Origin of the sequence: Xaviernesmea rhizosphaerae (assembly GCF_001938945.1) — a bacterium.
Classification (GTDB): Bacteria; Pseudomonadota; Alphaproteobacteria; order Rhizobiales; family Rhizobiaceae; genus Xaviernesmea; species Xaviernesmea rhizosphaerae.
In genome coordinates this window covers 111,420-152,465 of the sequence record NZ_MKIO01000047.1, presented here as the reverse complement: position 1 = coordinate 152,465, position 41,046 = coordinate 111,420, and the positions used below count along the sequence as shown (strand labels likewise).

The 41,046-nt window shown below is 64.9% G+C and carries 38 protein-coding genes (1 of these 38 cut by a window edge); 17 read left to right on the top strand and 21 right to left on the bottom strand.

The window, feature by feature from the left end:
- Positions 1-308 precede the first annotated feature (308 nt).
- Both BJF92_RS23950 and BJF92_RS23945 read right to left on the bottom strand, forming a co-directional pair.
- Positions 309-845 carry a DUF4142 domain-containing protein gene (locus BJF92_RS23950; RefSeq protein ID WP_078058361.1) on the bottom strand — a complete coding sequence of 179 codons (537 nt, stop codon included), beginning with the start codon at positions 843-845 and terminating at the stop codon, positions 309-311.
- A 501-nt stretch (positions 846-1,346) separates the two neighbouring features.
- Positions 1,347-2,405: an AI-2E family transporter gene (locus BJF92_RS23945; RefSeq protein WP_075637267.1), complete on the bottom strand. Its 1,059-nt coding sequence runs from the start codon at positions 2,403-2,405 to the stop codon at positions 1,347-1,349.
- A 487-nt stretch (positions 2,406-2,892) separates the two neighbouring features.
- On the opposite strand from BJF92_RS23945, the gene BJF92_RS23940 reads away from it, so the two are divergent.
- The 8 genes from BJF92_RS23940 to BJF92_RS23905 all read left to right on the top strand — a co-directional run bounded on the left by BJF92_RS23940 (position 2,893) and on the right by BJF92_RS23905 (position 12,818).
- Positions 2,893-3,357: a helix-turn-helix domain-containing protein gene (locus BJF92_RS23940; protein ID WP_075637266.1), complete on the top strand. Its 465-nt coding sequence runs from the start codon at positions 2,893-2,895 to the stop codon at positions 3,355-3,357.
- Positions 3,357-5,252, top strand: a complete 1,896-nt coding sequence (locus tag BJF92_RS23935) for a hypothetical protein (RefSeq protein ID WP_075637265.1) — start codon at positions 3,357-3,359, stop codon at positions 5,250-5,252. Before BJF92_RS23940 ends, BJF92_RS23935 begins: the two co-directional genes overlap by 1 nt.
- Positions 5,253-5,282: 30 nt before the next feature.
- A complete protein-coding gene (locus tag BJF92_RS23930; RefSeq protein WP_075637264.1) occupies positions 5,283-5,495 on the top strand; it encodes a hypothetical protein in 213 nt (70 codons plus the stop codon).
- A 9-nt stretch (positions 5,496-5,504) separates the two neighbouring features.
- The gene (locus BJF92_RS23925) at positions 5,505-6,677 is read left to right on the top strand and encodes a YcaO-like family protein (RefSeq protein ID WP_075637263.1); all 1,173 of its coding nucleotides are present in this window, start codon (positions 5,505-5,507) and stop codon (positions 6,675-6,677) included.
- The gene (locus BJF92_RS23920) at positions 6,674-7,393 is read left to right on the top strand and encodes a TfuA-like protein (protein WP_075637262.1); all 720 of its coding nucleotides are present in this window, start codon (positions 6,674-6,676) and stop codon (positions 7,391-7,393) included. The genes BJF92_RS23925 and BJF92_RS23920 overlap by 4 nt, the downstream gene beginning before the upstream one ends.
- 101 nt (positions 7,394-7,494) lie before the next feature.
- Positions 7,495-7,740 (top strand): hypothetical protein, encoded by a 246-nt coding sequence (locus BJF92_RS23915; RefSeq protein ID WP_075637261.1) that lies wholly within the window; start codon positions 7,495-7,497, stop codon positions 7,738-7,740.
- A gap of 1,080 nt (positions 7,741-8,820) precedes the next feature.
- Positions 8,821-11,433 carry a bifunctional lysylphosphatidylglycerol flippase/synthetase MprF gene (gene mprF / locus BJF92_RS23910; RefSeq protein ID WP_075637260.1) on the top strand — a complete coding sequence of 871 codons (2,613 nt, stop codon included), beginning with the start codon at positions 8,821-8,823 and terminating at the stop codon, positions 11,431-11,433.
- Positions 11,430-12,818, top strand: coding sequence for an AcvB/VirJ family lysyl-phosphatidylglycerol hydrolase (locus BJF92_RS23905; RefSeq protein WP_075637259.1), 1,389 nt, complete (start codon positions 11,430-11,432; stop codon positions 12,816-12,818). Before mprF ends, BJF92_RS23905 begins: the two co-directional genes overlap by 4 nt.
- 69 nt (positions 12,819-12,887) lie before the next feature.
- Here the strand turns inward: BJF92_RS23905 and BJF92_RS23900 are convergent, their stop codons facing one another.
- Complete coding sequence (locus BJF92_RS23900; RefSeq protein ID WP_078058360.1) at positions 12,888-13,487, bottom strand: DUF922 domain-containing Zn-dependent protease; 600 nt, start codon at positions 13,485-13,487, stop codon at positions 12,888-12,890.
- 274 nt (positions 13,488-13,761) lie between these two features.
- Between BJF92_RS23900 and BJF92_RS23895 the strand changes: the two genes are divergently transcribed.
- Positions 13,762-15,771 carry a transporter substrate-binding protein gene (locus BJF92_RS23895; protein WP_075637257.1) on the top strand — a complete coding sequence of 670 codons (2,010 nt, stop codon included), beginning with the start codon at positions 13,762-13,764 and terminating at the stop codon, positions 15,769-15,771.
- A gap of 167 nt (positions 15,772-15,938) precedes the next feature.
- Here BJF92_RS23895 and BJF92_RS23890 read toward each other — a convergent pair whose 3' ends face one another.
- The 3 genes from BJF92_RS23890 to BJF92_RS23880 all read right to left on the bottom strand — a co-directional run bounded on the left by BJF92_RS23890 (position 15,939) and on the right by BJF92_RS23880 (position 20,115).
- Positions 15,939-16,952, bottom strand: coding sequence for an aldo/keto reductase (locus tag BJF92_RS23890; protein ID WP_075637256.1), 1,014 nt, complete (start codon positions 16,950-16,952; stop codon positions 15,939-15,941).
- Positions 16,953-17,029: 77 nt separating this feature from the next.
- A complete protein-coding gene (locus BJF92_RS23885; protein ID WP_075637255.1) occupies positions 17,030-19,558 on the bottom strand; it encodes an MHYT domain-containing protein in 2,529 nt (842 codons plus the stop codon).
- A 299-nt stretch (positions 19,559-19,857) separates the two neighbouring features.
- Positions 19,858-20,115, bottom strand: a complete 258-nt coding sequence (locus BJF92_RS23880) for a hypothetical protein (RefSeq protein ID WP_075637254.1) — start codon at positions 20,113-20,115, stop codon at positions 19,858-19,860.
- A 413-nt stretch (positions 20,116-20,528) separates the two neighbouring features.
- On the opposite strand from BJF92_RS23880, the gene BJF92_RS23875 reads away from it, so the two are divergent.
- Positions 20,529-20,687, top strand: coding sequence for a YqaE/Pmp3 family membrane protein (locus BJF92_RS23875; RefSeq protein ID WP_075637253.1), 159 nt, complete (start codon positions 20,529-20,531; stop codon positions 20,685-20,687).
- A gap of 102 nt (positions 20,688-20,789) precedes the next feature.
- Here the strand turns inward: BJF92_RS23875 and BJF92_RS23870 are convergent, their stop codons facing one another.
- The 4 genes from BJF92_RS23870 to BJF92_RS23855 form a co-directional block, all read right to left on the bottom strand.
- Complete coding sequence (locus BJF92_RS23870) at positions 20,790-20,996, bottom strand: hypothetical protein (RefSeq protein WP_075637286.1); 207 nt, start codon at positions 20,994-20,996, stop codon at positions 20,790-20,792.
- Positions 20,997-21,068: 72 nt separating this feature from the next.
- Positions 21,069-21,248, bottom strand: coding sequence for a hypothetical protein (locus BJF92_RS23865; RefSeq protein WP_075637252.1), 180 nt, complete (start codon positions 21,246-21,248; stop codon positions 21,069-21,071).
- Positions 21,249-21,332: 84 nt separating this feature from the next.
- Positions 21,333-21,551: a hypothetical protein gene (locus BJF92_RS23860; RefSeq protein ID WP_075637251.1), complete on the bottom strand. Its 219-nt coding sequence runs from the start codon at positions 21,549-21,551 to the stop codon at positions 21,333-21,335.
- 250 nt (positions 21,552-21,801) lie between these two features.
- Positions 21,802-22,809, bottom strand: a complete 1,008-nt coding sequence (locus BJF92_RS23855; RefSeq protein WP_075637250.1) for an SDR family oxidoreductase — start codon at positions 22,807-22,809, stop codon at positions 21,802-21,804.
- A 220-nt stretch (positions 22,810-23,029) separates the two neighbouring features.
- On the opposite strand from BJF92_RS23855, the gene BJF92_RS23850 reads away from it, so the two are divergent.
- A complete protein-coding gene (locus tag BJF92_RS23850) occupies positions 23,030-23,218 on the top strand; it encodes a hypothetical protein (protein WP_075637249.1) in 189 nt (62 codons plus the stop codon).
- A gap of 57 nt (positions 23,219-23,275) precedes the next feature.
- Here the strand turns inward: BJF92_RS23850 and BJF92_RS23845 are convergent, their stop codons facing one another.
- Positions 23,276-24,544 carry a TIGR03862 family flavoprotein gene (locus BJF92_RS23845; protein WP_280938397.1) on the bottom strand — a complete coding sequence of 423 codons (1,269 nt, stop codon included), beginning with the start codon at positions 24,542-24,544 and terminating at the stop codon, positions 23,276-23,278.
- Positions 24,545-24,773: 229 nt separating this feature from the next.
- Here BJF92_RS23845 and BJF92_RS23840 point away from each other — a divergent pair, with 229 nt between their 5' ends.
- Both BJF92_RS23840 and BJF92_RS23835 read left to right on the top strand, forming a co-directional pair.
- Positions 24,774-25,562: a YdcF family protein gene (locus tag BJF92_RS23840; RefSeq protein WP_075637247.1), complete on the top strand. Its 789-nt coding sequence runs from the start codon at positions 24,774-24,776 to the stop codon at positions 25,560-25,562.
- A gap of 158 nt (positions 25,563-25,720) precedes the next feature.
- Positions 25,721-26,407: a trimeric intracellular cation channel family protein gene (locus tag BJF92_RS23835; RefSeq protein WP_075637285.1), complete on the top strand. Its 687-nt coding sequence runs from the start codon at positions 25,721-25,723 to the stop codon at positions 26,405-26,407.
- A gap of 116 nt (positions 26,408-26,523) precedes the next feature.
- On the opposite strand, the gene BJF92_RS23830 is transcribed toward BJF92_RS23835, so the two are convergent.
- The 3 genes from BJF92_RS23830 to irrA form a co-directional block, all read right to left on the bottom strand.
- On the bottom strand, positions 26,524-27,009 hold the full coding sequence (locus BJF92_RS23830) for a hypothetical protein (RefSeq protein ID WP_075637246.1): 486 nt from the start codon (positions 27,007-27,009) through the stop codon (positions 26,524-26,526).
- Between the two features lie 115 nt (positions 27,010-27,124).
- The gene (locus BJF92_RS23825; protein ID WP_075637245.1) at positions 27,125-27,622 is read right to left on the bottom strand and encodes a hypothetical protein; all 498 of its coding nucleotides are present in this window, start codon (positions 27,620-27,622) and stop codon (positions 27,125-27,127) included.
- Positions 27,623-27,721: 99 nt separating this feature from the next.
- Complete coding sequence (gene irrA / locus BJF92_RS23820) at positions 27,722-28,159, bottom strand: iron response transcriptional regulator IrrA (RefSeq protein WP_075637244.1); 438 nt, start codon at positions 28,157-28,159, stop codon at positions 27,722-27,724.
- A 362-nt stretch (positions 28,160-28,521) separates the two neighbouring features.
- Here irrA and fabA point away from each other — a divergent pair, with 362 nt between their 5' ends.
- Genes fabA through fabI form a run of 3 tightly spaced genes read left to right on the top strand, consistent with a single transcriptional unit; the run spans position 28,522 to position 31,131 of the window.
- Positions 28,522-29,037 carry a 3-hydroxyacyl-[acyl-carrier-protein] dehydratase FabA gene (gene fabA, locus BJF92_RS23815; RefSeq protein WP_075637243.1) on the top strand — a complete coding sequence of 172 codons (516 nt, stop codon included), beginning with the start codon at positions 28,522-28,524 and terminating at the stop codon, positions 29,035-29,037.
- A 58-nt stretch (positions 29,038-29,095) separates the two neighbouring features.
- On the top strand, positions 29,096-30,319 hold the full coding sequence (gene fabB / locus BJF92_RS23810; RefSeq protein WP_075637242.1) for a beta-ketoacyl-ACP synthase I: 1,224 nt from the start codon (positions 29,096-29,098) through the stop codon (positions 30,317-30,319).
- Positions 30,320-30,324: 5 nt separating this feature from the next.
- The gene (gene fabI / locus BJF92_RS23805) at positions 30,325-31,131 is read left to right on the top strand and encodes an enoyl-ACP reductase FabI (RefSeq protein WP_075637241.1); all 807 of its coding nucleotides are present in this window, start codon (positions 30,325-30,327) and stop codon (positions 31,129-31,131) included.
- A gap of 145 nt (positions 31,132-31,276) precedes the next feature.
- Here the strand turns inward: fabI and BJF92_RS23800 are convergent, their stop codons facing one another.
- The 7 genes from BJF92_RS23800 to rbfA all read right to left on the bottom strand — a co-directional run bounded on the left by BJF92_RS23800 (position 31,277) and on the right by rbfA (position 40,128).
- Positions 31,277-31,861 (bottom strand): hypothetical protein, encoded by a 585-nt coding sequence (locus tag BJF92_RS23800; protein WP_075637240.1) that lies wholly within the window; start codon positions 31,859-31,861, stop codon positions 31,277-31,279.
- Between the two features lie 11 nt (positions 31,862-31,872).
- Positions 31,873-32,892, bottom strand: coding sequence for a class I SAM-dependent methyltransferase (locus BJF92_RS23795; protein WP_075637239.1), 1,020 nt, complete (start codon positions 32,890-32,892; stop codon positions 31,873-31,875).
- Between the two features lie 405 nt (positions 32,893-33,297).
- A complete protein-coding gene (pnp, locus tag BJF92_RS23790) occupies positions 33,298-35,433 on the bottom strand; it encodes a polyribonucleotide nucleotidyltransferase (RefSeq protein ID WP_075637284.1) in 2,136 nt (711 codons plus the stop codon).
- 599 nt (positions 35,434-36,032) lie between these two features.
- Complete coding sequence (gene rpsO, locus BJF92_RS23785) at positions 36,033-36,302, bottom strand: 30S ribosomal protein S15 (protein WP_075637238.1); 270 nt, start codon at positions 36,300-36,302, stop codon at positions 36,033-36,035.
- A gap of 207 nt (positions 36,303-36,509) precedes the next feature.
- The gene (locus tag BJF92_RS23780; protein WP_075637237.1) at positions 36,510-38,222 is read right to left on the bottom strand and encodes a sensor histidine kinase; all 1,713 of its coding nucleotides are present in this window, start codon (positions 38,220-38,222) and stop codon (positions 36,510-36,512) included.
- Between the two features lie 288 nt (positions 38,223-38,510).
- Positions 38,511-39,446 carry a tRNA pseudouridine(55) synthase TruB gene (truB, locus tag BJF92_RS23775; RefSeq protein ID WP_075637283.1) on the bottom strand — a complete coding sequence of 312 codons (936 nt, stop codon included), beginning with the start codon at positions 39,444-39,446 and terminating at the stop codon, positions 38,511-38,513.
- A gap of 283 nt (positions 39,447-39,729) precedes the next feature.
- Entirely contained in the window at positions 39,730-40,128 is a 399-nt protein-coding gene (rbfA, locus tag BJF92_RS23770; RefSeq protein ID WP_075637236.1) for a 30S ribosome-binding factor RbfA, read from the bottom strand.
- 381 nt (positions 40,129-40,509) lie between these two features.
- Between rbfA and BJF92_RS23765 the strand changes: the two genes are divergently transcribed.
- Positions 40,510-41,046: the 5' portion of a pentapeptide repeat-containing protein gene (locus tag BJF92_RS23765; RefSeq protein WP_245294879.1), read on the top strand. 201 nt of this gene lie beyond the right edge of the window; only the first 537 of its 738 coding nucleotides appear in the window; it begins with the start codon at positions 40,510-40,512; its stop codon lies off the right edge, out of view.

The following is a 41,046-nucleotide window of genomic DNA, read 5'->3' as shown; positions in this document are numbered from 1 at the left end:
TCTCGAAGAACATAACGAACCATCAAAGCCTCCTGTCAAACAAGGAGACCCTCGGCAACAAACCTTGCCCCAACCTGACGTCTGTCAACAGGCCTTAGACCATCGGACCGAAAAGCATATGCAGTTTGATGCCCTAGAATTTTGTTTTTGCATCGGATTCCTCCGAAAACCGGCTCCCACTTTTCGGTCCGATGCTCTAAAGGCGACGTCTTAAGCGTGTCCTTGGCATCTGGTCCGCACAGGAAAACGGCCGGCGTGCAGGCCGGCCGTTTGGCAAAACGGAAAGATGCTGCGCCGCCGGGCGGACCCTATTTTTTCTTAGCGAGCTGCATCACATGCTTGCGGTGCATTTCCAGCACAGGCAGCGTCTCGGCCGCGAAGCTCTTCAGCGCGGCGTCGTCGCCGTTCTTGGCATAGTGAGTGAAGAGAGCGACGGCTTCTTCATGTGCCTGCACCTGCATGTCGACATAAAGCATCTGGAACTGCGCTCCTTTGGCGCCCTGCAGCTGCTCGAGCATGGCGGCATGCTTCGGCGCAAGCGCCGGCGTCGGGTCGGCCGGCCGCTTCATGGCGGCGGCTTTCATCATCGCCTTGCCGGCCTTGGTGTGATCCTCGACCATCTGGCGGGCAAAGGTTTTCACATCGGCCGATTGGGCCCGCTCCAGGGCAAGACGGCTTGATTCGATTTCGAACTGGTTCGAACTGCCGGCCATCTTGGCAAATTCGGCCTTTTCCGTCGGCATGGCCGCCGGGGCTGCCTGCGCAGCGGGAGTGGCCTGGGCCATGGCAAAGGCAGGCGCAAGCGCCAGGGTTGCGCCCAGAAGGGCGGCGCGAATCATCGTCATATCGGTTTCCTCGATTGTTGCTGCTGGGAATGGTGTTGCGTCGGCACGAGGCGCACAAAGCCTCGAGCGGTCACTCCAAAGAGTGGCTCGTCCAAAGACTAATTTTGGCTAGGTTTTGCCGCCGCTCGGCAGACAGGGCGACCAGCTTCTCCCGCAAGGGCCGCTCCAGGAGCGCGCGGATCGGCAAGCGGACGGGGCAGAGCGCCGCCGGACCGCCGATGTGGCTTCGTTGTGAGAAAGGTCCAGCCTGATAAGGCAGGGCTTTGCGGCAGGACCAGCCGTCGTGGATGCGCAGGCGTTCCGCCCGCCTGCCAACGGCCGCGCGACAGGCAGGGCAATGGCAGCGACCGCGCGCGAATCGGCGCGACCGCAACCGCCGGCGGGACAGGGATCATCGTTCGTCTCCTCGTGAACGATGAGCCTAACCGTAAGGCTTCACGTGGGTTCCCAGACGCGGCGCGCTATTTTCCGGGCGGGGCGCGCTTCGGCCCCGCCTGGCCCTCAGGCGATCTCCGCCTCGTCGCGCCGCCGCTCCTCGCTGAAAATGCTCCAGGCGGCCACGAACAGGGCCGCAAACAGCGGGCCGATGACGAAGCCGTTCATGCCGAGCAGCGAAATGCCGCCAATGGTGGAGATCAGCACCATATAGTCGGGCAGCTTGGTTTCCTTGCCGACCAGCGGCGGCCGCAGGAGATTGTCGACGAGGCCGATGACGAACACGCCGACAAGGATGAGCACCACGGCCGGCACATAGGAGCCGACCAGGAGGAAATAGATCGCCACCGGCAGCCAGACGATCGCCGCGCCCACGGCCGGCAGCAGGGACAGCATCGTCATCAGGGCGCCCCAGAGAAAGGCCGGCTGAATGCCGAGCCCCCAGAAGGTGACGCCGCCGATGATGCCCTGCACCAGCGCGATGATCAGATTGCCGCGCACGGTGGCGCGCACCACGGAGGTGAACTTAGCGCCCAGCCGGCGCGAATGCGCGTCGCTCAGGGGCACCGCCCGGCGCAGCGTTCCCGTCAGCTCCCGCCCGTCGCGGAACAGGAAGAACAGGAGGTAGAGCATCACGCCGAACATGATGAAGAACTGCAGCGTGCTCTGGCCGAGAACCAGCGCCCGGCCGGCAAAGAAGCCGCCGCCCTGCATCAGTGTCGACGAAAAGCGCCGGCCGAGATCGGCGATCGCTCCCGAATCCAGCGCGGTCAGCCTTTCGCGCAGGAAATCCGGCAGCGCATTGCGCGCCTGCTCGAACAGCGCCTGCGGGTCGATCTCGCCGCTGGTCACGCGCTGATAGAGCTGATTGCCCTCCTGGACGATGGCGCTGAGGATCATCATGCCCGGCACGATGACCAGCACGACGCAGATGATGACGGAGATGGCGGCCGCAAGGCTCCTGCGCCCGCCTGTCCTGTCCTGGACCCATTCGTGCAGCGGGAAAAACACGATCGCGAAGACGACCGCCCAGAACACCGCGGAATAGAACGGCAGCAGGATGGCGACAAAGGCGATCGTCACCAGGGTCAGAAGAATATAGAAGCCTATACGCTGGACGGGCATGCGCATCTTTCCAAAGCTGTCGCCTTACGAGCGGAATGGCGAGGGGGCAGGCGGCCCCTGCCTGGAATACCGCTATAGGTCACTGATTTAGTTATTTATTCCAGTCTCTGGCCGAACACAGCCAGATGCTTGCGGCATCGGCATGATCGGCATCATGGCTCGCAGGAAGAGCATATGATCGATGCATAAGATGGCGTAAACGCCCGGTTTGGCAATGCATGGCTTTTGCGATGCGGCAAGAGCGGCTTCGCACCGATGGCCAACGCGCCACTGCATGTAAAGCCGATGGTTCCCGGCCTGCGAAACCCGCCGGGCGGCCCGGTCTACTCCCAGGCGGCGTTTCACCTCTACATATATTAAAAATTGTCTATTTTTGCCCTTGAGGCATCAACGCTTCCGCAGTTCTAGGGAGTATTGGCAAAGTCCTCCCGATTACTTGGAGTTGCTCTTTTCCAAAAAAGCGGCATTGTAGCCCTCATTCAGACTCATGACGCAGGAGAAAAAATTGAGCACGAATGCACCCAATGCCATCGATGTCTATGTCGGCAGCCGGCTGAAGGCTCGACGGGTGCTGCTTGGCATGAGCCAGACCGTTCTGGGCGAACGTCTCGGCATCACCTTCCAGCAGATTCAGAAGTATGAGAAGGGCGTCAACCGCATGGGCGCCAGCCGTCTTCAGGCGGCGGCCGAGATCCTCGGCGTTCCCGTGAGCTATTTCTTCGAAGAGAGCGAGCCGACCGGCCGCGGCGTGCCGGACTCCGAACTGGCCGCCGTCACCGATTTCCTCGGCACGCGCGAAGGCCTGGCGCTCAACCGCGCCTTCTCCTCGATCCGCGACGTCAATGTCCGCCGCGGGCTCGTCGCGCTGATGAAGTCGATCGCCGAAGCTGAAGGCGCCGTGGACGAAGCCCGTCCGGCAGCCGCGCAGGCCGATCGCGCCACGCTGCGCTAATGGCGTCGGCCCTTCTGCAGACCTTCGGCAGTCTGTCTCTGCGCGATGCGCAGGGACAGGGGCTGAAATTTCCGCAGAAGGGCCTTTTGCTGCTTGCCTATCTCGCGCTGAGCGGGCGCGGGCGGATCGGCCGTGACGAGGCCTCGGTGCTTCTCTGGTCGGATCTGGAGCGCAGCGTTCGCCACACGAACCTGCGCAAGACGATCAGCCGCATCCGCGAGGCCCAGGCCGCCGCCGGCTTGCCGGTGCTGAGCGTCTCGGACGAGGCGATCTGGCTGCCCCCCGAGACGACCCTCACCGTTGATGCCGCCCTCCTGGACACGGAGGATGCGCCGCTTCGCGACATGACCGAGCTCCTGCGGCGGCCCTTTCCCGGCGATGCCGAGGTGCCGTTCGGCGATTTTCACCGCTGGGTGCTGGCCCAGCAGCGCCACCATCTCCAGCGCCTGCGCACGCGGCTCTTGCGCGCGCAGGAATGCGGCGACGCGCCGGTTTCGGCCGTGCGGGAGGCCGCCTTCTTCCTTCTGGAGCGCGAGCCGCAGGACGAGGTCGTCAGGCGTTGCCTGTCCGGCCAGCCGAAGGCGCCGGAAACAGGCGTCGGGCCGTCCGAGCCCGTGACAGCGCTCCAGCCTGCGCCCCGCCGCACTCCCGGCCTCACCCAATTGGCCAGCCCCGCCGCAAGTGCCGTCGAGCCGATCTATACGCCGCTGTCCACGCTCAAGGCCGTCATCGCGCCGCCGCCCGTATCAGCTGCTCTGCCGCGCCTGGCGCTGCTGCCGCCGGTGCTCAAGCCGGGCGCGCACAAGAGCGTGGCCGGCACTGTCGGCGCGCTGATCGAGGACATCACCATCAGCCTGTGCGCGCTGCGCCATGTCGCGGTCGTGGCACCCTATACCGCCCAGCGCATCCAGCAAAGCAGCGAGAAGGTAGACGTTCTCGCCAAGCACAGCGTCTCCTATCTGGTCGATACCGCGCTGTCGGCCGAAGACCTGTTCGTGCAGATCATTTTCGTGCCGCTCGACCGCATCATCTGGGCGCAGCACTTCTCGATCGAAGGGCAGTGGGCGGCCCATCGCCGCACGATCGCCAGCGTGATCGCCGATTGCATCGCCGAGCAATTGCGCCAGCACGAGCAACCGCTTGCCGATTACGAGCGCCATCCGGAAGCCTATCACGCCTATCTCACCGGCCTTCAGCAGACCACACGGCTGACCTTGCAGGCGATCCGCTCCGCCCGGCGCGGCTTTCGCCAGGCGCTCTATCTCAATCCGGAATTTTCCCACGCCTATAGCGGCCTGGCGCGCACCTTCTCGCTGGAATGGATCCTGACCGCCCATGGCGACAAGACGCTTCTGGCCCGGGCGGAAGAAAATTCACGGCTGGCCATCGAGCGGCAGCCGGAGCTTGCCGTCGGCCACAAGGAGCTTGGCGTCGCCAAGCTTTATCTCGGCCAGATCGACGAAAGTTTGGAGGCTCTGGCCCGCGCCGAGGAATTGAGTCCGAACTACGCAGATGCTATCTATAGTTACGCCGATTCGCTGGTACACGCATCCCGTCCTGCGGAGGCGCTGGAGAAGCTCGAAAAGGCCATGCGGCTCAATCCGATGAGCCCCGACATGTATTACTGGAGCGCAGCAGGCGCCAGTTTCTTCGTCGGCCGCTACCAGGATGCGGTCGATTATATTGCGCGGATGGCGGAACAGGCCTCCGCGGATCGCTTGAGAGCGGCGAGCTTTGCGATGCTCGGCGACCTCAAGATGGCAAGGCGCTATCGGCGCAAGGATCGACAGGCAAATCCGCATTTCGATCTCGAGAAATGGCTGGCCGTCGTGCCCATCCGGGAACAATGGCAGAAGGATTTGTACCGAGATGCCCTGCACCGGGCGGGATACTGAAAGCAACCCTTAACAAAAGGAGACTTGAAAATGTCCAAGGCTGTCCTGATTGGCTTTCCCGGCGATGCCAAGCTTTATCTTGCCGACATCGAAGCCGGCACCGTGGTTCCCGTCGATGAAGCCCATGGTGGCCTCACCGGCATGGGCGAACTCGCCGCTGCCGATTCGGCCGTGGTGAAGGGCGTCAACCTCGCCGTTGCGGTCAACTCCGCCGACAGCGTTTTCGCCGGCGTGTTCGAATAATCGGCCGGCATGACGCTGGCTGCGTTTGCCCGTGAACGAAGCGCGGCCGACACCTTCGGCCGCGTGTTTCCCTATCTCAAGACCTTCGGCATCACCCGGATCGCCCGTCACACCGGTCTTGATCGCATCGGCATCCCCGTCTGGTGCGCCTATGCTCCCAATGCCAGATCGATCGTGGTTGCCCAGGGCAAGGGGGTGACCGACGAGGATGCCCGCATCTCCGCTGTGATGGAAGCGCTGGAGCGGGCCGTAGCCTGCGCGCCGGCAACCGCAACGGTGGAGGCGAGTCAGGCGGAGCTGGAGGCGGACGGCCATAAGGCGCTGTCGCTCGCCATCCTCCTGGCGGTGGGCAAGAGGCCGCTCGACCCCGCCGAGCGGATTCGCTGGTTTTGCGGAACCGACCTCACCACCGGCGAGCCTGTGCATGTGCCTGCCGATGCCGTGCTGCTCGACCGCACCATCGAAAACAATCGCTACTGGCAATCCTCCGACGGGCTGGCATCCGGCAACACGCTGGACGAAGCCGTCTTTCATGCGCTGATGGAGCGCATCGAGCGCGACGCCTATGCGCTGTTCCAGCTGATGCCGCAGGCCGCCCGGCTGGCCCGCTGCGTCGATCCGGCTCTTCTGGCGACACCGGAGTTGGAGGAGATGCGCGCCCGCATCGCCGATGCCGGCCTATGCCTGACGCTGTTCGACATCACCAGCGATCTGAAGATCCCCTGCTACACGGCCTATCTGGGGCCGCCGCCCGAAACCCTGTCGGCCCATGCCCGGTTCACCGATGTGACCTATGGCGCGGGCGCCCATCCGCTGGCGGCCCGCGCGGCGCTGCGCGCCGTCTCGGAGGCGGCGCAATCGCGCATGACCTTCATTTCCGGTGCGCGTGACGACCTGTTCGCCGAGACCTATCGCCGCCCGCTGCCCGACAGCACAAGGCGGGCGCTCGAAGCCCGGCCCGCCGGGACGCCCGCTTGCGAAACGCCGGCCTTTGCCGACAGGGCCGCGCTGCTTGCCCATCTTGCCGCCTGCCGCATCGGGCCCGTCGTCGCCGTTCCGCTCAGCGCGCCCCATCTGCCTTTCGCCGTCGCGAAGCTGATGGTGCCGGGCCTCGAACATCCCGAAGGCGCGCGCCGGCAGCGCCACGGGCTGCGCGCCCTCCAGGCGGCGATCCGCGCATGAAGCTCCTGTTCGTCGGCCCCACTTTGCCCGATGCGCCCCGGCTCGGCCTCAAGCTGGATCTGCGCGCGCCGGTGCTGCAGGGCGATGTCTACCGCGCGGTGGAAGAGGGCGCGAGCGTGATCGGGCTGATCGATGGCGGCTTTGAATATACTGCCCCCGTCTGGCACAAGGAGATCCTCTACGCCCTCTCGAAGGGGGTGCGCGTTCTCGGCGCCGCCAGCATGGGCGCGCTGCGCGCCGCCGAGTGTCACGGCTTCGGCATGATCGGCATTGGCGAGATCTTCCGCAGCTACCGCGACGGCCTGCTGATCGACGATGCCGACGTGGGCCAGAGCCATGCGCCCGCGGCGCTCGGCTGGACGGGCATCACCGAACCCCTGGTCAACGTCCGCGCCACGCTGGCCAATCCCGCGCTGGCGGCACTCCTGCCGGCGCAGACGCTGAAGGCCCTGGAGGCAAGCGGCGCGGCCCTGCATTTCAAGGACAGGACATGGCGGCGTCTTGTCATGAACGCGGCCCTGCCGCACGAGACCGACCGCACGCGCCTGCTCGATCTCCTTCTTGCCCATCGCATCGACCAGAAGCGCCGCGACGCGCTGGATCTCGTCAGCCTGGCCGAAGCCTTGCCCGACGCGCGCACTGCGCCGCCCTCGGACTGGCAGTTCCAACCCACCTCGCTTTGGCGGGAAATGATTGAGAGAACAACACCCGTATAGAGTTTATGATGAACCATCGGGGGATGTGTCACGGCTGCGTCACGCGCATCCTGTCACGACTGGGATAAGATGGGGGCAGACAGATCTCCACGGACGCTCCCATGACCTTTCTCTCCTCTCCGATTGTCAATCCGAATGACCGCGACGGTGACGTCGATGTCGATGAAGTGCGCGCGCTCGCGCGTATGCTGGCCTATGCCCATCAGGCCGCTTCCGATCTGAAGCTCGACGCGACGATGGCCTGCATCGAAATGGCCTTGGGCTCCGTGCTTCGCGATATGGAAGGCGACGTGGCGGGCCTTTCCGCGCAGACAACCGCGGCCGGCCGCAAGATGAAGGCGCACTGACCCACCCTTCGGACGACCCGATCCCGATCGCGAATCATCTGACCACATGGTGCCCGAAGGGCCTGCGTGCCCTTCGTTGCGCACCGCGTGAGACACAGCGGTTCAAGGGCATGCCGCTTTCGACGCCCGCACAGATCCTTCCGAAGACAGGGGTTGCGACAGCATTCCCCTGATCGGCCAGACCTGGCGGCTCACGGACTGGGATGGCGGGATGGCATGAAGCGATCCCGACCGCAATCAAGGCGCCTGCGATCATGGCGCCGATGTTTTCGCCTGACGGAGGAGCAGGCGAGAGATCAGCCCTTCTTGCTGCCTCACCTTTTGCGCCATGACATAAGCCCGGAGCTGCGATGGCATAGGGTTCGCTTTGTCCTGCCGACGCTTGGCCATCGCTGACGCCTGCAGGCGCAAGGGCGCTCCCTGAGAGAGGCATCGACAGGCGAGCAGGCACGGGCGGCGGGCATGGACGGGATGGACGGCCGCGAAAGAGCGAACCTGTCTTGACCCTGTGCTGCATACGGTTTCCCGACAATCCCGGCTCCCGCTCCTTGAAAAGACATAATCGGCGTCTTTGAGAGGCACGCCGAAGCACATCTCGCCCCCCGCTTCGCCCCCCTTCACCGGGAGCGAGCGCAGGTCCGCGTGACCGAAGGAGAACGAGAGCATCGGAGCGAAAAGAGGGAAGACGGCGATCCGATCGGAAAACAGAGAGCGCACAGAGGATCGGCGCGGCGGGGCAAGCCGGACGGGTGCCAAATCCGATCGGAAGCCAGGTCCAATTGGAAGCCAGGTCAAACTGGGCATCAGGGCCGGTCGGGCATAAGCAATTGTGCGGATAGCAGGAGCGCCGGTCTTTCATGCCGCATTGTTTTGTCGGGAACGCGCCCTGGGCTGCACGCATCGAAACGAAATGTTCAGAAGCATTATTGCAAATAAGCCGGCTCGACGCTGGCCGACTGTTTGCCTATTTCTGCCTGTCAAGACCCCGGGAATGATGAGCGCCGTCGTCATCTTGTCGGGGAAATGTGATGATAGAGACCCGACCACCCGCGCGTTTGACACGAAACCGTTCAGGACACCATGGCAGCCGAACCTGATCTCTCCACGCCCGAGCACGACGACGGCGCCTCCAGCTCCCGCATCGCGACATTGTTTGCCGAATATCGTGTCTATCTGACAGCGATCGCGGTCATCGCCATCTTCTCCTTCGTCACCATCGCCATTTCCCGGCTGACGGCGGAGGTGCGGTATGACGACGTAATGGACGCGCTGGCGGACACGACCTGGACGTCGATCCTGCTGGCGGTGCTGTTCACCGGCTTAAGCTTCGCGGCGCTGATCGGCTATGACCTGAACGCGATCGATTTCATCGGCCGGCGGCTGCGCACGCCCTCCGTGGCGATCACCGCCTTCATCGCCTATGCGATCGGCAATACCGCGGGCTTCGGGCCCTTGAGCGGTGGCGCCATCCGCTTCCGGGCCTATTCGCGGCTCGGGCTGACGCCGAGTGAGATCGCCCGCGTCATTGCCTTCGTCACCCTGTCCTTCGGTCTCGGCCTGCTCGCCGTCGCCGCGCTGTCCACGCTGATGGTCGCGCCGCGCTTGGAAACCGTGATCGGCTTGAGCTCGGAATGGCTTCGCGGCGTGGCCCTGCTCTTCGTGCTGGTCATGGCGGCGCTGGTGGTGCTCGGCGGCAATGGCCGCACCCTCTCCTTCGCCGGCCTGTCGCTGCGCCTGCCCGACAGCCGAACCTCCTCGCGCCAGTTCCTGGTTTCCGCCTTCGACATCGCCGCATCGGCCTCTGTGCTCTATGTGCTTCTGCCGGAGACCCATGTCGGCTGGCCGACCTTCTTCGCCATCTATGCCACGGCCGTGGGTCTTGGCGTGCTCAGCCATGTGCCCGCCGGCCTCGGCGTGTTCGAGGCGGTGATGGTGGCGGCGCTGGGCAATGCGATCAGCATGGAGCAGCTGCTCGGCGGGCTGGTGCTCTACCGCCTCGTCTATCACGTGCTGCCGCTGATCATCGCCATCATCCTCGTGGTCGTCACGGAGGTCAGGGCCTTTTCCGCCAAGCCCGTGGCCTCCGATCTCGGCCAGATCGCCGTCCGCCTCGCCCCGCCCTTGCTCTCGACCTTCGCGATGATGCTCGGGGCCATGCTGATCTTCTCGAGCGTGACGCCCACGCCTGACAGCGACCTCAATGTTCTGGCCCGGCTGTTGCCGCTGCCTCTGGTCGAAGCCGCGCATTTCATCTCCAGCATTCTCGGCCTGGTGCTGTTCGTCGCCTCGCGCGGCATCAACCAGCGGCTGGATGGCGGCTGGTGGATCGGCCTGCTGGCCGCGGTGACCGCCCTGGTGCTGGCGCCGATCAAGGCCATCGCCCTGTTCGAGGCCGCTCTGCTCGCCGTTTTCGTCGGCGCCATGATTCTCAACCGCAAGGCCTTCACGCGCAGGGCTTCGCTCTTCCGCCAGGGGCTGGGGCCGAACTGGCTGGCGGCCATGGGCGTGGTCGTGGTCAGCGCCGCCACCATCCTGTTCTTCGTCTATCGCGACACCGATTATAGCCACGACCTCTGGTGGGATTTCGAGTTCTCCGGCGAGGCGCCGCGCGGCCTGCGCGCCCTTCTCGGCCTCGTGCTGGCCTCGATCACGGTCACGGTCTTCAGCCTGATGCGCCCGGCGACGCTGCGGCCGCAGGCGCCGAGCCAGGCGGATATCGACAAGGCCGTCGATGTCGTGCGCGGCCAGGATTCGGCCGATGCCAATCTGGTGCGCATGGGCGACAAGCGGGTCATGTTCTCCGAAAGCGGCAAGGCCTTCATCATGTACGGGATCCAGGGCCGCTCCTGGATCGCGCTCACCGATCCGATCGGCGACGAGGCGGATTTCTCCGAGCTGGTCTGGCAGTTCGTCGAAAGTGCACGCGCAGCTGGCGGCCGCGCCGCCTTCTACCAGATTTCGCCGGCGCTCCTGTCCTCCTGCGCCGATGCGGGCCTGCGCGCCTTCAAGCTGGGCGAACTCGCCATCGTCGATCTCGACCGGTTCGAGCTCAAGGGCGGACGCCTTGCCGGCCTGCGCCAGGCGCTGAGCAAGGGTGTGCGCGAAGGCATGAGCTTCAGCCTGATCGCCCAGCCCGACGTCGCCGCCGTGCTGGACGACCTGCGCGCGGTCTCCGACAGCTGGCTTGCCCATCACGAGACGCGCGAGAAGAGCTTCTCGCTCGGCGCCTTCGATCCCGACTATATCTGCGCCCAGCCGGTCGCCGTTCTCTACAAGGACGGGAAGATCGTCGCCTTCGCCAATGTCATGGTGACCGACACCAAGCACGAGGCGACGGTGGATCTCATGCGCTTCTCGCCGGATGCGCCGCGTGGCGCGATGGATTTCCTCTTCGTCTCGATCATGGAGAAGATGAAGGCCGAGGGCTACAGGACCTTCAATCTGGGCATGGCGCCGATGTCGGGCATGTCGCGGCGCGATACGGCCCCGGTCTGGGACCGCGTCGGCAGCCTGCTGTTCGAGCACGGGGAGCGATTCTACAATTTCAAGGGCCTCAGGGCCTTCAAGTCCAAGTTCCATCCGCGATGGGAGCCGCGCTATCTGGCCGTGTCCAACGGCACAGGCGCCGCACTGGCCCTTCTGGATGCGACCTTGCTGATCAGCGGTGGCGTGAGAGGAGTCGTCGGTAAATGAAGCATCTATCCAGGGTGGCGCTGCTGGCGGCCACCCTCACGGCCGGCCTGCCTGCCCTTGCACAGGTGGCAATGGCGCAGGAAAAGCCGACCTACGATACCGGTTCGATCCCAGCCGATCACATCATGGTGCCCACGAAGGCCCTGACCGGCAACGTCGTTCTGATTTCCGATGCCAAGGGCTGGAGCGCCGAGGACGAGACGCGCGCAAAGGCGCTGGTGGACAAGGGCGTGGCCGTGATCGGCATCGACCTGCCCGTCTATCTCAAGGGCCTCAAGCCCGAAGAGGGCGACGAGTGCATCTATACGATTTCCGATATCGAATCGCTGGCGCACCAGATCCAGCGCGCGGCCAATTCGGACAGCTACCGCCCGCCGATCCTGGCCGGCATTGGCGAGGGCGGCGCCATGGCGCTGGCCATGATCGCGCAGAGCCCGGATGCCACGATCGGCGATGCCATCGCCGTCGATCCGCTCGACAGCATTCCGCTGACCACCCAGCTGTGCACCCCGGCCGACAAGACGCTGAAGGACGGGCGCATGACCTACGGGCTGACGGAGGGCGACCTGCCAGCGCCCGTCACCGTCATCTTCACGCCGCAGGCGCCGAAGCCGGGCCGAGACCATGTGGCCGCTCTGGTCAAGGACCATTCCGACATCGCCACGCGCGACACCACCGATCCCGCCAGCGATGCGCTGGACCAGGCGATCGCCGATCAGGTGGCTGCCGCCAATGCCAGCGAAGGCGACAATCCGCTCGGCCTGCCGCTGGCACTGCTGCCGGCCAAGCCCGCCTATGACACAATGGCAGTCTTCTATTCCGGCGATGGCGGCTGGCGCGACATCGACAAGGAAGTCGGCTCGGAGTTGCAGGATGCCGGCATTCCCGTGGTCGGCGTCGATGCGCTGCGCTATTTCTGGTCGAAGCGCACGCCGGAGGAAACCGCCGAGGATCTGGCCCGGATCATCGACACCTATCGGCGCCAGTGGAAGGTCAAGCATGTCCTTTTGATCGGCTATTCCTTCGGCGCCGACATCATCCCCGCGACCTATAATCTCCTGTCACAGCAGAACAAGGACCGTGTCAGCCAGATCACCCTGCTCGCTCTCTCGCGCGCTGTGGATTACGAGATCTCGGTCCAGGGCTGGCTCGGGGTGGACAGCAGCGATTCCGAAGGCGATTCGCTGAAGGACATCGCCAAGATCAACCCGAAGCTGATCCAGTGCATCTATGGCACGGAGGAGGACGATGATCCCTGCGTCAAGCTGAAGAGCACGGGCGTGGAAGCGATCGGCATCGAGGGCGGTCATCACTTCGACGAGGATTATGAGGCGCTGGCCGCGCAGGTCGTCGCCAGCCTGAAGAGGCGCCTCGGCCAGCCGTAAGCAGGGATGAAGCGAGAGGCCGAACCACGGCCTCCCGCTCTTTTTCCAGCCTACCGCTTCAGGGATCCATCAGGGCCCGTTCACCAAAGCGAGGATCAGCTGGTGGACCGCGCCACCCTCGCTCATCTCCACCCGGTCATAGGCGGCATTGCGGGCCGTGTTGCGGTCGGAAATCGCCTTCAGCCGCGCATTCAGCATCTGGCGGACCTGACGGCATCCGGGGTCGGGGGTCGCAGCGAGGCCGAAGCTGGCGGCCTCGATCTCCGCGACCATCTCCCGGATGAAGCGACCATGCTCAATCTCATGCCGGCGCACGCCGTCGCTGAAGCGCTTCCAGCTTTCCGCCATGGCCGGCGAAAGCGGGCCCGAGGGTTTCGGCAGGGTGTAGGTGATGACCAGGGAGGGAATGGCTCCGGCGAGCCGGCAGCCGCCTGCCTCCTCGCGATAGTCGCGTTTCCAGGTCAGCTTGAAACTTGTATGCGCGATCACGCGTTGCCCATGCCCGAGCACGGGGCCGCGGTCGCCGATCGAGGCATAGAGCTCGGCCCCGGTCGTGCCGGTAATGGCATAGGTCTTGACCACCTCGCGCTCCGCCGCCCTTGGCTGTGCAACGGGTACCAGCAGAGCGGGCATGGCCGACAGGATGAGGCAAAATCGCGACACCGTCATGAGAATTTTCATCCTGCTCAATTTCCACTATATCAGGCGATCGTTTCTTAAGGGAAATGAACCGAAACGATGCGCATATGAACTTGATTTGTCCGAGAAATCCGTCTTAAGCAACCGGGGACACCTTATAAACCGTATCCTCAACCACTGCGATCCCTCCCCTCGCCGATCTCTTTTCCCGCCTCCGGCAGAGAGCGAAATACGGGTTCGGTTTCACGAACACATGACTTTTCCCATCAGCCAAAGGCGCTCTCCCTTCTGAGGAAACCTGTGCATGTTCGGTCAGCGCATTGTCAAAGTCGGAGTGCTGCATTCGACGACCGGAACCATGGCGTGCAACGAAGCGCCTCTGGTCGACATGCTGCGCATCGAGATCGACAAAGCCAATGAAGCCGGGGGGCTTCTGGGCTGCCGGATCGTTCCCGTCATGCTGGATCCGGGCTCCGACTGGCTGCTTTATGGCCAGCATGCCCGCACGATGATCCGCGATCATGGCGTTGCGGCGATTTTCGGCTGCTGGACCTCGACCTCGCGCAAAGCGGTTCTGCCCGTCGTGGAGGAAGAGGACTGCCTGCTGTTCTATCCGCTCGATTACGAGGGCGAGGAGCAGTCGCCCAATATTTTCTATCTCGGCGGCACGCCGAACCAGAAGCTGTTTCCCGCGCTCGAATATTTTCTCTCGGCACCGGGAGGCGCGTTCAACCGCTTCTTCATGATCGGGATGGATGACAACTATCCCCGCGCCATCAACCGGATGATGCGCGCCTTTCTCGACGCCAAGGGACTGAGCACGGCGCAGATGCCGGAACGCTACGTTCCATTTTCACACCGCGACTGGCAGCAGGAGATCGAGGCCATCGCCGCCTTCCGCGAACGCGGCCGCGGCGTGATCGTCTCCACGATTCTCGGCGATGCCAATGCGCGCTTCTATTCGGCGCTGCAGGCGGCGAATTTCGACATGCAGGACCTGCCGGTTCTGGCCCTTTCCCTGAACGAACTCGATCTGACGACGCTGGGCTCGTCCGCCACGAGCGGACTTCATGCCTGCTGGAACTATTTCATGGCGCATCGCACGCCGGAAAACCGCGCCTTTCTCGAGGACTGGAACCGGGCGACGGGCGGTGGCAAGCGGGTCTATGACGCTATGGTCGCGACGCGGACGGGGTTTCGCATGTGGCTTCGGGCCGCCGCCGGCGCCGGAACCACGCGCACCGCCGCCGTGCGCCAATATATGCTCGGCCGGACCGAGCAGGGTCTCGATGGCGAGACCATCACCATGGGCATCAACCATCATGTCGACATGGGCATGTCGATCGGCCGGGCCAATGCCGCCGGCAGTTTCGACATCGTCTGGCAGAGCGTGCGGCCGCTGCGCGGCAATCCCTGGGCGGCCGAACACATCATTTCCGAAACCAAGGCTGTAACGGCGCAGCGGGAGCTGCTGGATGCGCTGCCGACGCCGCTGATCGTGATCGACGAAACCGGCCTCCTGCGTTACCGCAGCGCCAGCACCGACGATTACTTCGGCAAGGACATCGCACCCGACTATCTCGACGCCTTGCGGCAAGCGGCGGGAGACGCGGCGGCAGAAGGGCTCGATGGCGACACGCCGGTGGCGGAAATCGTGGTGCGGACGCCCTCAGGTGACCTGCACAATCTGACGGTCGCCAGCCGGCGCATCGTCTTTGCCGGCGTCCCGTCCCAGCTTCTGTCGCTGGCGGATGTCACCTACATCCGCCGGATCGAGGCGACGCTGCGGCTGATGAATGCCGATCTCGAACATCTGGCCACCACGGACGGGCTGACCGGGCTGTTCAACCGCCGCTACTTCATGGAGAAGCTCGCCGAGCACATCGCGCTTTGCCAGGCCGAGAACCGGCAGGCGGGCGTCCTGCTGATCGATCTCGACCACTTCAAGTCGATCAATGACGGTTTCGGCCATGCCGTGGGCGACACCGCCCTGGTCGAGACCGCCCACCGGCTGAGCCGCGAGCGTGGCGAGCAGGACCTCATCGCCCGGGTCGGCGGCGAGGAATTCGGCGTGATCCTTTCCGCCCGCACGAGCGAGGAGACCGAACAGGCCGCCGAGCGGCTGCGCGCCGCCGTCGCCGCGGTCAGGCTGCAGGCAGGCGGCGCGACCATCGCCTTGTCCTGCAGCGTTGGCATGACCATGTGCGGAATGGCCGGCGACAGTCCGGAAGCGGCGCTGCGCCGTGCCGACGATGCGCTCTATGCCGCCAAGCGCGATGGCCGCAACCGCGTGGTCTTCTCCCGCTCCGCCTGACGTCGCGCCACCCGAAGCGTGCCGCGACCCGGCGTTACCGCTTAGAGCACCAGACTGAAAATCGCAGGCAGTCCGATGCTCTAATTTTTTGTTTTTGCATCGGATTTTTCCGAAAACCGGTTCCCACTTTTCGGTCCGATGCTCTAAAAAGAACGGACTGGCAGGCGTCAGGCGGCCGTGAGCGCCGCCTCGATCTCGGCGAGATCACCTTCGGACAGAGCCCCGCCCTTCAGCGCGTCCAGGCTGTCATCGAGCTGGGCGACGGTGCGCGCGCCAATCAGCGCCGAGGTGACGCGCGGATCGCGCAGCACCCATTTCAACGCCAGATGCGCAAGAGGCAGACCAAGCCGGCTGGCGATCGGCGCGAGCGCGCGCACCTTGGCAAGCCGTGCCTCGTTGACCCCATCCGCCCCCATGGAGCCGCCACGGCTGCCGCGCGCGGCGCGCGAACCCTCGGGAATCCCGCCGAGATATTTGTTGGTCAGAATGCCCTGCTGCAGCGGCGAATAGACGATCGCGCCGGCGCCGCCCTCTTCGAGCACGTCGAGCAGACCATCTGTCTCGATCCAGCGGTCGAGCATGGAATAGTTCGGCTGGTGGATCAGGCAGGGCACGCCCAGCGTCTTCAGCGTCTCGATCGCCCGTTTGGCGTCCGCCGCGCGATAGTTGGAAATGCCGACATAGAGCGCCTTGCCCTGGCGCACGGCATCGGCCAGCGCGCCCATGCTTTCCTCGATCGGCGTCTCGGGGTCCGGACGGTGATGGTAGAAGATATCGACATAATCGACCCCAAGCCGCTTCAGGCTGGCATCGAGGCTTGCGAGCAGATATTTGCGCGAGCCCCATTCGCCATAGGGACCGGGCCACATCAGATAGCCGGCTTTGGACGAGACGACCAGTTCATCGCGATAGGGCTTGAAGTCGGTCGACAGGATGCGGCCGAACATTTCCTCGGCCGCGCCGGGCGGCGGGCCGTAATTGTTGGCGAGATCGATATGGGTGACGCCCCGGTCGAAGGCGCGCCGCAGAATGGCGCGGCCCTCCTCGAAGGCATCGAGCCCGCCGAAATTCTGCCAGAGACCCAGCGAGATGGCCGGCAGCTTCAGCCCCGACCGGCCGCAGCGCCGATAGGCCATGTCGTCATAACGGCCCGGGGCCGCGTGGTAGAACGTCTCGCTCATGGTCTCTCCTCCTGGAATTCTGCCGACAGCCATGCCGTGGCCGGCAGCGGCGGTCAAGTCGGGCATTTCAGGTGGGATCAGGCCGCGGCGTGCGGCGCGGACTGGCCGGGCGCCGGCAGCAGGCCGGCAATGGCGCGGGCCAGGTCGGCCTGCAGGAAGGGCTTGCCCAGCCGGGCCATGGAGGGCATGAGCGCCGGAAGGTCGCCATAACCCGTGGCGATCAGGATCGGCAGATCCGGCCGCGCGGCCCGTGCGGCAGAGGCCAGCTCCAGCCCCGTCATGCCGGGCATGGACTGGTCGGTCACCAGCAGGTCGATCTCCGGCGTGCGGGCCAGGATGTCCAGCGCCTCCCGCCCGCGATGGGCCACGAGAACATGATGGCCGAGATCCTCCAGAATCGCCTCCGTGTTCATCAGCACCAGCGCATCGTCATCCACGGCAAGAATGGTGAGCGGGCGCACCGGCGCATCGCCGGCCGGGGCGGTCGGCCCTTGCGCAGACAGCGGTCCGGAAGGCAGAGTGACGACGGGCACAGCCGGGGCCCCCTCCTCTTCAGCCGGCTGGCCGGGTGCATCGCTGACGGCGCTGGGTCGGATCGAGTCGCCCTGCGGTGCGGCCGGCAACGTCTTCGCCTGACCCTGCGCGCCCTGCTGGGCAGCTTCCTGCGCGCCGTCCAGCGCCACGGGCAGCCAGATCTCGGCCGTGGTTCCCTCGCCCTTGCGGCTCTTCAACACCAGTTTGCCCCCGGACTGCTCGGCAAAGCCATGGACCATGGACAGGCCGAGGCCGGTGCCCTTGCCGACTTCCTTGGTGGTGAAGAAGGGTTCGCACACGCGCGACAGCGTTTCCGCGTCCATTCCCTCGCCCTCGTCGCGCAGGCCGAGGCAGACATAACGCCCCTCGGGAAGCCCTGCCGGCAGGGAAGGATCGCCGGAGGCCACGGCACGGGCGGTCAGCACGATTTCGCCTTCGGCTCCGCTGGCATCGCGGGCATTGACGGCCAGGTTGAGCAGCGCCAGTTCGAGCTGCGGCCCGTCCACCTCCACCAGCGGCAGATCGGCCGGCAGATCGCGGCGCAGGCGCATGCGGTCCCCGAGCGAGGTGAGGATCAGGTCCTCCATGCCATCAATCAGCGCCGGCAGAGATACGGCCTCCGGCCTCAGACTCTGCCGCCTGGCGAAGGCCAGCATGCGCTGCGTCAGCGCCGCGCCGCGCCGGGCGCCATTCATGGCATGGTCCAGCAGCCGCTCGCTCTGCGGATCGCCGCCGATCCGCCGGCGCAGAAGCTCCAGATTGCCGGTGACGACCGCCAGCAGGTTGTTGAAATCATGGGCGATGCCGCCGGTCAGCTGGCCGATCGCCTCCATCTTCTGCGCCTGGCGCAGGGCCTCCTCGACCCGCTTGCGGGCGGTGACATCGATCAGGCCGCCCACGGCCCAGACGAACCGGCCGGCGCTGTCGCGATGAACGCGGGAGGTGGAGACCACATCCAGCACCTGGCCATCGCGGGTGATGAAGGCATAGTCGCGATTGGCCAGACTGCCGCTGTCGAGCAGCCGCGGCCAGTCCTCCTGAACCCGGCGCCGGGCCGATTCCCCGGTCATGAAACGCGTCAGCGGCTGGCCGATCACGGCATCGCGCCCATGTCCCAGAAGCTCCAGCCAGGCATCGCTGACCTCCTCGATCCGCCCTTGCGCATCCAGCGCATGCAGCGGCAGCGGCGTGGCCCGGTAAAACAGCCGGAACTGCGCCTCGCTCGCCCGCAGCGCCTCGGCATCGCGCGCTGCCTTGACGGCGACGCGGCGATCGACCATGGCGGCGATCATCGCCGCGAAGAGAATGACGAAGGTGACCGCCGTGACCCCGAGCGCAAGCGGGCTGTGATCGACACCCATGGTCGGCGCATGGCCGGCATTGACGCCGGCATGGAAATCCGCCGCCCTCATGCCGGCAAAATGCATGCCCGCGATCGCGATGCCGAGGATGACGCCGGCGGCCAGCCGCGTCAGATCATGGCGCATCAGATCGCCCACGCTTTGCGACGGGGCGTCGGCACGCCGGGCTCCTTGCGTTGCGCCAGGCCCAGCCATCGCCAGATGAACCGGCGCATGCCGGCCGCCAAAGGCAAGGGCCAGCGCCGCAAAAGCGGCGGCGATGGCAATCAGAATCGAGATGACCACCCATGCACCATCATAATGCACCGTCATCGGCAGGCTCATGGCAGCCATGCCGGTATAATGCATGGCGGAAATGCCGAGGCCCATGGCCAGGCTGCCAAGCGGAAGGGCCAGCGGGCCGCGCCTTGGCCGGTTCATCAGGAAGAAAGCGGAGCCCGTGGCGATGATCGCGAGCGCCAGCGACAGGCCTGTCAGCCAGGGATCGTAGCGCGCCTCCATGCCGGGCATGGACAAGGCAAGCATGGCGACGAAATGCATGGCCCAGATGCCGCCGCCCATGGCCAGCGAGGCCGCCCCCAGCCAGAGCAGGCCAGCCGTGCGACTGGCGGCGGCCGGAACGCGGGCAACCAGATCGAGCGCCGTCAGGGATGCCGCGATTGCCATCAGCAAGGACAGGCCGACCAGAAAAAAATTATAGCTTCCCGCCACCCGGTCTCCGTTTCCCGGCGAAGATCATAGCCGTGTCGTCTGCCAGATCGCATGCCGGCACTGTTGCAGCCCGGGCAGAGGCCGGCTGCATCAAGCCATACAGCAAGTCATGCGCAGTTTTTACAGGGGCATGGTGACGCCCTGCGGTAACACGCGCAGATCCTACCGCATGCCCGGTATAGCATCACATAGGCTGGGGCCGCATTTCGAGAAGCCGCTATTTTTCAGGCGTTGCGAAAATAGCCTGCGGGTGAGAGCTGTCAGGCGAATCTCTTGCGCAACGCTCCCGCAGAAAGGCCTCAACCGCCTTCGAATCCGCGCATCCAAGGATTGTTCAGCCCTTCGAGGCGTTCTGCCAGAGCGCTGGGTTTGCGGCGGATGACGATCTCGTAATCGCCCGCCGGCATGCCATCGACGCGCACATCCGGCACGGCGATGGCAACCGGCGCATCGGTGTCCTCAGCAAGATGCAGGCGCGCGGCCTCGTCCACCAGGCGATCGACACAGGCGGCGACCTCGGCCGGGAGAAGCTGGGGCGCGTGGCGGTTGCGCGACATGATCTGCTCTGCTCCTGTCGTGACGGCCTTGTCGTCACCTTGTCTTATGCGTGTTGGCTTATGTCGTGACACTGTCTTGGTGCCATGATCATCTTGGAAAGACCGTGCGTGTACACATCGCGGCACCTGACTGCGCGCTGACCGACAGTGCGTGTTCGGCGATCGACGAACCGGAAGAACCGCACTTCGTCAGGAAGGATTATAGAGCTTTCACCCGCCGCGGCAAAGGCCGGGGTATTGGCAAATGAACCGGACAAATTTCTGCCGCTCCGGCCAGCTATGAGCGGTGAAAGCCGCGATCGGGCCAGGGTGTGCTGCTTCAAGGCGGATATGTTTCGGCCCGCTGGCGACAGGCGAACTTTTGCCCCTGCTTATGCGTTGAAAGGGGATCGAACCCAACGAAGAGGTCTTCCGTGGACGTTATCCGCATCCTGCTCGCCATCCTGCTGCCGCCCGTCGGCGTGTTCCTTCAGGTCGGCATCGGCCTGCATTTCTGGCTGAACATCCTGCTGACGCTCCTCGGCTATATTCCGGGCATCATCCATGCCATCTGGGTGATCTTGCGCAAGTAAGTGGCTTTTCACCTGCCTGCCCCCTACACCCGCCTGCTCCATCGGGAACAGGCGGGCCAATCGTTGGGCGCATGGCGCGGGCACAAACCCTCGCCATCAAGGTCAATGCGTACGCGCGGCGCCCTTCCCATCCGGATCATGGCTATGATGCCTGTCCTTTTCACCACCGCCGCCTGAAACCGCGCTGTGGGAGCGCTGATCGGAATCGGCCGGTGGCTTCTTGATGTCGAGCGGTGCCTTGGCGTTTTCATGCGATGCGCCGGGACCGCCCTGGCGAATGCTCGCAGGCGTCTTGGTTGATGTGGACATGTAAAACTCCTGTTGGTTCAGCAAATCGACGAGCCGGCACAGCAAATGCGCCGGCATGCTTTCAGCGGGTGATCAGCGATCCTGCTGATAGCCCTGATGGGTCGTATTGATCTTGCTGTTGCCCTGCTGACCGATCTTGTCGGGATCAACCGTCTGGGACGAAATCTGGCCCTGCGTGTCGTTCGGTTGCTCCGGCTTTGCGCCATGCGGCGCGCGGTTGGCCGGGGGAACCGGCGGCTGCCTGCTGTTCATCGTTTCCTCCTTCGCCCGTTGGGGCGATCTTATGACCCCGGCGCCAGCCCGCATTCCGGGCGCTCGGCCGGTCCGGTCATGGCGTTACAATTCGTTGCGGCGGTTGCCCGCATGGTCGCGATACTGCTCTGTCTGGATGTTCTTGCCATCCAGCCCGCGCTCGCGCGAATGCTGCGCCTTGTCACGGTTGGACAGGATCATGTTGTCGGGAAGAATGCCGTCTTCCAGGACGGTCATGGCGCCGCTGCCGTCGCCCTTGCCCTGCGAGCCCGAACCAAAATGTTTGTGATCGGCCTTGGCCATGGGATCCTCCTTCTGATGCGTGTTGATGAAGCGAGAGCGGAGTCGAAAAACGACCCGTCGCTTCAAACCGTCTCGCACCGCCGCACCTTTGTGGCGCGCAGGCGGAACCGAGACATTCGGACCGGCGCGCTCCACCGCGCCGGCTAAGAACCTAACCCTTTCGCGGACATCAGGTTCCGAAGGAATTGCGGGGGATGTGGGCGGCATGGGCCCTGTTGGGGAGGGGATGGCAATATCTAGGGTCCTGACCCTAGACCCGCCGCCCCCTTCGCCGTGCCAGCGGCTGCGGCGGGCCGGCAAGAAGGCGGCCGGCGACAAGGGCGAGGCCCGCCACGACCAAGCCGGCGACAACGACGCCGCCGGCCGAGGAGAGTGGCCCGGCCTTTCGGAAGCCGCCATCGATGCCGCCGGCCTCGACCGGGGGCCGATAGAGATTGCCCTCGCTGCGCTCGATCCGGCCGGCACGGCGAAAACCGCGCTCCATGCCGCGCGCCAGAAGCCGGGCGGCCAGATCCGGCGCCAGCGCCACGACCAGCCGTGCGGCATCGGTCACCACGCCGACGGTGGTCGTGGCGCGAGGCGCGCGGGCGGCGCGCACCATGGCGGCGGCCACACGCCGGGCGTCGATGACCGGCGGCGGCGGCTTGATCTCGCGGCCGACATAATTGGCGCCGTGCTTCAGTCCCGGCGTATCGACGAAGGCGGGATAGATATCGCAGACATGAATGTCGCGGTGCCCGGCAAGCTCCGCGCGCAGCGACTGGGCAAAGCCGCGCAGGCCGAACTTGCTGGCGGCATAGGCCGCGGCAAAGGGCGTGGCGGCAAAGCCGCCGAGCGAGATCATATTGATGAACACGCCGCTGCCCTGCTCCAGAAACACCGGCACGACGGCATGGGCCTCGCGCATATGGCCAATGAGATTGGCGCGGATGATCGCCTCATGCGCCTCGAACGGCACCTCGTGGAAGCGCCCGACGGCGCCGACGCCGACATTGCTGACCCAGACATCGATCCGCCCGAAGCTGCGCGCGGTCTCCACCAGCGCGGCCACCTGGCGCGGTTCGGTGACGTCTGTCGGCACGACCAGCACCCGCACTCCCCGGCGCCGGCAGCGCTCGGCCACAGCCTCCAGCGCCGGCCCGTTTCGCGCCGCCAGCACCAGCCGCGCCCCTTCGGCGGCAAAGGCCTCGGCTGCGGCCTCGCCGATGCCGCTCGACGCGCCCGCGATCACCACCACGGCATCCTTCAAGGATCGCATGTTTCGGGTCTCCCTTCGCTGTGTCTCATCTGCTCCTGAACGGCGCGCCGGGCTGGGAAGTTGCATTCGGCCCGCCCTGCAGCGGGCCGATTCGGACCCGAAGCAGGCCGACGCGCCACCGAAGAATTTAGTCAGAAAAAAGCACGAAATTTAGCGATATCGGCTGGAACAAACTTCGGACAAAAACGTTACACGGGGCAGCAAGGGGGACTTTTGGGACATGAGTGAACATCTGGATATTGCGAAACTCGAAGACGTGAAGATGCGCAGCGTGCGTAGCGTCGAAGAATTTTGCCGGCGCTATCGTTTGAGCCAGGAGGAAAATGTTCGACTTACGCGTCTCTTCGGCAATTTTGCCAGCGAACAGGAACTCCTGATGAATGCGCGTCGCCCACCTGTCTTCCGGTAGGCGGACCCCAGAAGACTTAAGTGGCACAGGCCCGTCGGCATCGCCGGCGGGCCTTTCTCATTCTTGCTTTGCAGATCCGTGCGGAGCGTGCTCCTCCAGCCAGTCAGCAAGGCCGAGGCCGGCATGCCGGCCCATCGCCAGACAGGCGGTCAGAAGATAGCCGCCCGTCGGCGCTTCCCAGTCCACCATTTCTCCGGCGACAAACAGCCCCGGCACGGACCGCACCATCATCCGCTCATCAAGCCCCTCCCAGCGCACGCCGCCGGCAGAAGAGATCGCCTCGTCAATCGGTCGGGGGCGAAGCAGTGGCACGGGCAGATGCTTGATGCGGGATGCGAGCCCCTCCGGCGATAGACTGGCCGCCTCCGGCGTCACCTCGCGCAACAGCGCCGCCTTCACGCCTTCCAGACCCGCGCCCTTGCGCAAGCGGGTGGAAAAGCTCGCCTTGGCGGGCTGGCGGGCGAGATCGGCGGTGAGACGCTCGAGGCTGCGGCCGGGCGCCAGGTCGAACACCAGCTCCGCCTGCCCCTCAGCCTCCAGCGCATCGCGGCAGGCGCTGGCATGGGCATAGACCAGGCTGCCCTCGACCCCGTGACAGCTGACGACGCATTCGCCCGAGAGGCGGCCGGCAGCGCTGGTGGCCGTGATCCCCTTGAGCGGCGCGCCGGCAAAGCGTTCGAGGAAATGCGGGCTCCAGGCAACGTCGAAGCCGCAATTGGCCGGGCGAAACGGCGAAAGCGCCACGCCCAGCGTCTCAAGACCGGGCATCCAGCTCGCATCCGAGCCGAGCCGCGGCCAGCTGGCGCCGCCCAGCGCCAGGAGCACGGCCGGCGGCCGCAGCAGGAGATCGCCTTCCGGCGTGGCCAGATGCAGCCCGCGACGATCGAGCCCGACCATGCGATGGCGGGTGCGGATGCGCACGCCCGAGGCCTCCAGCCGCGCCCGCCATGCCCGCAGCAGCGGCGAGGCCTTCAGGCCTAAGGGAAAGACGCGGTCGGACGTGCCGACAAAGGTCTCGATACCAAGTTCATCCGTCCAGTCCCGCACGGCCTGCGGCGGAAAGGCGTCGAGTGCTGGGGCCAGAGATGCGCCGGCGCGCCCGAAACGGGTGCGAAACCGGGCATAGTCCTCGGCATGGGTGATGTTCAGCCCCGATTTGCCGGCCAGCAGGAACTTGCGGCCGATCGTCGGCATGGCCTCGAACAGGGTGACGGCATGCCCGCGCGCGCTCAGCCCCTCGGCCGCCATCAACCCGGCCGGCCCGCCACCGATCACGGCCACCGGCTGGGCAGGATCGACGGGCCAGAGGCCGGCGGATGACGTCAACGTGTTCACCTGGTTCATAGGCGGGGAGAAAGCCGCAGCCGCAGGCGCCGGTCAAGCCCGCGCGCGCTGTACAAGCCTTCTCAAGCCTTTCCCAAGGCCTCACCATTGTCCTTTGCGCGTGCGACCACCGTCAGGGCATAGCCGTTCGCGGTCCTTCGCATGGTGCCGGAGCGCCGGCAAGACCACCCGCCCGCTTGCTCTTCCCCCGAGGGCACGGCATGGTGCCATCATGTTTCTGCTGTCGAAAATCCTCTGGCTGCTCGCCCAGCCGCTCTCGCTCGTCTTCCTTCTCCTTCTTCTCGCGCTGCTGCTTCTGCTGTTCGGCCTGTCCCGCCTGGGGCTGACGACGCTGAGCCTGGCCACGCTCCTGCTCTTCGTCGCCCTGTTCACCACCACGGGCAGCGTGCTGCTGCAAAGGCTGGAGGATCGCTTTCCCAAGCCGGCCGCCCTGCCGGCGGATCTCGGCTGCATCGTCGTTCTCGGCGGCGCCTTTGAAAACGAGGTGATGGCGGCGCGCGGCGGCATCGAGTTCAACCAGGCGGCCGACCGCTTCATCGAGGCTGCGCGTCTGGCGGGGCTCCATCCTCAAGCAAAGATCCTGGTTTCGGGCGGCGACGGCTCCTTCAGCGGCGCCTATCAGGGCGATGCCGATGTCGCTTCCCGCTTCTTCGCCCTGTTCGGCATTGCGCCGGACCGGCTGGTGAAGGAAAATGCCTCGCGCACCACCTTCGAGAATGCCCGGCAGACACAGGCGCTGCTGAAGGAGGCCGGACTGGAGCGCTGCGCGCTCATCACCTCGGCCTTCCACATGCCGCGCGCCATGGGGCTCTTCCGCAAACAGGGGCTGGAAATGATCCCCTGGCCGACCGATTACCGCACGACCGGCCAGGCAAGGCCGGGTCTGGATTTCACCCAGCCCTCGCTCAATGCCCAGCTTCTGACGACGGCGGTGCGCGAATGGACGGGCCTTGCCGCCTATTACGCCACCGGCCGCACCACGGCGCTGTTTCCGCAATAAGCTTTCATGCGGGCACAACAGCGCCGCCTGTCTCCCGCCATCGATCTGCCTCTGTCTGGCGAAATGCAGCGCTTGAAATCGGCGCTGCGCCGGGTCAAGCCTGATCCTGCGGCCGGCGCGAGGATGCGCCGGCGCGACAGCTTGCACAGGGAATGCCCATGTCGATCCTCAGCTTTCTCGATTATGCCGGCGTCGCCGTCTTTGCCGCTACGGGCGCGCTCTCGGCCTCGCGCAAGCAGCTCGATATCATCGGCTATCTCTTCTTCGGCGCGGTCACCGGCATTGGCGGCGGTACGCTGCGCGACCTGATCCTCGGCCAGGCGCCGGTCTTCTGGGTGCGTGATCCCACCTATCTCGTCATCACCACAGGCGCGGCGATTGCCGTATTCCTCTCGGCCAACCGCTTCGAATCCCGCTACCGCCTGCTGCTCTGGCTCGATGCGGCCGGGCTTGCGCTGTTCTGCGTGATGGGGGCGGAAAAGGGGCTGGCGGCAACCGGCTCGCCGCTTCTCGCCCTCGTCACCGGCATTCTCACCGCCACCTTCGGCGGCATTCTGCGCGATCTCCTGGCGGGCGAACCGTCCGTGCTGCTGCGGCCGGAAATCTATGTGAGCGCGGCGCTGGCCGGGTCGCTGGTCTTCGTGATCTCGCATGCGCTCGGCGCCGAGCCCTGGTTGGCCTCGCTGATCGGCACGCTCGCCGCCTTCCTGGTGCGCGGCGGCGCGCTGCGCTTCGGCTGGACGCTGCCGCGCGGCAAGGCAAAGCCCGGGCGCGACCCTGACGTGGTGATGCCACCGCGGCGGCGCGACCGGAAAGCCGCATCCGATTTTCTCGAGAAAAACTGAGAAAATAAATATCTTAGCTCGATTTCCGAGCAAAAATCCGACATGCGCCCAGGCCGTCATTTTCGCTGCGCGATTCGCGCTTGGGAACGGTCCATTTCCCCCGTCCAGACCTCAGATCAGAACGTGACCGCTGCGCAAACCGATCGATCCGCTGGATGAAGGCGGAAGACACGGTCGTCCATGCTGCGACCGAGATCCGGCGAGAAACCGTGCGCGCCTTCGACCGATAGACGGCTTCCAACGGCAAGTCGAAGGTCCGAGCCATTTGTCTGCAGCATGAACGCGCCTTGATCCGCTTCCAGCACACACCGACTGCCCTTGCAGTAGGCCGTGCTCCCGAAGGTCGTCCCGTCGATCTGGAAGGCAATCGTCAACTCGGTTCCGCCATCTGCGGTTCGGCCGTCTTCATGGCTGAGCCAAACGGCTTTGACACGCTGGCGGGGATGGGCTGACAGATGGGACATTGTGTAGTGCCGAGCGAAGCATCCCTGCTCGATCACACGGGAGAGGGCGTCCCGGGCTGCGGCCGCGGGACCGAATGCGATGGTGGCCAAGGCGAGAAAGATGCAGCCGACACGCGTATTTGCAGCAACTGCACGCATGAGATCGTCCTTTCCATCCGGCCGCAAGCCAAGCCGGGCAACGGCCGATTGTTGCAACTTGACACTCTGCCGGCGGATTTCCTGCCTCGGCCAGATGATAAGAATCGGGCCCTGGCTATTTCCGGCAGATCCCGCGTAGCTGGGAAATCAATGTCGCGGCACCCGTCAAGTCAAAGCCCGTGCTGTATTCCAGGCGGGCTCCAGCAGTCGAGAGGCTTGCCCAATCGGAACGGGACGTCAACGCGGCGAGGAGCTTCTGCTCTTTCGCAAGGCTGATCGCCTGCTCTTCGTTCTTTACAGCGGGCAGTTTGATCGTCTGCTTGTAGCGACCGATCTCGAACGTGATCTTGCGAACGCCGAATTCCGCGAGATTGGCTGCCTGCATGACGAAGACGAGGTCGCCCTTCTCGCACCGCACGAGATAGCAGTCCGTGACATCCTCGTCGTCATCCGGCGAGCAGGTCCCGACCGCACCGGCATTGCGTCCGTCGAGATGTTTCCACGGCGCTGGCGCACCGTCTTCGGCGGGTTCCGTCGCCTGAGCGCCAGCAGGAACCACCACCAGCAGTCCGGCCATCAGCAGTCCGGCCATGAAAAAGACCCTGCCGAGCATACAAGCCCCCTTGCAGCTCCTAAGCTGCGGAAAACCTATGAAGCACGCACCTCTCGTTCAGCAGCCTGTCATGACCGCGACCGGCCGACCCTGCCGCCATTACGACGCCGAGGGTGCCTCTCCGTCCTTGCGCCGCAGGCGGATCACCACGTCGACATGGGCGATCTCCATGCCCTCGGGCGGCTCGGGCAGATTGCCGATCGAGATGTTGCTCACGGGAATGTCGAGCACCTCGTTATGGCCCTCGATGAAGAAGTGATGATGGTCCGACACATTGGTGTCGAAATAGGTCTTGCTGCTTTCCACGCTCAGAACGCGGATCATGCCGGCATCGGTAAACTGGTGCAGCGTGTTGTAGACCGTGGCCAGCGAGACAGGCACGCCTGACGTCACCGCTTCCTCGTGCAGCTCCTCCACCGTCAGATGGCGGTCCCCCTTGGCGAACAGGAGTTCGGCCAGTGCCACGCGCTGGCGCGTCGGACGAAGGCCGAATTGGCGCAGGCGGTCTTCGGGACAGAGCGTCGAGCGATCGGACATCGGGGACTGAGGCTTCTCATCAAAACTTGAACATTCTACACCGATATAACTTTTCGCTGAAACGCTTTCAATAGCGTGAAACAACGGGTAGGCGTCCCGAAAGGAAGCCCGTGTCTGGTCGGCCCGGAACGATTTTGCTGGCGGCAAACTGTCCTTGAAGGGCACAAAGGCCGCAGTTTCCGGTTTTCCTCTGGTGATGACGGGCATCATCATGTATGCGACGGCGCAAACACCTGCGCTGGGGATGACAGGCGTGACGAAGCCTGGCCCGCCGCTTTCCCGCGGCCGCCGCTTCAAATCACGGTCTTTTCATCCTACATCAGCGCAGACTTCGACGAATTCAGACGTGAGGACGCCAAGGCATGAGTTCCAGGCAGACGAGCTTTAACTATGAGGAAATCCTGAGCTGCGGGCGCGGCGAGCTGTTCGGCCCCGGCAATGCTCAGCTGCCGCTGCCGCCCATGCTGATGTTCAACCGGATCACCGAACTGTCCGAGGATGGTGGTGATCATGGCAAGGGCTTCGCCCGTGCCGAATTCGACATCACGCCCGACCTCTGGTTCTTCCCCTGCCATTTCCAGGGCGATCCCGTCATGCCCGGCTGCCTGGGTCTCGACGCGCTGTGGCAGCTGACTGGCTTCTATCTCGGCTGGCTGGGCGAGCCCGGCAAGGGCCGCGCGCTCTCCACCGGCGAGGTCAAGTTCACCGGCATGGTGACGCCGAAGACCAAGCTCGTCGAATATGGCATCGACTTCAAGCGCGTCATGCGCGGCCGCCTGGTTCTCGGCATTGCCGATGGCTGGATGAAGGCCGATGGCGAAGTGATCTACCGCGCAACCGATCTGCGCGTCGGCCTGTTCCAGGAAAAGGCCGCCTGAGGCTTCTGCTTCAGTGCGAAGGCAAACCAAAAGACCGATCGAAGGAAGGTTCATCGCGATGAGACGTGTTGTTGTCACCGGGCTGGGGATCGTTTCCTCCATCGGTAACGATGCGGAGGCGGTCACGCAGTCCCTGCGGGACGCCAGGTCCGGCATCACCTTCTCCAAGGATTTTGCCGAATATGGCTTCCGCTGCCAGGTCTGGGGCGCGCCCGAAATCGACACGACCGACCTGGTCGATCGTCGCGCTGCGCGCTTCCTGTCGCAGGGCGGCATGTGGAACCATGTGGCGATGAAGCAGGCGATTGCCGATTCGGGGCTCGAAGAGCGCGAAATCTCCGGCAACGAGCGCACCGGCATCATAATGGGCTCCGGCGGCCCTTCCACCCGCACGCTGGTGGAAGCCGCCGACATCACCCGCAAGAACATGAGTCCGAAGCGAATCGGCCCGTTTGCCGTGCCGAAGGCCATGTCCTCCACGGCCTCGGCGACGCTCGCCACCTGGTTCAAGATCCATGGCGTGAACTACTCGATCTCCTCGGCCTGTTCGACCTCGGCGCACTGCATCGGCAATGCGGCGGAGATGATCCAGTGGGGCAAGCAGGACATCATGTTCGCCGGCGGCCACGAGGATCTCGACTGGTCCATGTCCAACCTGTTCGACGCCATGGGCGCCATGTCGTCGAAGTTCAACGACACGCCGGCCACCGCCTCGCGCGCCTATGACGTCTCGCGCGACGGCTTCGTCATTGCCGGCGGCGCGGGCGTGCTGGTTCTGGAAGAGCTGGAGCATGCCAAGGCGCGCGGCGCCAAGATCTATGCGGAACTCGTCGGCTACGGCGCCACCTCCGACGGCTATGACATGGTCGCTCCCTCGGGCGAAGGCGCGGTGCGCTGCATGCGCCAGGCGCTCTCCACGGTGAAGGGCGAGATCGACTATATCAACACCCACGGCACCTCGACGCCGGTGGGCGACAGCAAGGAGATCGGCGCGATCCGCGAGGTCTTCGGGGACAAGATCCCGCATGTGCAGTCGACCAAGTCGCTGACCGGCCATTCGCTGGGCGCAGCCGGCGTACAGGAATCGATCTACGGCCTTCTGATGATGCAGGCCGGCTTCATCGGCGAAAGCGCACACATCACCGAGCTCGATCCGGAATTCGAGGGTGTTCCGGTCGTGCGCAGCCGCATCGACAATGCCAAGATCGACACGATCCTGTCCAATTCCTTCGGCTTCGGCGGCACGAACGCCACGCTGGTCTTCCAGCGCCACAACGGATGAGCGCCATGACCGGCTTCATGAACGGCAAGCGCGGGCTCATCATGGGCCTCGCCAACAACCACTCGATCGCCTGGGGCATCGCCAAGGCGGTTCACGCGCAGGGGGCCGAGCTCGCCTTCACCTATCAGGGCGAGGCGCTCGGCAAGCGGGTGAAGCCGCTTGCCGCCGAGCTTGGCTCCGATTTCGTCCTGCCCTGCGATGTCGAGGATATCGCCTCCGTCGATGCAACCATTGCCGCGATCGCCGAGCGCTGGGGCAAGCTGCATTTCGTCGTTCATGCCGTCGGCTTTTCCGACAAGAACGAGCTGAAGGGGCTTTATGCCGACACCACGCGCGAGAACTTCTCGCGCACCATGGTCATCTCCTGCTTCTCCTTCACGGAGCTCGCCAAGCGCGCGGCGCCGCTGATGACCGACGGCGGCACCATGCTGACGCTGACCTATAACGGCTCGCAACGGGTGATTCCGAACTACAACATCATGGGCGTGGCCAAGGCGGCGCTGGAAGCCTCCGTGCGCTATCTGGCCGCCGATTACGGCCCGCGCGGCATCCGCGTCAACGCCATCTCCGCCGGCCCCGTGCGCACGCTGGCCGGCGCCGGCATCTCCGACGCCCGCGCCATCCTCTCCTGGAACCAGAAGAACGCGCCCTTGCGCCGCACGCCGACCATCGAGGATATCGGCGGCTCCGCCCTCTATCTGCTGTCTGACCTGTCCAATGGCGTGACCGGCGAAGTCCATTATGTCGATGCCGGCTACAACATCACCTCCCTGCCGACGCTTGAGACGCTGCGCGGGGCGGATACGGAGTAGACCATTCCATCGGATCGCCGCCTTCGTTGACAGAGGGCGAGAGAAGCAGACGAAAAAGCCCGGATCGGCCACCGCCAATCCGGGCTTATCTGTTCTTCGAGACCGGCCTGCGAGAACAGTCCTGCGCGTATCGCCGAAGCGTGGTCTACAGCGAAGACTCCTCGAACCCGCCCTCGATCACCGTGCGGATCGGCGGCTTGAGATGATAGCCGGTGCTTTCCAGGGCCTGCAGCGCATCGCCATTATAGCCGCGGTCGATCACTTCTCGGACGAAGGCGCGGGTAGTCATCAGCACCATCGGAACGTTCGCAGCCGACATCAGATTGGGAACGGCGCCGTCCTCGTAGAGCACGAGTGCGGTTTCGACATCGCTCGGCTCGATCATTTCGACATATTCGCGGATGGCGCGCTCGCCGCTGTGGCGAAGCGCCTTCTTCAGGCGCTCGGCCGCCGCAGCATTCCCTTGCGCGGATTGCTGGCGAAGGGTGGCGATGGCGAGCCCCTCCAGCGTCGGCGCTCTGATGACGGCGTCCTGCATGCGCGAAAGCCAATCGGCGACTTCCGAGGCAAAAGGCTTCGATGGATCGCCGCAAACCTCATCCTCCACCCGATCCACGAGCACGATCTGCCGGTTGGTCAAGCGTATGGCTTCCAGCAGGTCCGCGGCCGCAAGCCGGATCAGCGGGCGAGCATCGGCGATGATGATCGGATCTCGTGTTTCCGGCGGCATGGATGCTCCGTCTACTTGCGGCCCCACAGCACCTTAAAGCGCGCATTGCGGCAGGTCTCGCCCCATTCCTTGAACAGCTCGGTCATGACGGACTCGTAAGGCAGGCCGCGATTGGCGACCAGCATCAGCCGGCCACCCAGCTTGAGCGACTTTGCCGCCATGCGGATCATGGCCTGGCCTAGCGCCGGATCGGCGGCCTGGGTCTCGTGGAAGGGCGGGTTCATCACGATCAGGTCGAAACGGTCGCGCGGCTCCTCGGCCGTCAGGTCCTGCCAGTGGAAGCGGGCCGGCATGTTGCGGGCATTGGCGGCCATGTTGGCGCGGGCGGCTTCCAGCGCATTGTGGTCGGCCTCGAACAGGTCGATGCCCTTGAGGCCCGGCGCGGCCTCGGCGAGCATGACTGAGAGATAGCCCCAGCCGGCGCCGAAATCGGCAGCATGGCCGCTGGCATCGCGGGGAAAGCGCGAGGCGAGCAGTTCCGAGCCGGGATCGATCCGGTCATGCGAGAACATGCCGGGTGCCGCGGTAAAGCGGCCTTCGACCACGGCCGCGCGGGCCCGCAGGGTCTCCACGGCAGCGCCGATATCGGCCGGGCGCGGGAACCAGAGGGCGACCGCATGATATTTCGGCAGGCTGTCCACGTCGAAGCCGAGCGCCTCCAGCCGCTTGCGCAGCGCCAGAATGCCGTCCTCCTTGGCGCCGGCGATCACGATCATGCCGCCCTCGCGGGTGCGCAGCAGCGCTTCGGCGATCCTCTGCTCGTTCTCGCCACGATGCTTGCCGATGAGCAGCAGCGCGCCGTCATACTCCTTGCCGTCGCCCAGTTCCGGACGGCTGTCGATGCGGGCTGCGGCCAGGCCGCGATGATGGGGGCGCAGCGGCTGGACAGCGTCCAGCGTGGCGTCAAAGCCCTCGGGCCGATCGAAGCCGGCTTCCGCGCCGAGAAACAGGATGCGCTGTCCCTCCCCCGGGAGGTCAAGCGTGCCATTGGCGAAGGGGTGAAACAGGGTCTTTACAGCATTGCGCGTCACGTCGGCGCTCCCTTGTCGAAATTGGGGCTCTCTTGGCGCGCGTGGCGGCAGGCCCTTGGTGTCGAGCGCACGCGCCTCGAATGGCGCAGCAGCACTCATGAAAAAAATCGGCTTGTCCGGTCTCGTGCGCCTCTCGGCCACGATGCGAGGCGAAGCAGCGGCCTGCGCCTTGGCCGGCTCGCGAACTGAATAGCCGGATAAATTCTATGTCGAACCTGCAATCTGCCCGGCGGATCCTCGGTTGAGCAAGGATGGACAGGACTGCCTGGGAAGGCAAAGGGCGCGGAGCGGCATCTGCCGGCCTCCGCGCCCTCTTGTCCTTTCACTGCGTCTCCAGATCACCGGATTCTGCGAGAACGTGTTTGCGTTCTTCGGTCCAGTGCTCAGAGGCCGCGGGCAGCCGGCTTATTCGGCGGCGTCGCCTTCGGCCTTGCCGGAGACTTCCTTGCCGGTGGCCTGGTCGACGACCTTCATCGACAGGCGGACCTTGCCGCGCTCGTCGAAGCCCATCAGCTTGACCCAGACCTTGTCGCCTTCCTTGACGACGTCGGTCGTCTTGGACACGCGGTCGGAGGCCAGCTGCGAGATGTGCACGAGGCCATCGCGCGGGCCGAAGAAGTTGACGAAGGCGCCGAAATCGGCGGTCTTGACGACCGTGCCTTCATAGATCTGGCCGACTTCCGGCTCGGCGACGATCGAGTGGATCCACTTGCGGGCCGCTTCGATCTCCTTGCCGGAGGACGAGGCGATCTTGATGGTGCCGTCGTCTTCGATGTTGATCTTGGCGCCGGTCTTCTCGACGATTTCGCGGATGACCTTGCCGCCCGAGCCGATGACTTCGCGGATCTTGTCGACCGGAATGTTCATGACCTCGATGCGCGGCGCGAATTCGCCGAGCTGGCCGCGGCTCTCGGTGATGGCGTTGGCCATTTCGCCGAGAATGTGCTTGCGGCCACCCTGTGCCTGGCCGAGCGCGACCTTCATGATCTCCTCGGTGATGCCGGCGATCTTGATGTCCATCTGCAGCGAGGTGATGCCGTCAGCCGTGCCGGCGACCTTGAAGTCCATGTCGCCGAGGTGGTCTTCGTCGCCCAGGATGTCCGAGAGAACGGCGAAGCGGTCGCCTTCCAGGATCAGGCCCATGGCAATACCGGCAACCGGCTTGGCGAGCGGAACGCCCGCATCCATCAGCGCCAGCGAGGTGCCGCAGACGGTGGCCATGGAGGACGAGCCGTTCGATTCGGTGATTTCGGAAACGACGCGCAGCGTGTAGGGGAACTGTTCCGCCGACGGCAGCATCGGGCGGATGGCGCGCCAAGCCAGCTTGCCATGGCCGATTTCGCGGCGGCCCGGGGAGCCCATGCGGCCCGTCTCACCGACCGAGTAGGGCGGGAAGTTGTAGTGCAGCAGGAAGCGTTCCTTGTACATGCCGGTCAGGCTGTCGACATACTGCTCGTCTTCGCCGGTGCCGAGCGTGGCGACGACGATCGCCTGGGTCTCGCCGCGGGTAAAGAGCGCCGAACCATGGGTGCGCGGCAGCAGGCCGACTTCCGCCGTGATCGGGCGAACCGTTTCCAGGTCGCGGCCGTCGATGCGGCTCTTGGTGTCCAGAATGTTCCAGCGAACGATCTTGGCCTGCAGATGCTTGAAGACGGCGCCGACTTCTTCGGCCGTGTAGCGCGGCTCGCCGCCCTCGGGGAAGAAATGCGCCTTGACCTTGGTCTTGACGGCATCGACGGCGGCGTAGCGGTCGGCCTTCTGGGTGATCTTGTAGGCTTCGCGCAGCTCGCCTTCGGCGATCGACAGCATTTCGCCTTCAAGCGCGGAGAAGTCCTCCGGCTGGAAGTCACGCGGCTCCTTGGCGGCGACCTCGGCCAGCTTGATGATCGCGTCGATCACCGGCTGGAAGCCCTTATGGCCGAACATGACGGCGCCGAGCATCACGTCTTCGTCGAGTTCCTTGGCTTCGGACTCGACCATCAGAACGGCGTCGGTGGTGCCGGCAACGACGAGGTCGAGGCTGGACTCGTCCATCTCGTCGAGATGCGGGTTCAGGACGTACTGGCCATTGATATAGCCGACGCGCGCGCCGCCGACCGGGCCCATGAAGGGAACGCCCGAAAGGGTCAGAGCGGCCGAGGTGGCGACCATCGAGAGGATGTCGGGATTGTTTTCCAGGTCATGCTGCATGACCGTGACTACGACCTGCGTGTCGTTCTTGTAGCCCTCGGGGAAGAGCGGGCGGATCGGCCGGTCGATCAGGCGCGAAACCAGCGTTTCGTTTTCCGACGGGCGACCTTCGCGCTTGAAGTAGCCGCCCGGGATCTTGCCGGCGGCATAGGTCTTTTCCTGGTAGTTGACGGTCAGCGGGAAGAAATCCTGGCCCGGCTTCGGCGCCTTGGCCGAAACGACGGTGGCCAGAACGACGGTTTCGCCATAGGTGGCGAGAACGGCGCCGTCGGCCTGACGGGCGATCTTGCCGGTTTCCAGCTTCAGCGGGCGGCCGGCCCATTCGATTTCGACCGTATGCGTATCGAACATCATCTTACATTCCTTGCATCTGCGGGGTCCGGCCGCTGCCGGAACCGGCGCGGGCGGTTTCTCCGCCGTGACGGCGCATCACGGGCAAGACAGCGGGAGGCTTCTGACGGGCCACGGGGTGGAACCGTCGTTCGGGCATCCGGCGAAGCGGGCGGGCCATCCGGCGCCGGTTTCCCGCTCCGGCCATGGCGCCGAAGCATCCTGCAATCCTGCCCCATGACAGGCCGGTCGGTTGATCTTCCGCAGCCCGGCACATTCCGGTCTGCGGGTCTCTGCCGCCTTGTCGCGCCCTCGCCTCCGGCGCGGCGCGCCGCCTCGTCTCGAACCAGGGGCTCTTGAACCAGGCGGATCGGCGGCATCGGCAAGACCGCTTTCGGTCCTGCCTGCTCTGGCAACGGGCGGCGCCTCAGGGCCTGTCCGCCATTGCCTCTTGTCTCGGTGTGCCGGATGGGCGCCGCCTGGCCTTCAGGCGACAGGCGCGATCCTGTCCGGTCTGCCCTCCTGCGAGGGCACCCGCCTGCCGCCCTTCCTTGAAGCGACGCAGGCCGGATGCGAAACCGCCGGGCCCATCATGGCGATGCGCCCGGCGGCTCGAAGTCTTAGCGGCGGATGCCGAGCGCGGTGATCAGCTTGCTGTAGCGCCCTTCGTCCTTCTTCTTCAGATAGTCCAGCAGCGAGCGGCGGCTGGAAACCAGGGCCAGGAGACCACGACGGGAGTGGTTGTCCTTCTTGTGGTCCTTGAAGTGTTCGGTCAGGTTGGTGATCCGCTCGGTGAGCAGGGCCACCTGGACTTCCGGAGAACCGGTGTCGCCTTCGGCGGTGGCGTACTGCTTGATCAGTTCCGCCTTGCGTTCTGCGGTGATCGACATCGTGTCATCCTTTCTTCTATTTTTAGGATTTCAGGTCGCCTGCAGCCGGGATGTCGTCTAGCTGCGGCCGTTCAAGCCCATGAAGAGGGTTCGCGCAAAATGCGGGAACCGCCGCGTCAAACGCAGCCGAACCTCATGTTGGCGCTGCCTATACCGCATCTTCCTGAGGAAAGAAAGAGCGTGCCGACGCAAGTGAAAGGCCGAGGGTCACGGCGTTTCCGCGGGCTTGGCCTCTGGCGACAGCTTGGCCAGCGGAATGGTCACCTGCCATTCGATGCCGTCGGCATGGCGCTCGCGCTTGAGCCTGGCATCGAGCGACATGCCGAGCATGCGCTCCAGCACCATGGTGCCGAAACCCCGGCGCGGCGGCGTGGTCTCGGCCGGCAGGTCGGCACCGCTCTCGCGCCAAACCAGATGGAGCTCCGTCTCGTCTGTCGTCCAGCTCAGGCGGACGCGGCCATGGCTGTTGGCCAGCGCGCCATATTTGGTGGCGTTGGTGGCCAGCTCGTGCAGCGCCATGCCGAGCGTCTGCGAGGCCTGCGTATCCAGCCGCAGGGGCGGACCATCGATGACGACGCGGCCGGCCTCCTCCGGCACGAAGGGCTGCAGCTGGTTGCGGGCAAGCTCGCCCATATCGACCCCCTGTGCCGCATGGGCGATCATCAGGTCGGTGGAGCGGGCAAGGCCGGCAAGACGGCGGCGGAAGGTCTCGGCAAAATCCTGTGCCGTGCCCTGCGCATGGACCGACTGGTTGAGCATGGACTGGATGACGGTCAGCTGGTTCTTCGAGCGATGCGCCACCTCGCGCATGAGGAAGTGGATCTCGCCCTCGGCCTTGGCGCGCGCCTCTGCCGCCGCCCCCAGTGCTTCCGAGACGGCTTCGAGTTCGGTGATCCGGTGGCGGCGGGGTGCCACAGGCTCTCCCGCGCCAAGCCGACGCGCATCCTCCGCCAGACCGCGCACGCCCTGCGACAGCATCCGGGCAATGGCCATGGAGCCGACGAGGGCAAGCCCGGCAAACAGCATGCCACCAAGGCTCAGCCAGAGGAAGGACTTGACCACGCGGGCATCGACATCCGACTGGCGTGCCCAGGCCACCACGCGCCAGCCGCTGGTCACGGAAAACTCCGTGACCGTGCGGTAATCGACCCCCTTGTAACGGGCAGAACCGAGCCCGGCCTCGGGGCCCGGAACGATCTGCAGGAAGAAGGCAGTGCCGGGCCGCATCGTTGCGTCGGAGGAGGCGATCACGCGGCCGGTGCTGTCCAGCACCGCGGCGTTCCAGCCGCTGGAGAGCGCGCCATGACCGACGACGCGCGCCAGATCCTCGGCGTCGCGCGTCAGCGCCATCACCCATTCCGTGGAGGTGCCGTTGTCGCCGAGCGGAAGATAGACATTGAAGACCCAGCGCCCTGCCGTGCGGCCGAAGAAGACGTTGGAGACCACCGTGGTGCCCGAGCGGAAGGCCTGATCCACCGAGGAGGGATCCGCCACCGGCGGCAGCGGCGCGCCGTAGCGTACGCGGGTGTTGAACAGCTGGCGATAATTCCGGTCAACGATCAGAAGATGCGTGCCCGTGCCGGCAAGGGCGGAAACCGAGCGGTCGTAAAAGGCCTTGAAATCGGTGTCCCCGGGCCGATGCAGCGCGGCAAGAACCTTGAGCGTGGTCAGCATCGTGTCGATTTCACGCTCGACCACGCGGCTGACCGAGGTGGTCGAGGCCCTCAGAAGCTGGCTGACGACCTCGTCCTGATTGTCCGCGCTGCGCTTGAGAATGAACAGCGAGAAGATGAAGGACGGGATGATCGCCACCATCAGCAAGGCGGCCAGATAGACCACGAGCGGCCGGCGCACGCGCATCCGCCGTCCCACCTGCCAAGGCGGCGCTCGTTCAGGATTGGTCTTCACCGTCTCGGCCATGCCCCCATCGCACTCCCCGCCTTGCGGTCCGACAGCGACAGGTCGGAGACGCCGCGAAGCAGATCCGCAGCGACCTTAACAAAACAAATTCAGCGAAGCGAAGACAAAAGCCCGTCTTGCCAATGCTTTAGCGAAACCTGTCTTGCCGCCCGATCATGCGATGGCCGGAGTGGGCGCTGAAGCGCTTCGGATGCGCTCGAAAACCGGCTCCCACTTTTCGGTCCGATGCGCTGGTCTTGCCTCGCATCGGAGTTGTCCGAAAACCGGGTTCCACTTTTCGGTCCGATGCTAGTTTTCCGTGAAGACCCGCTTGGGGCGGAATTCGCCCTCGGCGATTTCGCCGATCGCCACCAGTCTGCCGCGCGCCGTCGCATAGGCTTCCGGCTCGGCCACCGGCGCATCGCGCCCGCGCACGATGATCGGATTGCCCATGCGCAGGCGGTGGGCCTGGTCGTCATTGACGGGCAGATGCGGCAGGCTCGCCAGCGCCTCGCTGGTGTCGATCAGGAAAGCGTCGAGCGCCGCCAGGCGCTCGGCCTCGTCCTCGATCTTTTCGAGCGCCACCAGTTCGGCGAGCGGCACCATGCTGTCCTCGGCAAAGGGCGCGACGAAGCTGCGGCGCAGCGAAGCGATATGGCCATAACAGCCGAGATCGCGGCCGAGATCGCGGGCGATCGAGCGGACATAGGTGCCCTTGCCGCACTCGATCTCGAAATGGGCGAGATTGGGCAGGCAGCCGAGCAGCGTCAGGCGGAACACCTCGACCTCGCGGGCGGGAATCTCGACCGTCTCGCCTTCGCGGGCAAGATCATAGGCGCGCTCGCCATCGATCTTGATGGCTGAGAATTGCGGCGGGATCTGCGAGATCACGCCGGTATAATTCGGCAGCAGCGCGCGGATCGCCTCTTCCGACGGACGGTTGTCGGAACGCTGGCTGACCTCGCCCTCCAGATCGTCCGTTGTGCGCTCCTCGCCCCAGGCCACGGAGAATTCATAGATCTTGCGGCCGTCCATCACGTAAGGCACGGTCTTGGTGGCATCACCGAGCGCGATCGGCAGCATGCCGGAGGCCAGCGGATCCAGCGTGCCCGCATGGCCGGCCTTCTGCGCCTTGAACAGCCACTTGATCTTCGACACGGCCTCGGTCGAGCCGAAATCGATCGGCTTGTCGAGGATCAGCCAGCCGGAGACCGGACGGCCCTTGGGTTTGCGCGGTTTTCCCATCGTCTTCTTCATTCCATCCTGGCAAAGCCCGGCCAAGCTCTTCGGCATCGGCACGCGGGTCTTCTCATCTCGGCACGGATCGCCCTCAGGCGACAACGCCCTGCAGCCGCCTGAACCCGGCGGTCATGCCGCAAACAAACAGCGACACCCTGTCCCGTCTTCTACGGTCAGGTTTCGGAGCGGCGAACTGAAAACCGGTTCCCACTTTTCGGTCCGATGCTCCAGATCTTTGTCTTTGCATCGGATTATCCGAAAACCGGTTCCCACTTTTCGGTCCGATGCCCTAATCCTCGTCGTGATCGAGATCGCGCACGACATCGGGCGAGCGCAGGAGCTCGTCGATCTTCTTGTAATTGTCGAAGCTGGTATCGTCGCGGAAGCGGACTTCCGGCATATACTTCATCTGCCGCAGCTGCGGGCCGAGGCGCCCGCGAATGAACTTGGCGTTGCGGTTCAGCGCTTCGATCGTTTCGCTGTGGTCGGCCACGCCGAGCGGCGTAACATAGGCGGTGGCGATCTTCAGGTCCGGCGACATGCGGACTTCCGAAATGGAAATCACTGTCGTCTCGATCACCGGGTCGCGCACCTCGCCACGCTGCAGCACCTGAGTGATGGCAGCGCGGACTTGCTCGCCGACCCGCAGCATGCGCTGCGAGGGAGCCGAGGAGGTCGGTTTGCTCATGATTGTTCCGTTATCCAGCGCCCTCAAGGCGCGATTGAGGCGGTGCAATGCCTGTTTCACGCTGAAAGGTCAAGGCATGACCGGCCAAAAGCCCGCAAATGCAGGCTTCCGGATGCGGCGATCGGCGGGCCGCCCCGCTACACACCGTGAAAGAAGGCGACCCGTATGTCCCTGAGCATTGGCCCGAAAAGCCACTGGATTAAGCCGGGGCGCGGCCAATGCGCGCCCCAGGATGCGCCCCATGTCTTCCCATGGCCATGATTTCATCCGAAACTCCGGAAGGCTCTGGCCGGTTGCGCTATGCCGACTCCCGCGCGGCTTGCGGTGCCGGAGGGTTTGAGATTAGGTGCGACGCGCGCCTGTCGGGAGGAGATACGGGACATGACGGCTGAAACGGCAATGCCCTTTGAAAAGGCACCGGCAGATCCTGTGCGACAGCTCTTGGCCATGCTCGCGGCAGCGGCGGCGCTCGGCCTTGCCGGCCCTGCCCCCGCCGCCGATTGCAGCGCCTCGCCCGCCTCCGGCATCGACTGGAGCGGCTGCAACAAGCCGCGCATCCTCCTGTCCTCCAGCACGCTCGACGGCGCGAACCTGAGCGAGAGCGATCTCAACGCCACCGATCTCAGCGGCTCCAACCTCAATGGCGCCCGTTTCGAGAAGGCGCGGATGATCCGCACCTCCGTCGCCGGCTCGACGGCGCAAGGGGCGGACTTCGCTCGCATCGAAGCCTATCGCTCGAATTTTTCCGGCATCAGGGCAAATGGTGCGAACTTCTCCGGCGCGGAACTGCAGCGCGCCGAGTTCGCCGGCGCCAATCTGACGGGCGCGAATTTCGAGAAGGCGGAACTCTCGCGCGTCGACTTCTCCGGCGCGACGCTGAACGACACCCGTTTTGCCCTGTCGAACCTGTCGCGCGCG

Coding starts and splice junctions, on each gene's coding strand:
- BJF92_RS23950 (WP_078058361.1), bottom strand. CDS start 845: ATGACGATGATTCGCGCCGCCCTTCTGGGCGCAACCCTGGCGCTTGCG.
- BJF92_RS23945 (WP_075637267.1), bottom strand. CDS start 2,405: ATGCCCGTCCAGCGTATAGGCTTCTATATTCTTCTGACCCTGGTGACG.
- BJF92_RS23940 (WP_075637266.1), top strand. CDS start 2,893: ATGACGCAGGAGAAAAAATTGAGCACGAATGCACCCAATGCCATCGAT.
- BJF92_RS23935 (WP_075637265.1), top strand. CDS start 3,357: ATGGCGTCGGCCCTTCTGCAGACCTTCGGCAGTCTGTCTCTGCGCGAT.
- BJF92_RS23930 (WP_075637264.1), top strand. CDS start 5,283: ATGTCCAAGGCTGTCCTGATTGGCTTTCCCGGCGATGCCAAGCTTTAT.
- BJF92_RS23925 (WP_075637263.1), top strand. CDS start 5,505: ATGACGCTGGCTGCGTTTGCCCGTGAACGAAGCGCGGCCGACACCTTC.
- BJF92_RS23920 (WP_075637262.1), top strand. CDS start 6,674: ATGAAGCTCCTGTTCGTCGGCCCCACTTTGCCCGATGCGCCCCGGCTC.
- BJF92_RS23915 (WP_075637261.1), top strand. CDS start 7,495: ATGACCTTTCTCTCCTCTCCGATTGTCAATCCGAATGACCGCGACGGT.
- mprF (WP_075637260.1), top strand. CDS start 8,821: ATGGCAGCCGAACCTGATCTCTCCACGCCCGAGCACGACGACGGCGCC.
- BJF92_RS23905 (WP_075637259.1), top strand. CDS start 11,430: ATGAAGCATCTATCCAGGGTGGCGCTGCTGGCGGCCACCCTCACGGCC.
- BJF92_RS23900 (WP_078058360.1), bottom strand. CDS start 13,487: ATGACGGTGTCGCGATTTTGCCTCATCCTGTCGGCCATGCCCGCTCTG.
- BJF92_RS23895 (WP_075637257.1), top strand. CDS start 13,762: ATGTTCGGTCAGCGCATTGTCAAAGTCGGAGTGCTGCATTCGACGACC.
- BJF92_RS23890 (WP_075637256.1), bottom strand. CDS start 16,952: ATGAGCGAGACGTTCTACCACGCGGCCCCGGGCCGTTATGACGACATG.
- BJF92_RS23880 (WP_075637254.1), bottom strand. CDS start 20,115: ATGTCGCGCAACCGCCACGCGCCCCAGCTTCTCCCGGCCGAGGTCGCC.
- BJF92_RS23870 (WP_075637286.1), bottom strand. CDS start 20,996: ATGTCCACATCAACCAAGACGCCTGCGAGCATTCGCCAGGGCGGTCCC.
- BJF92_RS23865 (WP_075637252.1), bottom strand. CDS start 21,248: ATGAACAGCAGGCAGCCGCCGGTTCCCCCGGCCAACCGCGCGCCGCAT.
- BJF92_RS23860 (WP_075637251.1), bottom strand. CDS start 21,551: ATGGCCAAGGCCGATCACAAACATTTTGGTTCGGGCTCGCAGGGCAAG.
- BJF92_RS23855 (WP_075637250.1), bottom strand. CDS start 22,809: ATGCGATCCTTGAAGGATGCCGTGGTGGTGATCGCGGGCGCGTCGAGC.
- BJF92_RS23850 (WP_075637249.1), top strand. CDS start 23,030: ATGAGTGAACATCTGGATATTGCGAAACTCGAAGACGTGAAGATGCGC.
- BJF92_RS23840 (WP_075637247.1), top strand. CDS start 24,774: ATGTTTCTGCTGTCGAAAATCCTCTGGCTGCTCGCCCAGCCGCTCTCG.
- BJF92_RS23835 (WP_075637285.1), top strand. CDS start 25,721: ATGTCGATCCTCAGCTTTCTCGATTATGCCGGCGTCGCCGTCTTTGCC.
- BJF92_RS23830 (WP_075637246.1), bottom strand. CDS start 27,009: ATGCGTGCAGTTGCTGCAAATACGCGTGTCGGCTGCATCTTTCTCGCC.
- BJF92_RS23825 (WP_075637245.1), bottom strand. CDS start 27,622: ATGCTCGGCAGGGTCTTTTTCATGGCCGGACTGCTGATGGCCGGACTG.
- irrA (WP_075637244.1), bottom strand. CDS start 28,159: ATGTCCGATCGCTCGACGCTCTGTCCCGAAGACCGCCTGCGCCAATTC.
- fabA (WP_075637243.1), top strand. CDS start 28,522: ATGAGTTCCAGGCAGACGAGCTTTAACTATGAGGAAATCCTGAGCTGC.
- fabB (WP_075637242.1), top strand. CDS start 29,096: ATGAGACGTGTTGTTGTCACCGGGCTGGGGATCGTTTCCTCCATCGGT.
- fabI (WP_075637241.1), top strand. CDS start 30,325: ATGACCGGCTTCATGAACGGCAAGCGCGGGCTCATCATGGGCCTCGCC.
- BJF92_RS23800 (WP_075637240.1), bottom strand. CDS start 31,861: ATGCCGCCGGAAACACGAGATCCGATCATCATCGCCGATGCTCGCCCG.
- pnp (WP_075637284.1), bottom strand. CDS start 35,433: ATGTTCGATACGCATACGGTCGAAATCGAATGGGCCGGCCGCCCGCTG.
- rpsO (WP_075637238.1), bottom strand. CDS start 36,302: ATGTCGATCACCGCAGAACGCAAGGCGGAACTGATCAAGCAGTACGCC.
- BJF92_RS23780 (WP_075637237.1), bottom strand. CDS start 38,222: ATGGCCGAGACGGTGAAGACCAATCCTGAACGAGCGCCGCCTTGGCAG.
- truB (WP_075637283.1), bottom strand. CDS start 39,446: ATGGGAAAACCGCGCAAACCCAAGGGCCGTCCGGTCTCCGGCTGGCTG.
- rbfA (WP_075637236.1), bottom strand. CDS start 40,128: ATGAGCAAACCGACCTCCTCGGCTCCCTCGCAGCGCATGCTGCGGGTC.